We start from the raw sequence: 57,671 nt of genomic DNA, 5'->3' as shown, positions 1-57,671 counted from the left end.
ATGAAGGAATATGAACATAAAGGCGATGAAATTATTCATGAGGTCATTAAAGAACTAAATAATACCTTCATTACACCAATTGAGCGTGAAGATATTCTGTTATTAGTGAATAGCATGGACGATGTACTGGATGAACTGGAGGAATGTGCGGCATTATTCGAAATGTACAATATCACGAACATAAACCAGTATATGTTAGACTTTGTAAAGGAAATTAAAGTTTGTGCGAATGAAATAGTGGACTCTGTTGAGCTTTTAACAACAAAAAAATACAAGGAAATACGAGAAAGAGTCATTAAAATCAATGCCATTGAATCCACTTGTGATGTGATTGAACGTGAATCTATTAAGAATTTATTTTTAACAGAAAAAGATCCAATTCGGATTATACAATATAAGGAAATATATGAGAGCTTTGAGGAAGTAGCAGATGCATGTGAGGTGGTCGCCAACACGCTAGAGACTATCATTATGAAAAACGCGTAAGAGGAGTTGAAGAATGGATAGTTTATTGCTAATAACGATATTAATCGTCGTCTTTGCTTTGTCATTTGACTTTATAAATGGTTTTCATGATACCGCTAATGCAATAGCAACATCGGTTTCAACGAAAGCATTAAAACCGAGACATGCGATTATCTTGGCAGCAGTTATGAATTTTGTTGGGGCGATGACCTTTACGGGGGTTGCCAAAACGATTACGAAGGATATTGTTGACCCTTTTACACTCCCTAATGGTTCCATTGTAATTCTAGCAGCATTAATAGCAGCAATTACATGGAATTTAATTACTTGGTATTATGGAATCCCAAGTAGCTCCTCCCATGCATTAATTGGATCAATTGCTGGTGCGGCAATTGCAGCAGCAGGTTTTGGAGAATTGATGTGGAGCGGTTTTTTAAATATCTTGGCAGCATTGATCATATCGCCTATTCTTGCATTTGTGGTTGGTTATATTGTCTATACAATCATTAAGCAAATATTCAAAAACGCGAACTTAGCTAAAACTAATCAGCGCTTCCGTATGGTACAGATACTTACTGCTGCAGTACAAGCCTATTCACATGGTACAAATGATGCTCAAAAGGCAATGGGAATCATTACGTTAGCTTTAATGACAAATGGATATCTCTCTACCCATGAGGTTCCATTTTGGGTTCAAGTTTCCTGTGCTACAGCAATGGGGGTAGGGACCTCCGTCGGCGGCTGGAAAATCATCAAAACGGTTGGTGGAAAAATTATGAAAATCCGTCCTGTAAATGGTGTTGCTGCCGATTTAACAGGTGCTTCCGTTATATTTGGTGCAACATTAATCCATCTTCCGGTCAGTACAACACATGTCATTTCATCCTCGATTATGGGGGTTGGTACTGCACATAGGGTCAAAGGAGTGAACTGGAGAACGGCGAAGAATATGCTGATAACATGGGTCATTACATTACCAATTTCAGCTTCCATTGCGGCTTTTTCTTATTGGGTATTGTCACTATTTCTTACGTAAACAAATGTGCTATTCGTCCGAGATCTACGTCAATGATGTAGATCTTTTTCTATTTTATTAAGAAAAATTTTCTCTAAACTCTTTCATTCTGTGAAAATACTAATCTTTTCTATGAAAATAGGTATAACCAATAAATAATTGGAAATAATTACATTTGAAACGAACAATATACTATTAAGAATAATTAGAGGTGAAAAATTTGAAGAAGTATGGATTTATAGGCTTGGTAGCGTTACTGCTGATTACTGCCCTAGTATTTCTATTTGTTAATGGTGATGAAGAAACACCGAAAAAGGAAGCAACACAACCAAAGCAAGAGGATAAGAAAGAAGAAGATGCCGTTCAAGTTTTTGAGGATTCGATTGAAGTTTTCGCATCGGATAATGGCAATATTAATGCCAATAAACTGTTCATCCCATGGACGATTAATAAAAATGGGGGAACATTCTATTTAAGTCAGCGTGACGGTACGGTAGTAGAAATAGACGGCGATTTAGGGATAGTAGATGTGCAGAATGTTGAGCTGTCGCAGGAAATCTTTCATGAAGGTGAAGCAGGTTTCCTAGGATTTATTTTAGACCCGGATTTTAAATCAACAAATAAAGCATTCGCTTATTATACGTATGAAAAAGAGGGCGATATTCTCAATCGTATTGTTTCATTAAATCTAGATGGATCAACATGGAAAGAAAATGAAGTCCTAATAGATAATATTCCTGGCGGAGAAAAAGATACAGGTGGAAGAATAGCTATAGGTCCTGACGGTAAATTGTATGCAACTACTGGAGATGTCGGAAAAAATGATCTAGCACAGGATTTAGAAAGCTTAGCTGGAAAAATTTTACGATTAGAGCTAAATGGAGAGGTACCAAAGGATAACCCATTTGAAGATTCTTACGTTTTCTCATATGGACATCGTAATTCACAAGGTTTAGCTTGGGATGAGCAAGGAAATCTTTACAACTCTGAACATGGTGAAGATGGTCATGATGAAATTAATCTAGTAGAAGCCGGTAAAAACTACGGTTGGCCAGTTATCCAAGGGGATGAAGAAGCTGAGGATATGGTATCACCATTAGTTCATTCTGGTGACAACACATGGGCACCATCTGGCGTAGCTTTCCGAGATGGAAAGTTATATGTCGCATCATTAGCAGGTAAAAAGATCTTCACCTATGATATTGTAAATGAAACAATGACAGACTTTTATGATGAAGCAGGTAGACTACGTGATGTATTTATTGAAGAAAATGAGTTATTTGTTGTTACAAGTAATCATGATAATCGTGGAGAACCTAGTGAAAAAGATGATCGATTAATTCATATTCCATTAGCAGAAGAAACGTCATCTAATTAAAAAGAAAAGATAAATGCCCAATCCGGCATTTATCTTTTCTATTTTATTCTTCCTTGTTCATCAAGGATTGCAAGTATTCCACTACTGCATTTATCTCATCTTCTGTTAAAGTCCCTTCAAATGCTGGCATATTATTGCCACCATTTTTCACTTGTTCGACTAATTGTTCTGCTGTCCAATCAAGGTTATTAAGTTTAGGTCCATTGTGTCCACCAACACCTTCTGCACCATGACAAGCTAAACAGTTATTTTCATAAATTTGTAGCCCTGCCTGGTCGACAGCATCTCCTTCAGAAGCAGTTGGTCCTTGACTGTTTTCATTATCTGTATCTTTAAAAAATGGAGAGGAATTAATTTGATCCTCAGGTAAATCTTCAACTGATGCATATTGTCCTTCTAATGAGAAGGTGTAAATTTTGTCACCATGCTGTGTACCAGCTAGTGAATTTCCGCCCGAAAAGATGGAGATATATTGTTTACCATCTACCTCATATGTCATTGGAGGAGCATTTGCACCTGCATCTGTTTTGAATTCCCATAGTTGTTCACCGTTGGTTGCATCGTATGCAATGATTCTGCCATCATTATGCCCCACAAATACTAAGTCCCCACTAGTAGTTAAGACGCCACTATAGGCAAGGTTATCCCATTCGTTTTGCCAAACAATTTTATTTGTCTTAACATCGATAGCAGTTACAGTTCCTCTTGTAGGTGCATCCTGTATTGGCTGCATGACACTACCAATCCATTCTTTACCTTCCGAAAATTCATTAGCCTCATCACCTTCATAATGGGCATAGGCGAAATAGTTAAAGTTTCCTAAAACATAGAATAACTCTGTTTCCGGATTGTATGCGGATGGTGGCCAGTTTGCTCCTCCTTGTGGAGACGGTGTAATCGTAACCGGCTCGTCCCAGAAAGGTGTAAATAACTCACCAATTTTATATTCAAAGTCCTCCCCAAGGTCTTCTTTAGCCATTTCCTCGGTAATGGTTTGTGGAACAAAGCTATCACCGATTGGGTAAGGCTGCGTTGCGGACGTTTTCTGTCTCTCTTCTTGTGGAACAGGACGTTCCTCAATTCCTACTAGTGGTTCACCGTTAGTACGGTCCAGTAAGTATACCCATCCAGTCTTACCGGCTTGTCCAAGCCCTTTACGCATTTTTCCATCAACTTCTACATCAAATAAAATAACTGGGTTTGGAGCATCTAAATCCCATATATCATGTTTTACTTCTTGGAAATGCCATTTATATTCTCCATCATCTAAATCTAATGCTAGAATAGAAGCAGCGAAGAGGTTATCTCCTTCGCGATTACTACCATCAAAATCTGGTGATGGATTCCCAGTTGATAAGTAAATCATATTCAATTCTGGATCGATAGCAGGTGTTTGCCAAATCGGTGCACCACCTTTTAACCAAGCGTCATTATCTTGTGGCCAGGTTTCATGGCCAACTTCACCCGGACCAGGTACTGTATAGGTTCGCCAAATTTCACGACCCATATCAGCATCATAAGCTGCTAAGTAACCGCGTATACCATATTCACCACCAGCTACCCCGATATAGACTTTATCATCATAAAAAAGTGGTGCTGCTGTAATCGTATATCCTTTCTCCCAGTCGGCTACTTTTGTTTCCCAAAGGACTTCACCGGTTTTTTGATCCAGAGCTACTAATCTTGAATCTAATAGGCCGACATATACTTTTCCATCGCCTAAGCCAACACCACGGCTTATCCATCCACAGCAAGCGGTATCAAGACCGTCTGCTATTTGCGGTACATACTCCCAAATAATTTCCCCTGTGGTTGCATCCATTGCTTGGACAACATCTGCTCCAGTAATATTAAACATAATGCCATCATAGACAATTGGAGTTCCCTCAGCAGAATACTTAAATTCAAGTCCTGAACCTAGACTTGTGACCCATTCCAGTTTTAAGTCTGCTACGTTCGATGTATTAATCTTTTCCAGAGCTGAATATCTGCGGTTGTACATGTCGCCACCGTGCGTAATCCAGTTGGTACTTGGGGGTTCTAATAACTGTTCTGCAGTAAACTCTGGCGCAACCTCCGCTTGATAGTCTGCGTGTTGTACGGAAGTATGGTCTTCCTTTGGCAATTGATTATTGGATTCTCCACTCGGTGCTTCTTGTTTGTTATCATTGGATTGATTTTCTTCGGTTTTCGGTTCTTCAGCCTGATCACCAGGCTCTTGGAAAGCGAGAAATCCAATGACAGTAATAACAGCGACAGCTGCCAAAACTATCCATAACTGTTTATCCATCTCATAAGCTCCTTTCTTAGGATGTATAAAAAATGTTCTATTGTAATTTGCCCGTATCTTTTCAAATTAACCTTTTAACAATAAAAATTCTCATTATTTTTGATGGAATAGATACTTCGACATATTCTTTAAAAAAAGGACATTTATCTACTATTTTCCATTCAAAATCTATCATTTTTGTCTTATAATAGATTTAAAGTGTTGCAAACGAAAAGCGGTGCCATGTAAGTAAAGCTTTTTAGGGAGCAAACTTATAAATTGTTTAGGAGATTGATAGAATGAGAACACAACAGCTAAAGAAGTTTATTTTCCCAATTGTTCTCCTACTCGTTATATTACTTCCGTTTGCAATACCACAGAAAAGTAGCGGGGACGAGGAGCTAATAGCGTCTAACCATAAGGAAAGACAAACTTCCATTCAGCTTATTGACGAAAATGCGGATGTGAAGCGATTTGTTTTTGACTCAGGTTACCAGTTTGAATATCCAGATGCGGTACGGGGAATTTATGTAACTGGACATTCAGCTGGGGGAAGTCGTTTTGATACACTATTAAATTTGGTCAATCAATCGGATTTGAATGCAATGGTAATCGATATTAAGGATGACCATGGATATATTACCTTCAAACCGGAAGAAGGATCTAAGTTTGCTGGAATTGGACAAAATTATATTAAAGACCCAGTTGAAATGATGAAGACATTAGAAAAAAATCAAATTTATCCAATTGCAAGAATTGTGGTGTTTAAGGACACAGTGCTTGCGAAAAACAGACCCGACCTTTCTTTTACCGATAATGGTGCAGTATGGAAGAATAACCGTGGAGAATCGTTCGTGAACCCATTTGTAAAAGAAGTTTGGGAATATAATGTAGAAATTGCGAAGATGGCTGCTGAGATGGGCTTTCAAGAAATCCAATTTGATTATGTTCGTTTTCCAGAAGGATTCGAACACCGTGATAAAGAGTTAGGGTATTCTCAGGGTGACTATGCCGATGATGGAAGTGATAATATTCAAAAACGTGTTCAGGCTGTAACGGACTTTGTGGCTTATGCGAAGCAAGAGCTTGAGCCCTATGATATTGATGTTTCAGTTGATATCTTTGGCTACTCAGCAACAATTCCGGAAGCACCAGGTATTGGTCAGAATTTCTCTAAGATTTCAGAGAATGTAGATGTTATTTCCTCCATGATTTATCCTAGCCACTGGACGAATAACTATTTTGGGATATCTCTTCCAGATGCTGAGCCGTATCGATTAACAGAAGAGTATGCAAAGGTCGAAAATGAAGTTCTTTCGAAGTTAGAAAATCCTCCTGTATCAAGACCATGGATACAAGATTTCGAAGCTCCATGGATTTATTATGGAACAGGAGTCCCTGTTACACAATATGGAAAAGCAGAAGTAGAAGCACAAATTAAGGCACTAAATGATAATGGAATTAAAGAGTACTTAATTTGGAATGCAGGGAACACGTATTCTGAAAATGTTGATTATACACCATAATTCATGAAATAAAGCGGAACTTTATTAAAAAGTTCCGCTTTTTTCTGGTTAATTAAAAATATCTACATATACTTAACGTAGAGAGCCTTAAAGGGCATTTAACTTTCTAAAGATATTTCGTTATACTTACTACGTAGAAAAGGATGAAGGAGTAGATCCATGGATTGGTATGAAAAATTAAGTAAGTATTTCCCGATTGAGGAAATGAAATCGAAAGAGCATATGGAACTGTTATTAAAGGAAAAAGGTGATGTTTATCATAAAGATGAAGGTCCCTATCATGTCCTAATGTATGCAGAGTTTGATACATTTATTTTCATCGATTATGTTTATGTATCAGCGAAATCACGAGGCCAAGGAATAGGCCATAAACTGATTGAAAAACTTAAACAACGAAACAAGCCAATTATCCTAGAGGTAGAGCCAATTGATTATGAAGATTCAGATACAGAAAAACGTCTACACTTCTATAAACGTGAAGGATTTACCCATGCACAAGCTATTGGCTACAACCGTCGTTCTTTAGCAACTAATGAAGAAAATGCAATGGAAATCCTCTATTGGTCACCAAATAATGAATCCGAAGAAATTATTTTTGAAAAAATGAAGAAAATGTATGAATCGATTCATACCTATAAAGATGAGGAAATTTATGGTCAGGCATATCAGCCTGTCGATGAAGTGTTAACATTTGATGTCCACCGCGACTCGGAAGATATTTTGGCTGGATTGGAAAAAGATCAAGTGAAATAATTAAAAAAGCCTCTTCATCATCTAAAATGTTGAAGAGGCTTATTAGGTTAGGGAATATCAGATTATAGGATAGTTTCAGTCCTACCAGTAGGAATATTATTTAATCTAGCTGCTAAACCTAGTCCGAGGTTTAACTCATCTATTTCTTCAGTGATGAATATGGTTTCCTTGAAGTCGTAGGCGTTGGAGCCATGTTCCGTGAAGTCAAGTCCAGCAATTTCTTCCTCTTTGGTTACACGTATGGGCACAAGTTTATTGATGAAATAGGTGAATCCACCGATGGTAATAGATACCCAAGAGATAACGGCAATAACACCTAATGCTTGAATTCCTAGTTGAGTTAAGCCGTTTCCGTAAAACAATCCAGTAGATGTCGAGAACAAACCAACAGCTAAAGTTCCCCAAATGCCTAGTAGACCGTGCACTGTAATTGCTCCAACCGGATCATCCACTTTTAGTTTCCTATCAAAAAAACGGATTCCTTCTACTAAAAGTACACCTGATATTAATCCGACGATTATAGAACCACCTAGTGATATTTCGGCACAGCCAGCGGTTATTCCGACTAATCCTGCTAAGACACCATTTAAAGAAAGGGAAGCATCCACTTTCTGATATTTAACTTTCGTATAAAGGGCACTCGAAATAAGTGCTGCAGAGGTAGATAAAAGTGTTGTACCAATTACCATTGGCACAAGGTTAGGATCAGCTGCTAATGTGCTACCACCATTAAATCCGAACCACCCCAGCCACAGTATAAAGACCCCGAGTGCTCCAAGTGGGATATTATGTCCTTGAATAACATTGATTCGTTTTCCATGATATTTTCCAATCCTTGGTCCTAAAATAAGAACTACCAATAGTGCTCCCGTTGCCCCAGTCAAATGAACGACAGTAGAACCGGCAAAATCACTAAAACCAAGATTTGTTAACCAACCATCACCTTGCCAAACCCAATGTCCAACAACGGGGTATACAAGGGCTGTCATGAAAACCACAATTAACATGTAGCTTCCGAGTTTCATACGTTCGGCCACAGCACCTGACATTATCGTTGCACAAGTAGCAATGAACATGGCTTGGAAGACAAAAAATCCAATATCTTCAACATCATGGAGAAAGAAGCCATTGGTACCAATCAAGGCTCCAGTAGTATCACCAAACATAAAACCGTATCCAACTATAAAGAATAAAATAGTTGAAACACTAATGGTTAGGAAGTTTTTCATTAGGATGTTTAATGTGTTTTTAGATCTAGTAAATCCAGACTCGACTAAGGCAAACCCTGCGTGCATAAAAAAAACTAAGATTGCACCTAACATTACCCATATAAGGTTAATGGCTACTTCTAATTCCCCGTTACTCATAGACAATTCCTCCTTATTATATCAATAGTGTTAGTTTTATAAGATGGCAGGTGTTCCGCGTTCATTAGTTCGAATACTAACTACTTCTTCTATAGGGTGAATAAAAATTTTGCCATCACCAATTTTGCCTGTACGACATGCTTTGATCATAACATCTATAATCGATTCAACTTGACTGTCTTCTACAACCATTTCTACCTTCAGTTTAGAAAGTAACTGAATTTGAAAGGTAGTTCCTCGGAATAGACCTTTTTGTCCTTGTTGTTTTCCAGTACCAGCGGCTTCTGTAATCGTAAGTCCACCTATGCCAATTTCGGTTAAGTGACTTCGAAGCTCCTGAAATTTATCAGGACGTATAATTGCTTCAATTTTTTTCATACTCTAACCTCCTAATGTTAGGTTTTATAACATTTATTATTACTTATTATTCATAATAAAGAGTTAAAGTACGAAAATCAAGATAAAATTTTAATAATTACAGAGATTATGTTAGGAAACCTCACATTAAGCTAGTTTTAATCGGTAAGGCGGATGTTTAACTTTCTAACAGAATGAGGGGAGAGTAATTGAGAAATTTTTGTGAACGTCTAAAAATAAGGCTGATTATCCTATCTATTCCTTGACAAATATAGTATACTTGTATATGTAAGTTGTTTATATTAATTTTAATTTAATAACTAATTAAGTTTACTCTACGTAAACAGTTATGAGGAGTGAAGGAACATGGTAACACTTTATACCTCACCTAGTTGCACTTCCTGCAGAAAAGCAAAGGCTTGGTTGAAAGAACATAATATCCCTTTTAAAGAGCGAAATATCTTCTCCGAATCATTATCTTTGGATGAAATAAAAGAAATCTTAAGAATGACAGAGGACGGTACTGATGAGATTATTTCGACCCGTTCAAAGGTGTTTCAACATTTAGACGTAAACATCGAACAGCTACCTTTAAAAGATTTATTTAATTTAATTCAAGAAAATCCTGGTCTGTTGAGAAGACCAATCATTCTAGATGATAAAAGACTGCAAGTTGGTTATAATGAAGATGAGATACGTAGGTTCTTACCAAGAACAGTACGAACTTTCCAGTTGGAAGAAGCTAGACGGATGGTTAATTAATCAAGCAGACGAAGTAAAAGTGAAAAGCGCAGATCGTTTTATTGGATCTGCGCTTTTGATATCTATCTAGATGACAAAAACCATAAAATGAGCTAAAATAAGATTTTAAATCATTATATATAGGCATATTAATTTTCATAATGCAATATGCTAACATACAATATAAAAAGAACAAAAATATTTTTCAATAGATAAGGTTTAGACTAGCTCTGCCTATTTAATAATGCGATAGTGCCAATTCGGCACTGGAGCTACTGAGAAAGAAGGGAGAGAATTACATGGAAATCGAAAGAATTAACGAAAACACAGTGAAATTCTTTATCTCATATGTAGATATTGAAGATCGCGGTTTTCAGCGGGAAGAAATATGGTACAATCGTGAACGCAGTGAACAACTATTCTGGCAAATGATGGACGAGGTAAACTATCAGGAAGACTTTCATGTAGATGGCCCCTTATGGATACAAGTACACGCCCTTGAAAAAGGTTTAGAAATTGTAGTTACAAAGGCGCAACTTTCAAAGAATGGAGATAATCTTGAATTTCCTATTGATGAAGATGGATCTACAATTGATATACCAGTCGATGAGAAAGTAGAATCTTTCCTTGAAGAGAGATTTGGAAAAGGTGAAGGTAGTGATCTAGAAGGGGACTTTATAGAAGAAAACCTCTGGATTATCGCAAAATTTGATGATTTTGAAGACGTTATTCAACTAAGCCACCATTTCCAAGAAGATACCAATAGCGAAGAAGAAACATTATACTTCTATGATGGAAAGTACTACTTATATATGGAATTCTCGCAAGATGTGTTAGATGAGAATACACAAGAGGATATTATTGCAAGAGTGTTCGAGTATGGTGATGATTCTAATATTACCATACATGTCCTAGAAGAGTATGGAAAAAAGATATTCGAAACTACTACATTTGCTGACGTGCGCGGGCATTTTCCTGCAACGATCTAAGGTTGAGGCAACACGATATTTCACTGTTATAAATATGAACATATAAGCTCCGGAAAGCGAATTATTTATCCGGAGCTTTTTTTGTTAATGTCAATAGTATTTCGAAGCAGGAATTTCATCGCTAACATCGAATTTATAAGATGGAGGTGATATCTTTGCTTCAAGCAAAAATAAAAAATGGTAATTCAGTCGCATTGTATCAATACTCTAGAGAGGAAATTGCATGGTTACGTGCGAATGAAGAGTTCTATTGTCCTATATGCAAGGGAAAACTAATGATTAGGGCAGGTGTGAAGACTATTGCTCATTTTGCACACAAACGGGCAGTGGATTGTATATCTCATGAAGGAGGGGAAGGAGAGTACCATGAAAAAGGAAAATTACAAATTTTTAGATGGTTAGCTTCACAAGGAATAAAAGCAGAGATGGAAGTATATTTCCCTGTTATCAAGCAACGAACGGATATCCTCGTGACAATTGGAAATAAAAGAATTGCAATGGAATATCAATGTGTACGAATTCCGGTTCAAGACATCCTAAAACGGACGAATGGGTACTTGCAAGAAGGCATCCAACCAATATGGATAATTGGTGGCAACCATTTTAATCGTTTAGGTAGACACCAAGTGAAAATTAATCAATTTCTACTACAATTTTTTCACCGATTTAATCAGGAAAGTTTACCCATAATGTATTTTTTTGATCCCCAGACTACATTCTTCATAAAAGCTGCTAATATCTTTCCAGTCAATCAATACAAAATATACAGTAATCTTAAGGTGAAGAAATTGACAGAAATGAATTTTCTCGATTTGTTTACCCAAAACTTCATGCCTCAAGGAGAACTAATGGAAGTCTTTAGAAAAGCAAAATATAAATTTAGAATGCATCACCCGCAAAGGACTTATGGCAATGAAAGAAAGTGGTATTCTTGGCTCTACTCCATGGGTACTCACCGCGAATTCTTACCCTCGATTATATTTCTACCGGTAGCTTCTCAGTATCAAATGAATACTGCCCCCTGGGATTGGCAAAGCAGAATATGTCTTGAAATCATTGTTCCATTGGAAATTGGAGAGACCTTTTCATGGGAAGAATGTCTATCCCTACTGAAATATTGTATAAACCCCAATAATCCACTTATGAATGGACTAAGCGACCCTCTGTTGGAATATCTTCATCTATTGGCTTCTCTGAAGATAATCTCAATTACTTCAAATGAAACCTTTCAAAAACGCCAAGACATCCACTTTTATTCTAATGTTGAGGATGCATTGGTGGGTGATCAAAAAATATTAGAAGAAATTTCGGAAATTTTAAGTCAAAATACGAGCATGATAAGATAATGATTCGTTATACTAAATAATATAGTAATTCGGTAGTAAATTTTTCCTTATTGTCGAATACTATTGAGAGAAAGAACTAAAGGGAGGAACTAAAGTGGCAAAGTCGACAAAAGAGCTTCAATCAAGAAGTGAAGTACCTGTTGAAAGAACTTGGAGATTAGAGGATATTTTTGCAACAGATGAAGCATGGGAAGAAGAACTAAACAGCTTAAAGACAGATCTTCCTAAAATCAGTGAGTACCAAGGTAAAGTAGCGAATTCAGCTGACTCTCTATACAATGTTCTAAAGCTTCAAGATGAATTATCTGAAAGACTTGGAAAACTGTATACATATTCGCATATGCGTTATGATCAGGATACAACAAATGCACACTACCAAGCATTGAATTCAAGGGCAGAGAGTGTTTTAACCCTAGCACAAAGTTCTATGAGTTACTTAGTACCGGAAATTCTAAAAATGGACGAGGAAACGGTTAAGCGTTACTTAGAAGAGAAGGAAGAGCTCAAACTATATGAACATGTATTAAACGAGATTATCAGACAGCGTAAGCATGTTTTAAGTGAAACAGAGGAGGCATTGCTTGCGGAAGCATCTGAAGTTTTGTCTACGGGTTCACAAACTTTCGGAATGCTAAACAATGCTGATCTAAAGTTCCCTAGTATTACGAATGAAAAAGGAGAAGAAGTGGACTTAACGCATGGTCGTTACGTTGGCTTCCTAGAATCCAAAGATCGTCGAGTACGTCAAGACGCATTCAAGGCAATGTACGAAACGTATGGACAATTTAAAAATACATTTGCATCTACATTAGGTGGAACAGTTAAAGCACACAACTTTGATGCGAAAGTCCATCACTATGAATCAGCTAGACAAGCTGCATTAGACAATAACAATATACCGGAAACGGTTTATGATAACTTAGTTGAAGCTGTAAACGAAAGACTTCCATTATTACACCGATATGCGAAATTACGGAAGGAAGTACTGGGTGTTGAGGAATTGCATATGTATGATATGTATGCGTCATTAGTGCAAGATGTTGATATGGAGATTCCTTATGAGAAAGCCCAGGAGTATGTCCTTGAAAGTATTCAACCATTAGGTGAGGAATATATCCGTGTTATAAAAGAAGGATTTGAAAACCGTTGGATCGATGTTGAGGAGAATAAAGGGAAGAGAAGTGGAGCATATTCTTCTGGCTCTTACGGTACTAACCCATATATTTTATTAAACTGGCAAGATCGTGTAAATGATTTGTTTACATTAACACATGAGCTTGGCCATTCAGCACATAGTTACTTCACAAGAAAATATCAACCATATCGTTATGGAAACTATTCTATCTTCGTAGCGGAAGTTGCTTCTACATGCAATGAAGCATTGCTAAATGATTATATGCTTAAAACAATCGAAGATGAAAAACAAAAGCTGTACCTGTTGAATCATTTCCTAGAAGGATTCCGAGGAACTGTATTCCGTCAAACGATGTTTGCTGAGTTTGAGCATGAGATTCATAAGCGTGCACAAGATGGAGAAGCACTTACTGCTGATTATCTAACGAAGATTTACTATGAGTTAAATAAGAAATACTTTGGTGAAGATGTAGTTTCGGATGAGGAGATTGGATTAGAGTGGGCAAGAATTCCTCACTTCTATTACAATTATTATGTGTATCAATATGCTACTGGATATTCAGCAGCAACTGCTCTTGCAAATAAGATACTTTCTGGTGAAGAAGGTGCGGTTGATCATTACCTTGGTTTCTTAAAAGCTGGTAGCAGTGACTATCCGATTGAGGTACTGAAAAAAGCTGGAGTTGATATGACTTCTAAACAACCTATCTTAGATGCATTAGATGTTTTCGAAGAGAAGTTAAATGAAATGGAAAAACTTTTATTAAGTAAATAACACAAAGGATGACCTCTTGAACCAACTAATAGTTGGTTGCAGGTCATCCTTTTCAATTGGAGGAATCTCGTATGTATATTGAATGTCATCTCATCCTTCCTCGATATCTATCCCGATGCGTAAAGGAAAAAATCGTCAAATAGATGCAGAAGAATAAGATAGGTAGTGTGAAGTATAGAGGGATTAATTGCATGAGACCGAATAAATTTAATAATACAGCAAAAAAAGTTAGAATGATGAACAAATAAGGTATTAATTCTCGCATAGGATTCGCCTCCTTACATCAGCAGAAAATAGTCTAGTAATATATATGTAATGGGTAATAAAAATAGAAGTGACAGATTTGTGAAATTGATAACAAACATATTGAAAAAATCACTAGACCTTGTTATTATATATTTGTGAGATGAATCACAAACAAAACCCCTTTGTTTGATCATGAAACTTTCTCCCATCCCCCTTTGTTATATACAAAGAAGTGAGAAAATAAGGATATACGCTGCCCCGTATATCCTTTATTTTTTTGTTCTAAAATAGGGATCATACAAGTCATCTCCTCTTACATAAGAAAAACTAGTATTATTTCAAGGACACGGACGAATACGAATTATTCTAGAAAATAAAAAACCAAGTTGTAACCTTGGTTTAAAATTTATTATATATTATTACAAAAGCTATCCAATATATTGCCAAAAAGTACCGTGTTTTGCTGGGATTCTCTCTACTATTTGTTTTAGTGTTAGCTTTTTCATTTCTCGCTCTGATTTTTCCATTGACCAATTATAGACAACAGATACTTCCTTTGTACCAACTACTCCATAGTGTGCAACGAACTCCTCTAGAGATGGACACTGTGATGGGATAGGTAGGTGATCTAACATTTCACTTAATACTCTTACGTAAATCTCATAAGGATATAAACCAGATATTTTAATTCCTTGTTCCTCTATGTTTTTATGGAAAAACACCATAGTTGGCATATAATCGATTTCCATTTCCTTACTAAGTTTATAATCACACTGCAATGCTTTTTTGGCAGAGAGGGAATGCAGGTCATTTTTGAATTCCTGTAAATCCAATTTGGCTGCTTCTGCACATTCTAGTAGTACGTTCTTGTTAGAAATATCTTTTTTCTGTAGGAAGAGGCTTTCCTGAATTTTTCGCAAGAATACCTTTCCATAACGAATTCCTTGTAATTCTGCTGCTTTAATTGCCAGGTAAGCAATGGCAGGGGAATGAATTGGATTCTCTATCCATAAATCACCATCGCAACTCATCCCTGTACGAGATGCAGTACGTTCCCAAATTTCTCGTAGTTTTTTTGGTTGATTAAAATTATCATGATTTAAAGGTTTTGAAGCTCCGGAAATAATGGGCCTAATCGTAAACAATCGTCCATATTCAATTGATAGCTTTTTTAAATACGGCTCTAGTGACCAGCATTCTGGACACATTGGGTCGATAAATACATAAATTTCAATTGGTTTCTTTACAGTAGTACAACTATATTCGGACGATGTGTTTGCTTTCTGTGAGCTTAAAAGCTCCGTACGTTCCCAACTCACATCGATTCTCCTTTCTATGGTTCAGGTGTATTCATCATATGGTTTGCAGTCATGGTTAACCTTTCAAATATAGCTGTCCGATAAGGTTCTTCTATTCCTACTTCTTCAAGCGCTTCATCCATACAATCTAACCATGCATCTCTTCTAGATGGCGTAATTTCAAATGGAAGATGCCTACGTCTCATCATTGGATGTCCGCGTTCTTCAGTATAAAGATTAGGACCGCCAAAAAATTGCGTTAAGAAAAGGGACTGTTTTCTGGCAGTTTCTGTTAGATCTTCAGGGAAAATTGGAAGTAGCTTTGGATGATTACCTACTCGTTTATAAAATGCAGTTACCAAGCGGTCAATTGTTTCTTGCCCCCCGATAGCCTCGTATATTGTTCTGTGATTCATTCCATTACTCCTTCAGGTTATGTGTATATATTGTAGCAACAATATAGAACACCGAGCAAATTATCTGATTTTAGGAACCTTTTTGGACTAGCTTAGACTTTGGAAGAAACGAGCAATTTTATTAGGTGTTTCCTTTTTTCTATTCCTAATTGCTTTAATGTTTGCTCAAATGCCTTTAAGCCAGTTTCCTTATCCAGTGCTTCAATTTCCAATTCATAGTCTTCCTGATTATGGTAAGTACTATAGTCTAGAACAAAAATTAGCCCATTATTTTGATATTCTCTCCGAATTGTTGTTAAGCTCCCATAGTATTGTAATTCCTCTAATGGCACTTGTAGATTATGTAGTTGAGTGGTCGTTGCTTTCTTTGCTATGGGATTCCCTTTCATCCATAAGGAAGCTTCCTCGAATGTTAATGTGTCATGAGTCTCAAGTAAGCCATCCCCAAATGGCTCCTTTAGCGTTAATCTGTATTTCCCATTTTTCTCTCGTATTCGTAAAGCGGATTGTCTATTTTGAAGTTTACGGTCTGGTGTCTCGAAATAATAGTTTATTTGTTTTTGACCATCCTCGGGAAAAGGAAGATGTGCTAGCAACATATCGTACTCTTGTTTTGTTAATAAATTCTTAAATTCAATTTCAATTTCTTGTGTCATTATTTCCTCCAAAACATATCACGGAACTTGTAATATATTGGATCCATTCATTCCGTTTGACGTTTTTCTTTACATTGATTATGGCGAAATAGATATAAATATGCAAAGAATATCTATTTCTGTTATGTTAAAATAAGAACGAATCATGTTACTAGATTACAGGTGGTGTTTTATTTGAATTGGGAAGTGATACTTGCACCATATTCACAGGTTGTAGAAGAATTAAAAGTAAAACTAAAAGGAATGCGTGCTCAGTTCGAGTATGAAACAAGGCATTCTCCAATTGAATTCATAGTAGGGCGAGTAAAGCCTATACAAAGCATTCTAGAAAAAGCAGAGAAAAGAAATGTTCCACTCGATCGTATCGAAACGGATATACAGGATATTGCCGGTATCCGGATTGTCTGTCAATTTGTAGATGATATATACACAGTTGTTGATATGTTAAAGTCGCGTAAAGACTTCACCATAATAGAGGAGAAGGATTATATTTCTCGGGAGAAGGAAAGCGGTTATCGTTCTTATCATATGATTATTGAATATCCAGTGGAAACCATTCATGGTAATAAGGTGATATTAGCAGAAATACAAATAAGAACGCTTGCCATGAATTTCTGGGCAACCAATGAGCACTCATTAAATTATAAGTATAAAGGACAAATTCCTGAGGACTTAAAACAGAGATTACAACGGGCTGCAGAAGCGGCATTTAAACTTGATGAGGAAATGTCAAAAATAAAAACAGAAGTACAAGAGGCACAACGAATCTTATATCGTAAATAGAGGGAGGATTTACGGGTGAAGTTTAAAATCATTTCACGAGGTGACGAGAAATCGAATCAATTAAAAGTTAGGATGAAGCAACATTTAATTGATTTTGAACTAATCTATGACCGTGAGGAACCAGATTTAGTTATTTCAATAGGGGGAGACGGTACATTCCTAGAAGCGTTTCACCGATATCATCATCGCCTTGCCAATACTGCGTTTATCGGTATTCATACTGGACACTTAGGTTTTTATGCAGACTATGTGCCAGAAGAGCTAGAAAAACTTGTGATAGAAATTGCGAAAACTCCCTATCAGGTCGTTGAATATCCGCTATTAGAGGTAATTATTCGCTCTAAAACAGGAAATAAGACGGATCAATTCTTAGCCTTAAATGAGGCAACGATTAAAACGCCAGAAAGCTCTGTTGTTTTTGATGTAGAGATTAAGGGAGAACGCTTTGAAACATTTCGTGGAGATGGATTGTGTATTTCCACACCTTCCGGAAGTACAGCTTATAATAAAGCACTAGGTGGTGGGATTATTCATCCAAGCTTAGAAGCGATTCAACTAACGGAGATGGCTTCCATTAATAATAAAGTATTCCGTACAATAGGATCGCCATTAATTTTACCAAAGCATCATACATGTTTATTAAAGCCTCTAGTTGATCGTAGTTTCTTTATTACGATAGACCATATTACACATAATTATACGAATGTGAAGTCCATACAATGTCGTGTTGCAAAAGAAAAGATACGATTTGCGAGGTTTAGACCATTCCCTTTTTGGAATCGTGTCCGTGATTCCTTTATTGCAGATAATAGTTAAAGTACAGGTGAACAATTTATGAGATGGACCATTCAACAAACGGAAGAGGGTAAGCTCTTACGTGATTATTTACGAAATACTCAAGGCTTTTCGAGACGTATCTTGAAAAGCCTTGTTTATGACGGTGGCACGTTACTCGTTAATAATGAAAAGGCAGATCTTCGCTATATTCTAAAGACCGATGATATAGTTACCTTAGAATTTCCATCAGAAGTAAAAGGTAATCATATGCATGCGGAGCCTATACCATTAAATATTGTATACGAAGATGAAAGTGTTCTAGTAATCAACAAGCAGGCAGGTGTTGCGACCATTCCGTCCATGAATCATCAAACAGGAACTATCGCCAATGGTGTGTTGTATCACTATGAAACTCATAACATTCCGTATACCGTACACGTGGTTACACGATTAGATCGTGATACATCAGGACTATTATTAATAGCAAAACATCGATATAGTCATTCATTGCTTTCATCCATACAAAAGAATGGTGGAGTAAAGAGGAAGTACTTTGCAGTTGTAGATGGCGTCCCAACACCCATACAGGGCACAATTAATGCGAACATTGGACGGAAAGAAGGTTCGATAATCGAGCGTATCGTACGTGAAGACGGCCAACAAGCGATTACCCATTACGAGGTTAAACAAGATAATAGATGGTACGCCTTAATAGCTGTCCAGTTGGAAACGGGACGAACTCATCAGATTCGTGTTCATTTCTCTCACATTGGGCACCCCTTACTAGGGGACGATTTATATGGTGGAAGCAAAAATTTAATCGAAAGACAAGCATTACATTGTTATTTTCTAAGCTTTGAACATCCTATGACGAAAGAAATTATGTCTTTCCAAGTTGATTTACCAGAAGATATGAAAAAAATCCTTCCAGAAGAATAAACGTTATTCCTCTGGGAAGGATCTAAATTTTTCATTATTGTAAGGCTGTAAAGAAGGAACAGAAACAATAGTTTCTTCAGGAAGTCGGAAAGCTGTAAGCTTGTTCCCAAATACACAGCCTGTATCAATATTAATTGTTTTGTTTACAATACGAGGATTTTTTACAGGTGTATGCCCATAAACAATCCATGTATCCCCTTCATAATGCTGTGCCCAGTCTCTTCGTATCGGACGACCAGCTTCATCAAACTTACCAGTTATGTCCCCATACAATACAAATGTTTCGACCCTTTTATCATGACGACCAATATAAGATTTCTTAATTCCAGCATGAGCTACTACAACATTTGCTTCTGGAATTTGTAGATAAAGGGGTGATTCCTCATACAATCTCATAAACTGCTGGCTAACATGACCTTGCATCTTTTTGTCTAACGCTTCATATTCTGCAACCGTTGTTTCAAGTCCATGAATATGTTTTACTTTATTTCCTAGAAAGAAGCGGTAGAGCTTGTTACAGTGATTACCTGGAACATATTTTGCTTTCTTTTGTTTGATTACCATTTCAAAAACCAACTGAATGACCTTGATGGATGCTGGCCCTCTATCTGTCAAATCACCTACAAACACAGGAATCCTACCATCAGGATGGACATATATATCCTGCTTCTTTTGATAACCTAATTCCTCAAAAAGCGTACATAATTCATTGTAACAGCCGTGAATATCGCCGATTACATCGACTTTCATGGTTATCCATCCCTTCACTAAAAATAAAAGCGAGAATAGTATTAGCCATTCTCGCTTTATTCAAACATATACTTTTTCGTTCGCGAATGGATATTAAGGACAATACCAATTGCGATTAAATACGTTAACGTAGAACTTCCCCCATAACTTAAGAATGGCAATGGAAGTCCAGTAATCGGTAGTAATTGAATCGACATCCCGATGTTTTGGAATATTTGATAAGCAAACATCCCAACAAATCCAGTCACAATGTAACTTCCATAGCTATCATTACTTTGAATCGCTATATGGATAAGGCGATATAGCAATAGGAAGAATAGTGTTACAACAATACTTGACCCGATAAAGCCAAATTGTTCAGCAACAGCAGTGAAAATCATATCGGTATGGCGTTCCGGAACATCCACTTGCATTGCTTCCATCCCAATCCCTTTTCCAAATAGCTGACCAGAACCTATTGCCATCATCGCTCGTATAAGCTGGTATCCAGAATCGGAGTACTGCTCAGGATTTAACCAGCCATAAAATCTACTGGATACATGTTTAAAGACAGACTCCTGTAGGAAAACGGCCACTGAGTCTGGGAAGATAAAATATGCTGCCACAATAAGACCAATGATTCCAAAACCAATACCAGCTATGGTGAATATGAGCTTCCAACGAATACCAGAAACTAGAATCATGGCACCAGCTATAGCAGCTAATACTAAAAAGCTTCCTAAGTCAGGTTGTACGGCTATTAATGCCATAGGAGGTAAGCAGAAGCCAATCATTTTCCCTAATAGCCAAAGGTCACTTTTAACCGTTTGTTCCAAGTATTTCTTATGATGACTATACATGGTATGTGCAAGGGTTAGTACAAGTATTACTTTCATAATCTCCGCGGGTTGGAAGGTACCTAGTACTGGAACTTTAAACCAGCTATAAGCCCCATTAACATCGTGAATAATTGGACCAGGGAACCGGAAGAATAGCATCAGTAACATGGTTACTCCTATACCGTACAATATCCAGGTAAGCTGTCTGAAGCGATCATAATCAATTAACATAATAACCGCTATTAATATCGAACCACCCACATACCAAACGATTTGTTTTTCAGGGAAATTTATTCCTGAATAGATTGCTGGTAGTGTAGGTTCGACTGTATAGATGGTAAACACACTAACAATTCCTAGTAGTAATATAATGGATATTAATGTATAATCAATATTATTTTTTGAGGTATTCATAGGTTATCCTTACTTTCTATATGATGTAACATTCTCACTAAATTTTACACGATTTATTAATTATTTTAAACTAAGGAAAGGTTTATATTTCCGATAGTATCGATAATTTTTTACCAGATTATTTTATTATAACATCTTTATCGAATGTTAGCCGAATGATTAATTAGGGAATGGTAAAAGAAAGGATAACTCTACACATTTCGTATCACATCGAAGAGACGTTAGACTCGAGGGGAGGGGCATCATGGAAAATATCGATGAAATGAAAGAAATCCATTTCAACAAAATTCAACAATATCTTACCGAAGAAAACATTGACTTATTCCGAAACTATTTTTTGGAAATGCATCCATATGATCAGGCGCAATTTTTTATTGAAGTGGAACCAACAGAGCGAATATTAATCTATACTTATCTATCTCCTCAAGAGGTTGCTGCAATGATGGAACATATAGAACTGGAAGATATTCAACCGTTCTTTATCGAAATGCATCCTAGATTCGCATCTGGAGTATTTGCAGAAATGGCTACGGATGATGCAGTTGACATTCTGAATGAAATGGAAAAGGACAAGGTTGTAAGCTTCCTCACTATGATGGATGCTGAAGCAGCACAAGGAATTAAAGACCTTCTGCATTATGAGGAAAAAACAGCTGGTAGTATTATGACGACTGAGTTTATTTCAGTCTATAAAACACAAACCGTCATTGATACGATGAAACAATTAAAGAAGGAAGGGCCCAACGCCGAAACAATTTATTATTTATATGTTGTAGATGATGATAAACGGTTGGTAGGGGTTCTCTCATTACGTGATCTAATTATTTCGGATGACCATGCCACTATAGAGAGCATTATGAATGAAAACGCATTTTATGTCTCTGTTGCTGATGACCAGGAAGAAGTTGCGAAAATGATGCGTGATTATGATTTCTTAGCTGTGCCAGTTGTCGATTATCAACAACATTTACTAGGGATTATTACGGTGGATGATATTTTAGACGTTATTGATGAAGAGGCTAGTGAGGATTATTCAAAGCTAGCGGGTATCTCTGATGTTGCCCGTCCAGATACCAGTCCATTAATAGCTGCGAAGAAACGGTTACCGTGGTTAATTATCTTATTGTTTTTAGGACTTCTGACAGCAAGCTTGATTGGTCAATTTGAGGAAACGTTAAGTAAAGTTACGATACTATCCATATTTATTCCATTAATTGCTGGGATGGCTGGTAATACGGGTACTCAGGCGTTAGCGGTAGCTGTCCGCGGTCTAGCAACTGGTGAGTATGGGGAGACAGGTAAATTAAAATTAATACTTCGAGAAGCGGGCACAGGTCTAATAACCGGAACTGTATGCGGAATCCTAATTACACTCGTTATATTCCTTTGGCAAGGAAATCTATATTTAGGCATATTAGTAGGATTATCAATCATGGCTACATTGGTTGTTGCTACCCTTGCAGGATCCTTAATTCCAATTCTTATGCATCGATTAAAAATAGATCCAGCAGTAGCTTCAGGTCCATTTATTACCACGATTAACGATATTATCTCAATCTTGATTTATTTTGGGTTAGCCACTACTTTTATGAGCCTATTAATGTGAAAAAGAATGCAGGAGTTTGCTTCCCCTGCATTCTTTTTGTGCTTAATTTTAATTTAACTTCTAAATATAGGCATTTAACACAATCCAACTCGCCGAATCATATAATAAGTTGAAAAATGAATATGAAAGGGGCAATCCGTATGGCAAAAAACAGGAAGTTTGCAAGAGAACCACTATTATATATTCACCAGCCTACTGTTAGTAGTCCTAATGCACCAATGCAACATTCCTATGTGAACCAGAGAAAACAAACTTCAACAGCTCCAGAAACAGAAAAAAAAACTCCACCCAAAGCCATTAAAAAAAGGCCAAGTACCGAATTAATAGCACAAAGTATCACGAAAGAACTAAAAGAGCCACTTCCAAAACAACCAAAAAAGAGAAGACCTGTTCTTCCTGTTCAAGAAGTGGAGGGGAACAACGAATCTATTGAATCAAAAGCTATCGATACTACAAAACTAACCGAAGAAACGACAGAAGATAAAGCTACCGAACGAAAAAAGTTCAAAGATATGTCCACAACGGAAAAGATTGAGTATTTTATCAACACCCCTCAGCATTTACCTAGAATGCGAAGTGAGGTAAGAACGGATGAAAAGAAGTATAGAGGTGTCATCATCAATATGGAAGAAGACGAGATTATAATGAGAGTAGGGAGAAGATCTACGAGGATAAAGATTGATGACATTACCGATATTCAGCTTCTAGGTTTTTGAAAGGAAAAACACCATGGAAAGAATTCTCTCTCCATGGTGTTTGTTAGTAAATTAGTCAAACACACTAATTGCTGGTAAGCAAGTAACGTGGCAGAAGCAATCTAGGTCTACAGTAATACAAATTCCTGTGTTCTCTAGATCAGTTGTTAATTGATCACAAGGATCTTTAAGGTGGTCGCAAGTAACAGGGTCGTTACGATCACGTAATAGTTCTAGAACTGCACAGCAGTCATCTGTTACAGTCTTAACACGGAAGATGAAGCTAGCCTTCAATTCTCCAATAGAACCTAACGTGTTTCCGCGTTTAGCTCCAAACCCTTTGAATGGCTTACAATCACCTGCACAGTATAGAATTACAGGGACTGTATCCAATCCATTACCTGTATCTCTTTCACCTAATAAATCGTTGATTGATTGCTCACAACTAGTGTCGCAACAATTCTCGATAACATCATTTTGAGCATCTACGATATCTCGAAGAATCTCACAAACACAGTTATCTGTTGCTGCACCTTCTACTTTACGATGGCCACAACCCATGAACATTTCTCCTTTCCAATACTTAATGACTTACTTTCTTTACTAGAATATGTGTTATACGTCATTAGGTGTGGGCACCTGTACATAATTAAAAAATAGTCATAAAAACAGAAGCTTACATTATTTGGGTTTGATTTTCTTTAAAAAACGGGCATATGACTATACCTAAAAGAATCCAATACATAGACTATAATGAGACAAATATCACAGGAGGAGTGACTTTTATGTCAGAGAATAATAAACGTATTATTCGGGTGAAGGATTTAGTTATTCAAGCTGATAATATCTATATTGAACCGAATAGACCTCGTGACCCTATTTTTGGAGGGGTAAGAAGGCAGGAGGAAGAGTTAGAGTCTAGTCATTACGAATCCGAAGAGAAGCAACATGATGACAGAGACCGTAGACCGTTTTCTTGGATCTAACTAAGTTTTATACATTCAATCATTACGGAGCAGCTGAAATAGCTGCCTTTTTTTATAGGTAAGCAATCGTAGATTAGATTAGTAAAAGGAGGTATCTGGTTGGATATAGACAGATTGATTGAGAATTTAGGGGTAATTGCGAAACATTTGGAAAAAAATGAAAAATGGTTTCAACAACCGGGTAAAAAAATGGCTGAATTTGAAAAGGATATGGAGGAGTGGAATACACGTTATCTTAAGACAATACACGATATTGAGAAATGGATAAAAGAATTGGAGAAGAGGATGGAGGGTTAATTTTATTTTGTATGACCCACATAAAGCATTGCTAAATCCCGTATAATATAGAAAAGTTGAGGGGGTAAGGTTATGGGATATATACTACCGATTCAACAACATGAGTATTCGGATTATCAAAGAAGAATGGTAACAAGAAAACGGAATATATCTTCTGTAGAAAGACCATATAAGTCAATCTTGCAGTCGCAATATGAAGAACTTCAACAAGAAGAAGAACAGCGGAACATGGGTATGGTAGCTTTGCATACACAAGAAGAAGCACCTAAAATCGATATGGATGACCTAATAAAAGAGCTTGAAGGGCTAGGTAATTTCATTAATAAGCGAGTTTAACTGCCTAAATATATTAGGCAGTTTTTTATACACTTATTTTTTGGGTTTTCCTCGATTAACGAACGGTAAGACAAGCATTTCCTCATCTTTCAAATATTCTGCGTAAAATACATCTTTCACATTGTCATAGCCATGTTCCTTTAACTGCTCAAGTAACCATTCCTCGGAGAGATTTTTTTCCTCTAGATTATCATAAATAATTTCACCATCATTAATGAGGGTAACAGAGAGGTTTGCGGGTTGAGGAGCTAGCTTCATATCTTTACGGGTAGGAGTTTGGTAATCCGATTTCTTTAGAACAGAAATGGCACCATTTGTTTCTAATATGGCATACTCCACTTCGCGAACAGAGAATACATCTTTTTCTCGTAATAAGTGTTGAAGTTGATTTACATCCAATTTGTTCTTTTTCATGACATCTCGTATTAATTTTCCTCTCCGAATCACGATTTCAGGCTGACCTTCAAACAAAGCACGTGTGCCTTTAAATTTTTGTGTCACTATCTCAATCGAGTACAACAGACCACCCCATAGAAAGAGAACAAACCCCATCTCTAGAATGCTTGCCTTATCATCAAACATGGCATTTCCAACTAGTTCACCTAAGATAATGGCTGATATAAAATCAAACGCAGTTAATTGTGAAATTTGGGTTTTTCCAAGTAGTTTAGTTAATAGGTATAGTGCTAAAAAGCCAAATAAAGTATCCCATAGCATTTGAGGATAAGAAAGCATATACAAAAAACCCCTTTCCAATTATAGAGTTACCGAATTTATTAATAAAATGTATGGAAGAGAGGATTTTATGGAATAAAAAACAGCTCGTTTAAAAACGAGCTGTTTTAAGAAAACTCTTTAATCATGGTAACGTGTGGTATACCAGCATCTAAAAATTCACCTGAAACCGTCTGATATCCTAATTTCTTATAAAATTCCTCAGCGTGTGTTTGTGCATTTAATTTTGCTTTCGTATAGCCTTTTTCCAGTATGACTTTTTCCATAGCTTGAATAATGTCCTTCCCAAATGACTTCCCTCGGAAGTTTTTTAATACACAAATTCGTTCTAATTTTCCATACCCATCTGCGAAACGTAGGCGACTAGCAACAACAGGCTGTTCTTGTTCATATCCAAGAAAATGGATAGCTGTATCATCAAATTCATCTATTTCTTCTTCTACCGGTACTTTTTGTTCGTTAACAAAAACCTCTGTTCTAACGAAAAAAGCATGTTCTTTTTCTTGTTCTGTTTCTACAATCTTTAATTTCATACAAGTTCCTTTCCAAATACAAAAGATTCATATACTGTCCACGACCCATTATCCAATTGGTAGAGCAATTGGAAGCGATCTACTTTATCCTCAAATTGGAAGTCGCGCATTTTCATACGACCAAAAATATCAGAATACTCATCATCTAGCAATTTCTGTCCGATTGTAATATGCGGTACGAAGGCGAACTTTTTATTTTGTGGAAACTTTCCTGTGTGCAATTTCTCATATAGCTCGTCAAGCTTTTCTTCCGGTTCTACCTTCAAATAGATGGTATTCGTTACTGGAACAAAGGAGCTTACTTTATTGATACGAATATGAAAAGGGTGTGTTTCGTTAGCAACCCGTTTTAATTCAGGAATTAATTCATCGATCATCTCATCATCTGCTTCAAACGCTTCTTTTAACGTGATGTGGGGTGGTATTAACGGATAGTGTGGGTCATAACGTTTACGATAAGAATTAGCTTCATCTTGTATCTTCTTAGATGGGAATATTGCGATACCGTATTTCATACAATAACCTCCTAATTATTATATTTTCTAAGTATAATTAACTTTATTTATATACTAAAGTGGCCAACGTGGAAAGTGATTTTTTACTCAATTTCATACAAATTATAAGGTTATTCGTCACCAAATATGCTCTGAAGTGCATTTTCCATATCCTGTTGCCAATACTTCCACGTATGTTCACCATCCGGTATTTCCTTATAGTGATAGGTTAATCCTTTTTGTTCTAATAGTTCCTTCAGTTTTCTGTTTGGTGTTAAGAAATCAACATTCGGTTCTTTCGTTGTCTGAACATTTGTCTCGTTTGTACCAATCGTATGGTAAATATCTAGTACTTCAAGGTTCGATGCGTTTTCAACAGCTTCCAATACTACATCATCTACTAAAGGTGACTGGATGATCACCTTTCCAAATGTATTAGGATATTTGATCGCCATTGTTAGGGCAAATGTTCCAGCTAAGGAGTCCCCCATTAAAGCCCGAGAGCCGCCCATATGAAAAGTAGGGAGGAGGTCATCTAATAATGGGACAACTTCCTTCATGATAAACTTAGAATATGCTTCATATTGTTCCCCAGATGGATGATACTTCTTTAATCGGTCATATCGATCTTTATAATGAATCCCAATAAATATGGTGTTTTCAATTTCGGCATCTTCATGTAGTTTATCACTAAATGTTGCAACCCGACCCATCTGGTAATAATCATTACCGTCTTGCATGATACAGATGTGATATTTATATAGTGGAGAAAAAGACTCTGGCTGATAAATTTTTAATGTCATGCTCTCTCCAAGATAACGACTCGTTATTTCTCGTTCAATCATTTTTCCTTTTCTAACCAATATTCTCACCCCATAAGCTATATACCTGAATATAGTTTACCATGAATCGATGCGGTTGTAATCTTAACTACCGACCACTTCTTTTAGTTGGCCTTTGTATAGATTATAATAATTTCGTTCTAAATCGAGTAGCTCTTCATGATTTCCTTTTTCCAGTATATGCCCGTGCTCTAGCATTACAATTTGATCAGCTTCTTGAATCGTGTTTAACCGGTGAGCAATGATAAAGCTAGTACGCCCCTCCATAAGCTGTTTTAATGCTTCTTGGATTTTTAATTCGGTTATTGTATCAATATTACTTGTTGCTTCATCAAGGATTAAAATAGTAGGTTCAGCAATAAATGCTCTGGCAATTGTAAGTAATTGCTTTTGCCCTTGACTAATACCGCTGCCGTCCTGATCGAGTATCGTGTCATAACCATCGGGTAATTGTTCAATAAATTCATGGGCATTTGCCTTCTTCGCTGCCTCTATAACTTCATCGTCTGTCGCATTTAGTCTTCCATAACGAATGTTTTCTCTAATCGTGTTATGGAATAAAAATGAATCCTGCAACACAAATGCCATATGCGCCCGTAGGCTAGAGCGCTTTATCTCCTTTAAATTAATGCCATCAAGCGTAATACTACCGCCATCATAATTATAGAAACGAGAAATTAAATTAATAATCGTTGTTTTACCAGCACCTGTATGACCAACAAAAGCTACAGATTGACCTGGTTTTGCTTCAAAGCTGATATTATCGAGAATTACATCATCCTCATAACCAAAAGTAACATTTTCAAATTTAAAATGTCCTTTCGTTTCGTGAAGTTCAATTGCAAGTTCTTCATCTAACTCTTCTTCTGCTTCATCAATTACATTAAATACCCGTTCTGCACCAGCTACAGCCGATAGCAATAAGTTAAACTGGTTCGATAGTTCGTTTAACGGACGAGTAAACTGTCGAGCATACTCTGTGAAAATAACAATGACACCAACCGTAACTAATGTAGTGTTAATGGCTAATATACCACCTACAAGAGCAATCATTCCGAAGCTTAGGAAATTCAACATATTCATCACTTTCGGAATGAATCCAGCAAGTGTTAAAGCCCAGAATCCAGAATGATTTAAGTCTTTATTTTTCATCTCAAATTCACTAATAACAAGTTCCTCTTGGGAATATGTTTTAACAACATGTTGTCCTGCTATCGTTTCCTCTACATAACCATTTAATTCACCAAGTCGTTTTTGTTGGAGTTTATATAATGGGCCTGTTCGCTTGGTAATCCATTTAGTGGCAATAAACATGACAGGAATGATGGACATGGTAACAAGTGTTAATAACGGGCTTAAGTAAAGCATTACGCCAACAGTTCCAATTAATGTTAGTATACTTGAAAACACTTGAATAACAGATTGATTTAAGGTGTTATTTACGTTATCAATATCATTTGTAATACGACTCATTAACTCCCCATGCTGTCTCTTATCAAAGTAGGCAATAGGTAATCGATGAAACTTATGAAAAAGCTCTGAACGTAGGTCGTAAACGGTGTTTTGTGCAATTCCAATCATCCAGTAACTTTGCAAGAAAATAGAGACAGAATGGAAAATATAAACAACTATCAGTCCGATAATTAATACTCCAATTCCAGATAATTCCTTATCTACAATAAATCGATCGATTGCTCTACCAACCATAAACGGTCCTAAAAGGCTCATCGCAGAGCTAATTAATACCATGAAAACCACTAACCAAAGTCTTGCTTTTTCCCGTGCAAGATAGGACCAAATTCGTTTTACGGTTCCATAAGTATCTTTTGCACGTTTTTTGGTTTGTTCTTCCGAGATACTTTCAAGCGGTATTTTTTCATATTGAAAAGGATCTTTTAGCTGCTGTTTAATGGACATTGAGATACTCCTTTCCAAATTGTGATTCCACAATCTTTTGGTACAGATTAGATTGCTGTAATAATTCCTCATGTGTACCAATCGTTAAGATTTTTCCTTCATCTAGTAATAAAATTCGGTCTGCATTCATTGCGGTAGAAACCTTTTGCGTGATAATTAATAACGTGTTCAGATCATCCTGAATCGCATCTAGTAATCTTGCTTCTGTGGCCAAATCGAGTGCACTAGTACTGTCATCCAGCATAAGAATTTTTGGTTTGCGGATTAACGCCCTAGCGATTGAAATACGTTGTTTTTGACCACCAGATAAATTGACACCTTTTTGACCAACATGGGTTTGGTATTGATAAGGTAAGTCCATAATAGTGTCATGTATTTGAGCGTTTTTTGCTGCTTGGATTATTTCTTCTTCCGTAGCATGTTCTTTACCCCATGAAATATTTTCTACAATTGGTCCACTAAATAGTAACGGGCTTTGTGGTACATAACCTATCGCTTTTCGTAATGTTTCTAATTTATAGGAAGTAATAGGTTTATCATCCATTAATATTTCTCCATCTGTAACATCATATAGTCTTGGAATTAGCTGGAATAAAGAAGTTTTCCCAGCCCCAGTTGCCCCGATGATAGCGAGCTTCTCTCCAGGATTAACGGTAAAGGTTAGATTCTGTAAAACAGGTTCCTTCGCAGTAGGGTAGTAGAAACTAACATTCTTAAATTCTACTTTGCCTTGTATAACAAGTTGTTCACTATCGGCATCCTCGGAATCTAGTAAGTCAATCTCTTCCACAAGTACTTCACTAATACGTTCCGCAGAAGCCTTTGTGCGAGATACCGCCATGATAATAAAGGAAAACATCGAAATAGCCATTGCTACACGCATCGCATAGTTTACAATCGCAACAATATCGCCAACCTCTGTCGTCCCAGCTATAACTTGTGAATTACCAAACCATAGGATTGCGATAATACTTAAGTTCATTACGAATAAAAGGATTGGCATGGATGCCTCGATAAACCGGAATGTAAATCTTGTATTATCTCGAAGATTGGTATTCGCATCTGTGAAACGTTCTCCCTCAAAGTCACGTCGGAAGAATGCCTTAATTAGTCGCATACCTGCAAGGTTCTCTTGCATTACACGATTCACATTGTCAATGCTTTTTTGAACACGATCAAACATATTAGAGGCCTTTTTAAGTACCCATAAAAGAAAACCAATTAATAATGGAACCGTAATCAAGAAGATGATGGCTAGACGCGGATTCACGACAAATGCCATGATAACACCGCCTAATGCAATTAACGGTGCCTTCATCATAATTCTAAGTCCCATAAAGATTGTATTTTGTATTTGACGAACATCATTTGTAAATAATGTCATCAAACGAGATGCTGGGAATCGATTTAAGTTTGCAAACGAGAATTCCTGGATCTTACGGAATAATCGTTCACGAATGTCATGAGCAAAGCCCCAGCTCACATGGGAGGCATAAAAGGAATTAATAATTCCGGATATAAAGGATAAGAATGCTAACCCAATCATAATACTTCCCCACATGACGATATTGTTTAAATCGCCATTCTGTACACCATCATCAATCATTTTTCCAAGGAAAAATGGGAGAAGGAGCTCAACAGCTAGCTCAACCAGCATGAGTAAGAAGGCAATAATGGCCCCTAATTTATATGGTTTCATAAAAGAAAAAACAGTTTTCACGAACAGTAAACCCCCGTTGTCGAAATTATGAGTCTTTTTTAAATAAAATATAATGATATCTTATTATAAAGGATAAACAGGTTTAGTTCCAAGGATATATTTCGGGTTTAGAAATAAATTGTGGGTGGTGAGTAGAGGGGAGCTGATATTAGTGGATACGCTGATATATGCAGGAAATCGCTAATATTTTCAGAAATCCGCTGATATAAGGGAATATACGCCAATATAACGAAAAATTCGCTGATATATGGATAGTGGATGGTTAACGGTATTATAGAAAGAGAGTATTGACAGCTATTCCTGTATTCCCTATAATGTATCTAAACTTATATTACGATTCCGTAGCTCAGCTGGGAGAGCGCCACCTTGACAGGGTGGAGGTCGTTGGTTCGAGCCCAATCGGAATCATCAGCTTTAACCCTTGATATAAAGCGATTCCCGGTGAGTTGGGAGTCGCTTTATTACGTTTGTATTCTCATCTTGCCTACAATTTCACGGTGGAAGGCTGTTTTTTGTTGGTTCATCTTTGTTAATTTTTTCTGCCTAATACTTCGGATGATCTGATTGTAGCCAATTTAACAATCGTTCTATCTAGTTTAGCGAGACAATCAATTATATGAATTGGTTGAATCTATCCAGTTAAAAATATTGAAAAGCTCGAATGAGTAAGTTCAAATAGCCCATATAGCTTTCATAGGTTGTTTCTGAAATCCTTATTGCAGCACACTTTGACTTCCATACATTTTCAACAAATTCTAAAAAGCCGAGTTCCTCTAGGTCGATATATCCCTTACCGAATAATTCAGCGATGAACTTTGCTGCCTCAATATTCGCTTTCTTTTTACTATTGCAGTAATTGTCTTATTTTCTGTTCTACCTTTTGCGTATAACTTTTCCCTACATCGTCCTCTGATTGCAATCTTTTGTTACCACGAGACCTCCTCCTAGTACAGGTCATATGCTACATCATAGAATGCGACTATCCGTATCTTATTAGTTTCGAGTGCGTTCCTTCATACCAGAATTTTCTAATCGTAACCAAGCTAGTAGGTACAGCTATTGTTGTACGTAAGTATTCCATTCTACTCACCCCGAACTCTTACTTGCATACACGCAAGTAAGAACATAGATTAAATTCCAATAATATTGATCCTTTATGCGAAACAGGAGGGCTTCGTTTTGTTGTTCATTATAAAATTTATTAATCTATTAGTTTTTGTGGAGATTTTATAAAATGATATTAATGACTACGAATCTAGTCCAAGCTTTCCTTACTTATTTACGTAGGATGGTAATAAGAAAGGAGGGGAAATTCATGTGGTTTTATCCTATAAAGTATCGGTGTGATTGTAAAAAGATAAAATGTGGGTGTGATTGTAAAAAGATAAAATATGATAGTGAATGTCAAAAGATAATTTATCATAGTGGTTGTTGTAAAAAAGAAATGCACTACCCATGTGAATGTAAGAATTGTTACTATCAGGATAAATGTCAAGATAAAAAATATCACGATTATTATTGTAGACATTTTGACAAGGATAATCATTGTTGTTGCTGTATGTAATAGGTATTGCTAATACAATTGCAAATTTATGATACTAAAAAGCCCTCTTGCTGAATCAGGAGGGCTTATTTTAATACTCTAAGATTTTTTATAAATGTTGTTAACCAGTATGATAAAAATACTACTCCTAGGTCTATAAGGAACACAAAAAATAAGTTCATACCTTTATTAAAATGAACTAAGTCCATTAATAGTTCAACCGACAAAAAACCAAATGAAAAAAGGGCACTTAAGAAGATTGAGTATAAATAAAAATTTTTATCATAATTTAAACAGTACTGATAAATAAGCATAAATCCTACAGGAAGAACAGAGGAAGATATACTTAGAGCATAGGGCAACAAAGGAAAGATAAAGTATTGATGTACAAACAATGTTGTAGAGCCTAATAAAATATCTGTGTAAGTCCACAACATATGTATAGTAAGACCAAAGAATAATATTTCCAATAATTTAGTTCTATCAATAGCAAAATATAAAATAATTAGTGGTATAACTAATAATCCCAATACAAACCAGAATTGCCAGGAATCTATACTGGAATATTCTTTCCAATAGGAAATTAGTGTAGTGTTTAATTCATTACTTTTACCGTATATTTCATTCCAAATTAGATTTTTATCCATTGTTTAAGTCTCCATGTATTTTGAAATTATTTCATAGGATATTTTGTCACAAGATAAATTCCATATACATAATTGTGTAATTCGAATAATTTAAATCGTTATTTGGTACAATTTTTTTGCATGGAAGCCTAGCCCAAGGGAATAATATGTTTAAAAATCATAGAAATTAGGTGGACATACATATGGGACATAACTACGGACCTGGTGAAATCGTATATATTATCATCAGAAACCCTCATGCACAGGATGTGGCACATGTTCAGCAGGCAGCAATTGTTCAGAACCCTGAAAATCCAAATGAATTAGCTCTATTTGCGCATGACAACTATTATCCAATCTCAGATGATTTTGCAATTTTTACGTCAGAAGAAGAGGCAGAGGCAGCCTATCAAGAGGCATTTGGTATGATTGATGAAGGTGACTATTATGGTTAAACCATTTGTACCGCAATTAGTTTATGTTGAACCTCGAGCATTAGAATATCCAAACGGAAAAAGGCTGATTTCCAAATTCGAGGACATGGGTATTGAAGTGCGTGAAACAACTTCCCATAACCAAATTCGTAATCTACCAGGAGAAAATCATTTTCAAAAGTACCGGAATGCCAAGTCAACCCTAGTTGTTGGTGTACGCCAAACATTGAAATTCGATACTTCCAAACCTTCAGCTGAGTATGCCATTCCACTTGCAACAGGTTGTATGGGCCATTGTCATTATTGTTATTTGCAAACGACGATGGGGAGTAAGCCGTATATAAGAACGTATGTGAATGTTGATGAAATTTTTGAAGCAGCGGAGAAATATATGGAGGAAAGGGCACCAGAGAGTACTAGGTTTGAAGCTTCTTGTACATCTGATATTGTCGGTGTGGATCACTTAACACATCATCTAAAGCAAGCAATTGAATTTTTTGGTAAGTCTGAACATGGGAAGCTGAGGTTCGTAACGAAGTTCGCTCATGTGGATCATTTATTGGACGCTGATCATCGCGGAAAAACCCGTTTTCGTTTCAGCATCAATGACGACTATATCATTAAATATTTTGAACCAGGGACTTCTAGACTGAATGAACGTATTGAAGCGGCTGCAAAGGTTGCCGAGGCTGGCTATCCTTTGGGATTTATTGTTGCGCCAATCTATCTTCATGATGGCTGGGAGGAAGGATACTTAGAAATGTTTGAAAAGCTTGAAGCGACGTTGCCATTATATGCACGAAAAGATCTGACCTTTGAAATGATCCAGCATCGATTTACCAAACCAGCGAAACGAGTCATACAGGAAAACTATCCGATGACAAAATTAGAACTAGATGAATCCAAACGGAAAACGAAGTGGGGTAGGTACGGAATATACAAATATGTCTACAAAGACGAAGAACAAGAAGCAATTAAGGATACGATAGGTGGTTATATGAAGCGCTTTTTTCCAGAGGCTATTATTGAATACTTTACTTAATAAATGAAAAGGTACCAATCATCAACATTTGATCTCATTGGTACCTTATTTACGTATTATCGAGCTGTAAAATGCTGGATATTTATAATTTGGTCTTTGGAGATGTTGCTAGTAACTCCTTGTACAATCATATCATTACCTCTCCATATTTCTGATTTTTGTAGCAGTTCTAAGTTGAATATGCGTTCCCAGCTATGTTCTTTTGTCACCTTGCTTTTTCCTAGCTCAAACAGCTCATATTCTTGTTCTGTTAAAGAGCAAAATCCATCATTTAGTACACAATGCCAAGCGTCAAAGTCAGAAAGTAGGACCTTATCGTCTGGGACTTCTATAGTCAAACAGACGCCTTTTGTCCCTTTAGGAAGGTGACCTTCATCGTTTACGTTAGGTTTCCTGGTCCACACCCAAATTGGATATGATCCATCATGATTGATTCTCTTTTTCATTTGTTCAATTATCCACTTATAAGGGCGAAGAAAATCACGATCAACGTAATCTGAGTCTCCAGTTAAACATCCATTTTCTGCTAACTTATTATATGCTTCTATTGTTTGGTTGGTATAATAAATTCCCATATTTAATCCCTTACTTCAGTCGTTTTCTTGTTTATATTACACCATTAATTTACTTAGCTGAAATAGGCAAAAGTTCTAAAGTGGATTTGTCTTTAAGAAAATAATATGTATAGTAACTTACATATAAAAAGGCTGCATCCTATAAACTGGATACAGCCTTGATTGAATATGCTCTTCTTTAAACCTTAAATCGATTCACAAGTTTTTGTAAATCTTCTGCCATCTGAGAAAGGGACTCTGCAGAAGCAGTTATTTCTTCCATGGATGCCATTTGTTCTTCAGAGGAAGCGGCAACTTGCTGTGAGTTAGAAGTAGAATCCTGTGAGATTCGTGCCATTTCTTCTAGGGAAGCATTCACTTGCTCGATGCCTGCTGACATTTCTTCTGTTACAGCTGATACTTCTTGGATTTGATTTGTAACATTTCCAATTGAATCTAGTATTCTTTGGAAGCCACTACCTACATTATTAACAACGTCTATTCCGACAGTTGTTTCTTTAGTACCTTTATCCATTAATTGAACAGCATTCGATGTGTCTGCTTGAATCTGACTGATTAAGCCAGCAATCTCATCAGCAGAATTCTTTGATTGCTCCGCAAGTTTTCTGACTTCATCTGCAACTACAGCAAAGCCTTTACCATGCTCACCAGCTCGAGCAGATTCAATTGCTGCATTTAGTGCAAGTAGATTTGTTTGCTCTGCTATATCTGTAATAACTTCAATGATATTTCCAATTTTAATTGAGTGATCACCAAGCTTTTTAATTACTGCAGCAGAATCTACAACAGAATCATTAATAGAATTCATCTGAGTTATTGCATCTTGAATAGATTGGTAACCAGCATTTGCTTCTTGGTTAGTTTCATTGGCTAATTCTGAAACGGAAGACGTTGTTTCAACCACTTGTTGAATACCAGTAGCCAACTCCTTCATGGCCTCGGAGCTTTCCATTGCACTTTTCTCTTGGAATTCTGCTCCACTTGCGACTTCTTGAATGGAAGAAGCAACAAGACCAGTAGCCTGTGAGGTTTCCTCTGCACTTGCTGTTAGTTCTTCAGAAGCCGCCGCAACCTGATCTGATGTGGATCCAACTTGTCTGATCATATCACGTAAACTACCTAACATGTGGTTAAACGAATTCGCTAAGTCGCCAACCTCGTCTTTTGACTTCACCTGAAGCTCTTTCGTTAAATCACCCTCACCTTCCGATATATCCTTCAGTTGCTTGTTAATAGCTAGGATTGGTCGAACGATAGTTCTTGTGAATAAAATACTAAATACAATTGCGATAATACCAGATATGATAATGACGACACCTAAATTAGTAAATAAAGAAGTAATAGTACTGTTTATACTATCGATTCTTGGTCCAATTAACCACATACCGATAACGTTTCCATTTTTGTCTTTTAGAGGTGTATACATTGTTAAGTGTTCTACACCCACAATATCTGTCTTCCCGATGTATTCGTTACCATTTTTTAGTACAGTTTCTAGTACTCTAGGGTCTGCCTTTGTTCCCGTTGCTCTTTCTTCTCCATCTATCACGTTTGTCGCAACTCTAGTATCCCCTTGGAAAATTGTAGCAGCACCACCTGTTAAATCACCGATTGATTCCATAATACCGTGGTTATCATTCATCCGTACGGTACCTTTATATAAGTCACCATTAATGATAGCCCAATCGCCTTTAATTGCTGTATTGAACCAATTTAAACTAAGCTCAGATGACATTCTTACTCTGTCTTCAAATACCTTCTCCATTGACTTCGTGATTTGAAAATAGGACACAACTCCTATAATCAATGTTAAAACTACTATAATTGCAGTTACGAAGAGATTTATCTTCATACCGATTTTTAAGTTTTTTGGTTTCGTTTTCATTTTCAACTTTATTTTCGGTTTCATGCTAGTCTTCAGCTCCTGTTCTTGTTAAAGATTGTTTTCTGATGATTACAAATTCTTCAATATGTTTGTCTCCTCTCAGAAATACTTCATCAGCAATTTATGTATATACCTATCTACTATTTCGGCAAAATGAAGCGTTTTCTTAAGTGCTTTTCAAAAAAATATGTGATAATAGTCCTAGTTTGTTTCCTAGTGTTAATTCATGATGAAAATTATGGTAAGATATATGTAAAGAAATGTGTACAGGAAAAGTCAGCAATAGTAGTGAGGGGGGAAGGTATGAGGACTTTATTAGAGTTAGTTCGTATTATAGTTCTAATGGTGATTTTTGGTGTAGTATGCGGTTCCATTCTAAATCCTTTTTATACATTAAGTGAGACAGCAGAAAGATTTTCTTTTCTAGGTGCAATAGCTATAATCCTTCTATTCTTTACATTATACCGAAACAAACTGCAATTCACAGGTTGGTATAAAGGGAAAGGGAGAGAGAAGCTTCCAAAAAGCGTTACTAGATTAATTATCAGTTCTTCTATTGTTCTACTAATCAGTCCATTTATGATCAGCTTGCTAGCGAGCGCTATATAAAGGGGATATACCAATGACAATGAGAAAACCAATCGTTCAACATTTACTAGCTGGAAAAGTTACAAAAGTAGGAAACCGAGATGCTACGAACCCAATGGATAAAGAGTGGGAAAGTGGAATGTTTAAGGAGAAGACTCATGAGAAGCTCTGGCTAACGAAGACAGGTCTATCCGGTGATGAAGTAGCAGACACGAAAAATCATGGTGGACTACAAAAAGCAATCTTTGCATATCCAATTGAACACTATGATTATTGGCGAATGGAACGAAATATAGAAAAGATTCATATAGGTGGTATGGGGGAGAACCTTGCTACCCTACATTTAGATGAACAATCTATTTGCATTGGGGATACATATCAGTTTGGAGAGACGATTATTCAAGTCTCACAACCTCGGACTCCATGCTGGAAACCCGCACGTCGATTTCGTTCAAAGGACCTCACATTACAAATTCAGGACACTGGTAGAACGGGGTGGTACTTTCGTGTCTTAAAGGAAGGTTTTGTTCAAGAGGGAGAAGAGCTTATATTGCTAGAACGACCACATCCGGAATGGACAGTTGCTGTCTGTAATGAAATTATGTTTCATAAAAATGAATGTGATTTAATGATTATGGAGAAATTAGTGGATTGTGAGCTTTTATCTGAAAGCTGGAAGGGTCCACTGAGAAAGCGTTTGGTTAAAGCTAAGGAAGCTTAATATATGATAATGACTTCAAAAGTACAGTATGGAATGACAACTGTACTTTTTTTGTTGAGAAGGAAAGGACGAATTCTTATGTGTGATACTAATCTTGATGTATTGTCATGATTCATCGAATATATTAAAATAATACTTTATGACGAAATCAGAAGGGACTTTTCAAGCGTGCAACGAAAAATAGGTTTTATTGGTAGTGGAAATATGGCTGAAGCAATCATTGGTGGATTGGTGAAATCCGAGCACACAGAGCCAACTAATATATATGCATCGAATCGAACGATGCCCAAATTACTAGATTTAAAAGTAACATATGGAATTCATATTGCTGAGGATAATAAGGATGTAGCACGACAAAGTGATATTATTTTTCTTTCCGTTACCCCAGATAAATACTCAACAGTAATAGATGAAATAAAGGATATTGTAACGGAAGATTCTATTATTGTTATAATAGCAGCTGGCCAGACAATAGAGCAAAACGAACAACGGTTTGAACGAAAGGTTAAAATGGTAAAGGCAATGCCCAATACACCAGTATTAGTTGGTGAAGGGTTAACAGCAATTAGTGTTAATGACCTTGTTACAGAAGGCGAAAAAGAAGAGATTAGAAGATTGTTTGAAAGCTTTGGGAAAGCAGAGTTTATTGATGAAAGCCTTATGGATACAGCTAGTGCTGTTGGTGGTTCATCACCTGCATTTGTTTATACGTTTATTGAAGCAATGGCAGATGCGGCAGTTGTTAATGGAATGCCTAGGGATAAGTCATACAAAATTGTTGCTCAAGCTGTACTAGGTGCAGCCAAAATGGTGTTAGACACAGGAGTGCATCCCGGGAAGTTAAAAGATGATGTATGCTCACCAGGGGGAACAACGATACAATCTGTTGCAAGTTTAGAAGAAAGTGGATTTCGTTCAGCTGTGATAAAAGCTGTCCAAGCAAATGTGGATAAGATGAAGTAAGAAACTCGTGGGCGATAGATTTTTCTATCGCCCGTTTTTCTATTAAAAATACTTAAAATCACCAATTAGTTTCTGTTTAAAACGTTCGAGTTTCTTTATTTTCTTACCTGTAAGTAATGAGAGAAGTGCAACGATAATTAAAAGCCATTCATGGCCTTCTCGATTGTTATCAATTATTCTCTCCATAAAGAACCCTCCTATTTTAAGATTTACTATTATTATAGCAATTAAAAAGCTTTTAATTAATATTTAAAAATATAAATGAATTACAAACCCCAATCCGATTTTAAAAGTTCCCGCAACATAGTAAAGTTTTCCTGACCAATGCTTTTTGCAATCTTTTTCTCTAACTTGGCCTTTAGTTCAATATTTTTTTCATAGCATTCTTCGCCTAACTGGGTCATTTTTAAATACTTATCTTTCTTATTATGGGGTACATTAAATACTTCAACCAATCCTTTCACTTCAAGGTTTTTTATGAATTTATGTGTTGCTTGTCTCGATATACCAACCTGTTTGGTGACATAGGCAATCGTGGTTTCTTTTTGATAAATTTTCGCAAGAATAAACCATTCTGTGTTAGATAGGTATATATTACTTTGTTTATTCCATTTATTTTCAATGGTCTCCCGAAGCTGTATATGGCGCTCGCTCAAGGTATCTATTAAATCAAGATATTGAAATTGAGAACTCACTATTGTCACTCCTAATTTTACTTCGTCATAACTATATAAAATCAACTGTATGTTGTCAACTAAGTTGACAAAATTCGCGGAAAAGCGTAGACTTAAAATAGTAAACTTAGTTGACGATTTCAAGAATAGGAGATATGCCAATGTTTAATATTGGAGAGTTAGTCGTTTATTCGGATCATGGGGTTTGTAAGATTGATGATATATGTGATAAAACATATGGAGGAAAAACTAGGAAATATTACGTATTACATCCGATAGAAGATACTAAACTAAACATCAATGCACCAGTCGATAATCCAAAAGTATTAATTTTGAAGATGCTTGATTCTAAAGAGGCTGAAGAAATCATGCAGTCATTTAGTGGTCCTGGGATAGAATGGATTGAAGATGTTAAACTTCGAAATAAAGAATATAACCGTTTAATACAAACTGGTAATCGTAAAGATATTTCAGACGTATTAAATGCATTAATGAGAAAGAAACAAGAGACAGCACTCGATAAGAAACAATTGGCTGAACAGGATCGAAAGCTCTTAAATAAGACGAAACAAATATTATTTGAGGAATTAGCAATAGCTTTGAACACGAAATCTGAAGACATTGAGACAAGAGTAGAAGATTTATTAGGTTTTCCAGTTGCTAATTAGTTAGCTAACACAAAAAACAGCCAAGCGGCTGTTTTTTTATATATGGGGGTATTTTTGTAGAATAGCCTTCTGTCTTATCTCAATTCCACGAGACAATATATAAAACGAAAACAGTAGCAATAAAAAAGCTATTAATGGAACGATTAGAATCCATTGGAAATCATAAACGAAGGAACGCCATTGGCCTATAAGTCCTGCCCATTCTCTACTAATGGAAATGTATACAGGTGGCCCGCCTAGTCGTAAGATGGTTCCACCAAAAAATAAATTAAATATACCAAGTTGCCCAATAAGCGTTAGTACAATAATGATTTCCTTAACGAACATAGCTAAGAAGGTTCCTTTTAAATGGGGCAGTAAATGTTTCCATAAAATTCGAAACCTCCCTGCACCAAGGGCTCTTGCTGCTGTTATATATAAATCTTTCTTAAGTTCGTTTGTTTTACTATGAATTGCCGCATATACTCCTGGAACACCGATAATGATCATAATGAAAGCTTGTAGAAAAATCAATTCAAGTGTTGAAAGTTCCGAGTTAATTGTTATTCCAATTAAAAGGAAGTATAGAATTACAAATGCTGGTATGCTTCCAAGTAGACCAAATATAGAGTTAGAATTCTTTTTACCCTCACGCCCTGTTAGGCCAAACCACATACCTAGTAAACCACCTACTATAATTCTTACAAGTGCAACCCCGATGCCAACAAAAACCGTATATTTAGCTCCATATAGAAGTAGAGTTAAAATGTCATATCCCCATTGATCTGTGCCAAATATATGCTCTTTAGATGGTGGATATGGAGAAGAATGAACACCAAAATCTTCAGGTCCGTTATAATAATAACCTGTTGGTTCCATAAAGTCTTTTTCATATGGAGCAATGACAGGTCCAAGAATGGCTAATAGTACAATTAAACTACATGTTATAATGCCAATCCACAATCGCCAATTAGTCATGGGCAAACACCCTTTCCAGAATCAAGATAAGTAAGCGTATCGACCAGTAGATTAAAAAGTATACAATCACTAGTGAGATAAGCGTGTTCACGGTTAAGTTGTACTGGTACATGGTTCCATCAAATAGAATAGCAGTTATTCCTCTTATATTAAATAAATACTCCACGATAAAAAGGTTACTCATCATAATAGCTATTACTTTATGTAAATCAGCTTTTAAAAAAGGTAGGACGTTGCGGACGACATGGTGAATATAGATAAAGGGCTTCTTTAATCCTTTTGCCTTTGCATGTAAAATATAATCCTCTGCCAACACATCATATGTTTTTTCCGATAGTGTTCGAATTAAATAGATAGTTGGTACAATGGTTAACGTGATTAATGGTAGCAAATAAGCATTTTCATCGGCTGATCGGGAAGCAACTCTAGCTACGTGAAGTCCTGTAGATTGATAGATGAACACAACACCCATTTGTAAAACTATTACAAGAATGAAATCTGGAATCGTACCAAGAAAACCAATGATATCTTTCATCCATTCCTGTTTTGTTTTACTGTACCAATAGGAAATAAATAATCCGATTAGCACAGCAAGTATACCAGCTAGTAGAAGATAACGAAGGGATGTTAGGAAATAGGCTGGAATATCCTGCATCATGTTTTGAACTCGATCGATACCCTCTTGATAGGTAAAGGAATCCCCATTCCATAAACCGACAAAATATTCTTTTGCAAGAAGAACCATAGACTCGAAACTAAATGTTACGTTTCCATCGATAACGGAAAGCGATAATGGAACCGCTGCTAAGATTAAAATAAATGTAAGTAAACTAACGAATGAAAGTGCAATGCGCATATATACTCATCCTTGCTGTAAACAGAGTTTAGATTAAGTAAAAAGTACCACTTTCAGAAAAGTTGGTCAAGTTGGAATTGAGTTAAAATAGTACTTAGATGAACAGATAATAGTAGTACTGTGTGTTGCATTACGTGTAATATAGTAGTAAGAAAATATAGTAGCAGATGTTTTGAGGTGTATAAGATGACGAAAGATTTGTTAATATTCTTAATCGTAATGGGATGGACGTTAATCATTACTGGTGGAATCACGTATTTAATCGTGAAAAAGAAAGAATATGGTTTAGTATCGGGCTTTAGTAACCGTCCAAAGGATGAGCAAGAATACTTAATTGAAAATGGCTATATAGATAAGATTGGTAAACTTTTACTTTATACGTTTTATTCCATGGTCCTAGTAGTCATTTTGACGGTATTTCGAGTACCCTATGGGATGGAAATTGGATTCGGTCTACTAATGGTTATAGTGCTTGGTGGACTTGTCTATGTTCAACGCTTTGAAGTCCCACGTAAAAGGAAAAAGTATACATGGATCTACGGGATAAGTTCTTTTGTTATTATTGGTTTAATTGTAGGCGTGTACATTATTGGTAACCTTGATAATGAAGTATCGGTGGAGGAAGGTCAATTGATTATCACCGGAATGTATGGAGTGGAATGGGATATAAAGGAGATAGAAGAAATCGAACTGTTAGACAAACTCCCTGAGGTACTTTCCAAAAAAGATGGATTCAACACTGATACGGTTCGAAAGGGTAATTTTGAATTAGAAGAACCTTACGGAGAAGGGCGGCTGTATGTTAAAGGAGAGAATGGACCGTTTCTCTATGTGAGGATAAAGGATGACTATGTGATAATCAATCGAGAAAGCAGCCAAGAAATCAAGGGAATCTATGAACTTCTGAGAGAAGAGATGAACTAACTGTTAGTTATAGGGAGTGTTAGCAGTTGAAGACAGCGTTAGTAACAGGTGCAAATGGTGGGTTCGGTAAACTCATTGCGTTAGAATTAATAAAATCTGGCTACTTTGTCATTGCGGCGATGCGTAATAGAAAAAAGCAGGCTGAACTAATAGAAGAAGTCACAAAACTTCAACTAGAGCATTTTTTGGAAGTAGTTGAAATGGATGTGACAGACGAAAATCAAATTCAAGAAGTAACTAGCTGGATACATTCGCGTTTTAATAGATTAGATGTATTAGTGAATAATGCAGGTTATTCACAAGGGGGATTTACAGATCACTTAGCAATGAAGGAATGGAAGGATCAGTTTGATGTAAACTTCTTTGGAGTTATTCAAGTTACGAAGAATTTACTTCCCCTTCTTGAGCAGTCAGAGACAGCGAAAATAATAAATCTAAGTAGTGTAAGTGGTATTTTAGGTTTTCCTGGAATGGGTCCTTATAGCGCTTCAAAGTTTGCGGTCGAGGGATATAGTGAAAGTCTAAGATTGGAACTTCTTCGTAAAAATATTTTCGTTTCCGTCGTAGAACCAGCTTCCTATAAAACAGGTATTTGGGAAAGGGGCTTGGAGATAAGCGCAACTATACCTAGAGAAGATAGATTTAAAAACAACACATTGGCATTTGCCAAACGAGCATATGAAAATGCTGGAGATCCAAATGAGGTAGCGGTATTAATTAAAAGAATATGTGAAACAAACCGGCCGAAATTCAGATATACAGTTGGAAAAGGTGCAACGTCATTGCGGTATATTAAGAAATTCATACCGTGGTCTATTATCGAGAAGTCTGTGATAAATAGGCTGAAGTAATAGGGGAGGGACATGAATAACTCTATCAAGTAAATTTGGAATACAGGCGATGGAAATCCTGCCCTGGGAATGGGGATATATGCCCTTGGGTGGGGAATATGAGCCTGCTCTGGAAGAACATCGTCCCTAGCAGTAAGGATATACATCCTCGCGGAAAATAACATTGTCCCTTATCCAAGGATCATGTCTCCCGCGAGAGTTTATGCATATTTTCAGTGCTTAAATATTGTTCGTCTATCCTGTGCTATAAGAGATAGTTTTATCTTGTTCTTCTTGCTTATTTTACCTCGTATTGTCCCATCATACCGGCGTCTTCATGCTCAAGGATATGACAATGGTACATGAAGATACCTTTGTTTTTAAAGTTTGTAATGATTCGAACGGTTTCTCCTGGATGAACGAGTATCGTATCCTTCCAGCCAGATTCATTGGCGGCAGGAGGGTTTCCATCCCTGTCTAAAACTTGAAACTGGACCCCATGTAAGTGGAATGGATGTGGCATACCACCCTGTGTACCTGTTCGTTGATTCGTAACTTCCCAAATTTCCGTATCCTTCCAGTTTACTACTTCATCAATTCGTGACATATCCATCGTTTTATCGTTAATGGTGAGTGTTGCGCCTACACCAGCCATTACCATCTCTCTAGTAGCAGCTGAGCTGTCAGGAGCTAATTTCTCAATTGTTGTAAGCTTTTCTGGGATTGTAAAGACATCAGTTTCTTCATCTATTACAACAAATTTCATTAATTCTACATCTGATTCTGATACGGTTTTTGCCAAGTCTGATCCTGTGTCAACTAATTGAATACTGTCACCAGATTCTAGCTCTGAAAAATCTACTAAAATTTCAGCACGTTCTGCAGGGCTCATTCGAATAGAGTCCATTTCAACAGGCTTTTCCAAAAAACCACCATCCGTTGCGATTTGATAGAAGGATTGCCCATTATTCAACTCAAAATGATAAGTCCTACCATTTGAACCGTTCAGTAAACGTAAACGGACCATGCCCTTTGGCACTTCTAAATATGGTGAAATTGCCCCATTTACTAGGAAGGCATTACCATAGAGGCCCATCATAATATCATTCATCCCTGGGTCATACTTCATATTCCCACTAGCATCTAACCTTCTATCTTGTATGATTAATGGAATATCATTTACGCCATAATCTTTCGGGATATCCAGTTGATCCGATACCTCATCCTCGATAATGAATAGACCAGCCAGTCCTTCATAAACTTGCTTGGCAGTCATATGCATCATATGTGGATGGTACCATAGAGTGGCAGCTGGTTGTTCAATGGTAAACTCCGGCTCCCATGTATCACCTGGCAGAACGCCGGAATGTGGGCCACCATCGTTTTCACCATCAACTCGTAGGCCATGCCAGTGTAAAGTAGTAGCCTCATCTAAATCATTTTTCATTTTTACTTTCACTTGTTGACCCTCGCGCACTCGAATTACAGGACCAAGATAATTCCCGTTATATCCTAATGTTTCTGTTTCAATGCCATTAAAGAATTCACTTGTACCGTTTTGAGCTGTTAAATGGAACTCAGCTCGATTTGGGTCAGGATTAACGTCCTCTAATAAAGGTGGAATAGGTAAGGGGTGTGAAACCGCTAAACTAGATATATCATCTGTTTTTGTTTCAGGTGAATCATCCTGTACGATATTTTGAAATAGGAGGAATGCACCTGCAAGTAGGAATACAATTACAACGCTATAGATATAAAGCTTCTTCATTACGACTTCTCCAATCTAGTAAAATCATCATTCTTCCTATTGTAGCGTAAAAATACAGTTCATTAAGAAGGAAATCTAAAAGATTTATGACAATCAATCATGGTTTTCATGAACCCATTAGTTTATATTACATATTTCAATTGGGCAGTTTTCACAATAGATGGCTGTTTTTAGATATTCGAGATTTTTGATTAATATCTTTCCAGATTGTTCAGTGGAGAGAATATCAAGTTTACGTAAATCTACTAACATTCGATTTACACTTTCTCGTGTTGCACCACAGAAATTAGCTAAATCTTGATTGGTCAATGTTATGTCAATCAGGATACCGTCTTCTAGTATAGTCCCGTAACTATTAGACAAGCGAATTAATGTAGAATAGAGTGCCCCTTTCTTCCCGTTAAATAAGAGATCTCTTAGTTTAGATTGATATTTTCTTAGTTGAATACTAGACCACTTCATGTATTCTAATGCTAGATTGGTATTTGTAAGAAGGGCTTCTTCAAGTTCCCCCTTTGATATGACAAGAACCTCACCAGCAGACAATACTTTTCCACTTAATGTGTATTGGGGATCAGGGCTGAAAAGTGATAATTCTCCAACTAAATCATGTTGGCTGCAGATTCTTAAAGTTATTTCTTTTCCATCCGCATTCAGCTTGGAAATTTGGATGAGACCAGATTGGATGTAATATATCTCATTTGCTTCTATACCTTCTTGAAATAGATAGGTGTCTTTTTGCACCCTTTTTATAGTACTGATGTTCCTTATAAGGTCAATTAATGGGTGTGGGATAGTTGGAATCGTACCGCTTTGTGATCGTATTAGGAAATTAGCTAGCATTATACATTCCTCCAAATAGAGTAATAGACCATTACCTATAATATTACCATTGCGTAGAAATCTACTACTTCTATATTCAGTACGATATGTTGAAGGTTTCGTGACAATATAAAGAACTTTTATCTTTACATGACAATATGCCTAATTATTATTCGACAAAAAAAGACAATGACAGGTCTTTTTCACTATGCTAAAATTTACGTTGTGAAAAAGATTGAAAAATTTGAATTTATGATGACGAAACTATTTAAAAAGGAAGAGAATAAGGAGGATAATAGATTGAATAAATTTATCAAGCGTGTTGGAACGACCTATCTACCAGTTGAAGATCCAAGAGTTGCATCTGATTGGTATCAAAGCAAACTAGGAGCAGTAGAAAATTATCAAGATGAGGATAAGGCAATATTGGATTTCGCTCATCAAAGTATTTTTCTTGTTAAAGCTCCCGCTGGAGAAAAAAATAGTTTTAAAGATGCAAAGGGCAATGAGCATTTTGCATTAACGTTTGAAGTAGACGGGTTTGAACAACTAAAGGAGTTCCATGCTTATCTAATGGAGAACGGAGTAGAAGTGGGAGAAATTGAGGACAGAGGACACACTGGTAATAACTTTGTTTTTTATGATTTAGATGGTAATAAATTTGATGTGTGGAGTGAGCTTAGCTCTACTTACAAAGAGTTATTAGGTATATAATATTAAAAGAGATCTATTAAGGTTTTGACCCGAGAAAAGTTGGATGAAGCATAATCATTCAGGGATCAATCCGCTAATAGATCTTTTTAAATTTATTAGTTCATTAGGGTTGTTTTTAGTGGAACTGTATTTTCCCATGCTTTCCCAATTTGAAATAGTAAAGCTTCAGATAGATGGTTCCCCATAAATTGCATTCCTACAGGAAGACCTCTTTGGTCAAGTCCCATCGGAACAGAAAGACTTGGTATACCTGTTAGATTAATAGGAGCTGTAAACGGCATAGATTTTCTCACAACTTCTAAATTTTGCTCTATCCAATCTTCGCGATAGGCAGGTGTTGTCATCGGAACAGTTGGTCCAAGTAGAATATCTACGTCGGAAAATGCTTGTTTCAATGCTTTAACCATTTTCCTTCGTGCTTGCTGGGCTCTAACATATTGTGGTGCTGCTGTTAAAGCACCTGATAAAAAGAAACTTCTGATGTCGACTGAATAATCCTCTGAATACTCTTTTAACCATTCATAATGAAAGGTAGAAGCTTCTCCAGTTACAATAGCATAGCCTGCATAGGTTGCCATTTCTAGTTCCGGAATCTCCATCTCCTTTATTTCAGCTCCTAGTCTTCTAAGCGTGTGAATAGCTTGCTGGAAGAGCTTATCTACATCAGGGTCTAATCCTCTTAAATAATAAGTAGGAATTCCGATTTTTACACCATTCATCCCTTTATGAAGATTCTTCATATAATTAGGAATCCTAACATCTAGACTTGCTGGGTCCTTCCCATCAAATCCAGCCATGTATTGTAGCATTAGAGCCAGATCTGAGACAGAACGTGCCATAGGACCTGCAGTATCTAAGGACCAAGCTGTAGGGATGACTCCAAATGTACTTATAAGTCCATAGGTAGGTTTAAGCCCATAGACTCCACACATAGCAGCCGGTAAACGGATAGATCCAAATGTATCGGAACCAGTTGTAAGAACAGCTAGACCTGCAGCAAGGGAAGCTGCTCCTCCACTACTTGAACCGCCTGGCATATAACGAATATTCCATGGGTTACGCGTTGTCCCATAATAAGGATTTGTGCCAGTAGATCCAGCGGCTAGTTCATGCATGTTTTGTTTACCTAACATAATACTCCCTGCACCGAGGAGTTTCTTTACAGTAGTAGCGTTTTGTTCTGGAATGAAATTAGCGAATAGTTTGGAACCATCCGTTGTTCTAATTCCTTTCGTAGCATAGTTATCCTTAATACCGATTGGAATTCCGTGCAGTGGACCTTTGTAGTCACCACGCATAATATCTTTTTCTGCCATTGTTGCTTGTTTTAACGCTATTTCTTTGGTCGGGGTTATATAGGTATGAAGGGTGGGGTCTGCTTGGTCAATACGTTTGAAAATATGTTTGGTTAACTCTACTGGTGACAGTTGCTTAGACTTGATGAAGGATCCAAGCTCACTTGCCGTTAAATAAGAAATATCTGTCACTGTAATAACCTCTTTTCGACAACGGTAATAGGGACTTCTGTGTTTATGTTAGGGAACGCTAGTAGCGAGTTTTGTGCGTGTAATAGTGTGTTTAATGTGCTTTGAATATACGCGATGTCTGATGGATAAACAGGTAATCCTTGCAAGTGTAATCTCTCTTGGATAAGGGTTGTATCATTCATGAAAACTCCCTCCTTTATGGGTATTAATACTATATGTAAGGGTAAAACTAAGGTGCAAAATGTAGTATTGATGGTTCTAGGACTACTTGTTACTACATAAAAATATAAGTGGTATACAAATAACCAAAAAGGTGGGTGCCAACAACATGGATGACAAATCATCAAGAAATCAAAAGCCTCCTACTGATCCCAAACAGGAGCAATTAGATCAGTATCGTATATCGAATAAGGATAAGCCAATGACGACCATGCAAGGCAAGAAGCGATCTCAAGATACAGATCAATTAAAAGCGGGAATACGGGGTCCTTCCTTGCGACAAGACTACGAGTTTTTTGAAAAGATGTCCCATTTTAACCACGAAGAAATACCTGAGAGAGTGGTACATGCAAGAGGTTATAGTGCACATGGTGAGTTCGAATGCTATGAATCGATGAAACACGTTACTAGAGCTAAGTTCTTATCAGAGGCGGGAAAAAAGACGCCACTAACTATTCGTTTCTCCACTGTGCAAGGACCTAAAGGCTCCTATGATACAGCTAGAGATTTACGTTGTCAGGGTGTTAAACTATATACAGAAGAAGGAAACCTGGATTTAACTACTATTGCTATGCCAGTACTAATTAACCAAGATGCCATGAAGTTCCCAGATGCGATGCATGCGTACCAAGCGAAGCAGGATGATGATATACCAACTGCTACAGGTGCACATGACCATTTTTGGGATTATGTAGCTAATAATCCTGAGTCTATTCATATGGTGACCTGGATTATGTCTGATCGTGGTATTTTACGAAGCTATCGAATGATGGAATCTTGGTCTATTAATACGTATCTATTTGTGAACGATCAAGGTAAAGCCACATTTATGAGATATGTTTGGAAACCAGTACTTGGAGTTCATTCGCTACTACAAGATGAGGCATTAAAGATTGGTGGATTGGACCCTGACTTCCACAGAAAAGATCTTAGAGAGGCGATTGACAAAGGTTTTTATCCTGAATATGAATTAGGTGTTCAACTAATTCCTTTAGAGGATGAATTTAAATATGACTTTGATGTTCTTGACCCTGCTAAGTTCTGGCCAGAAGAGCTTATTCCTGTTCAAATTATTGGTAAGATGACACTGAATAGAAATATTCAAAACTATTTCACAGAATCAGAGCAAGTTGCATTTAACCCTGCAAATGTTGTTCCAGGTATAGATTTTTCTAATGATCCTGTTTTACAGGGAAGATTAATGGCGTATAGAGACACACAACAATATCGACTTGGTAGTGCCAATTATGATGAGCTACCAATAAATCGATCACTTTGTCCTTTTCATAACAATACGCGTAGAGGTGTTATGAGACAGCGAATTGATGTCGATGAAGTAGATTACCATCAAAATTCTTTAGCAAATAATACACCTTATACAGTACCCCCAGAAGAAGGTGGATATGAATCTTATCCTAAGAAAGTCGAAGGGCACGTCATTCGCGCTAGAAGCGATTCGTTTAAGGATTACTATTCACAAGTAAGAATATTTTGGAATAGCTTGACACCTATCGAGAAGCAGCATACCATTGAAGCATTTAGCTACCAATTAGGAAAAGTTAAAAGTGAATCTGTCCGCCAACAAAACGTAAATTTATTAGTTAATGTCGATAAAGAACTAGCTACAATTGTAGCTGATAACATCGGTGTGGAACCACCAAGTGGAACTCATGTACCAGTCTCAACGAGTTTCGCTTCTCTAAGCCAATACAACACTCCTCGTTTTGCGGCAACACAAAAGGTCGGGGTTCTGATAGGAAATGGTTTTAATGATACGGAGGTTACCAATACACTTAACTTATTACAAAGCTCGGGTGTATTCTTTACGATTATCAGTGAAAAACTTGGCACGGTGACTGGAGCTAATGGTACAAAATTGAAAGTAGATCAAACCTTCCTTACAGCTAGTCCGTATTTAGTTGACTCACTTTATGTTGTTGGAGGGAATTTTAAGAATCAGGCAAAATCTCAAGCTGATCTCACAAGCTTCGTACATGTTGCTTATAGTCATTTTAAGCCGATTGGTGTTGCTTCAACAGGACAATCGTATATACAGCCATCTGGAAATAATAATTTAGCTGGCGTTGTCTTTGCTTCAAACACGCAAAACTTTGGTAAAGAATTTATCGATGCGATTTGTCAGATGCGCTTTTGGGAAAGAGTTTAATAAAAATGGAGAGAGCTGGTATTGCTCTTTCCATTTTTATTATTCATGCAAATTATGAAGACAAAGAACTGTCAAAACTCTATTCTGTGTAAAATACTCTGAACTAGTTTATAATCAAAGTTAGTAAAATATATACTATTTGGATTGAGTTATTCTATAGAAACAAACTTATAAAATTAGGAGTGGTAACCATGGGTTTACACATTACAGAAGAAGCAGCAAATTGGTTAAAGGATGAAATGGGTCTTGATAATGGGGACTATGTACAGTTCTTTCTGAAAATTTACGGAGGCATTGCTACCAAACATCCGAATTATTTTTTAGGTGTGTCAGTCGGTTTAGACGGAGAGATGGGGATGAGCCAAGAAGTAGAAGGAATTACATTTTATTTCAATGAGAAAGATGACTGGTTTCTAGAAGAATATGATATGAAGGTTAAAATGGGCGAGCAAGAAGTTGAATATGAGTTTAACGAGAGAGGGTAAATAAGAAAACCCTAGTAAGGACATAATAATCCTTGATAAAACATTAGGAGGGTTATCATGTCTAAGGAAAACAAGAACATGAATCGAGATACAGGTAAACAAAAGAATCATGGCATTAAATATAACACGGAACCTGAGCGAAATGGGAAACACGATGTAGAAATTTCGAGTGAAAGTGAATTTCTAAATATAAACGGTAAGAAAAATAAACGCAAGCGAGATGAGGGATAGGTGGATGGTGGAGCTTGTTTTATCGTAACAGGCTCCATTTAGGATGCCTAAGTATTGTCGTTCCGGATTGTGTGTTTTTTCACAAATAGATATAATAGAGAGAGAAACTGTTTAAAGGAGAGGCAACATGAAAATTGGAATTGATAAAATTGGATTTTATACACCACATATATTTGTAGATATGGCTAAACTTGCCCTAGCAAGAAATGTAGAACCTGAGAAATTCACAATCGGTATCGGCCAAAGTAAAATGGCAATTGCTCCTATTACACAAGATTCGGTTACATTAGCAGCTAATGCTGCCCTTTCTATCATAGATGATGAAGACCGCGAAAAGATAGATCTTGTTATCTTTGGATCGGAATCAGGAATCGACCATTCGAAATCTGGAGCAGTTTATGTTCATCAGCTATTAGGGTTAAATCCTAATGCTAGAGCAGTTGAATTAAAGCAAGCATGTTATGGTGCAACTGCAGGAATTCAAATGGCAAAAGGACATATTGCATTAAATCCTGATCGCAAAGCATTAGTTATCGGAACAGATATTGCACGCTATGGATTAAACACATCAGGAGAATCAACCCAAGGAGCTGGTGCAGTTGCTATGGTTATCAGTGCAAATCCTAGAGTGATGGAATTAGAAAATCACAATGTTTACCTAACGAATGATATTATGGATTTCTGGCGTCCAATTTATTCGGACAAGGCATTCGTGGACGGGAAGTTCTCAAATGAACAGTACATTTTATTCTTTAATAAAGTTTGGGAAGCCTATAAGGAAAAAACAGGACTAGTTCTAAGTGACATGGAAGCTATTTGTTTCCATCTTCCATATACAAAAATGGGACTAAAAGCATTACGTACAGTGTTGGAGGAAGCACCTGAGGATGTTCGAGAGCGTCTTTTAGCCCATTACGAAGCTAGTACAACATATAACCGTAACGTAGGTAATATTTATACAGGTTCCTTATATTTAAGCCTATTATCATTATTAGAAACAAAAGAAATCAAAGAAGGATCAAGAATCGGGATGTTCAGTTATGGGTCTGGAGCAGTTGGAGAATTCTTCACAGGTATACTTCAACCAAACTATCGAGAGTATCTCAATATTTCGGGACATAAACGTCTATTTGCTTCTCGTCAAGAAGTGTCTGTCGAAGAATATGAAGAAATCTTTGAGAAAACATTACCGAATGATGGATCAGATATCGACTTAGATGTTTCCAAGGATCCTGCTGCCATTTGTTTAAGTGGTGTGTTAGATCATAAACGTCACTATGTAAACAAATTGCATAAATAAATCATAGACACCTTGAGGACACAAGCATTTTGTGTCCTTTTTGTTACCGACTATGTTTTTAGCTTGTATGTCTTATTTTTAAAGGTGGAAAATATAAAAGAAAAAACTTGAGGAGGCAAAATGAAAATACGAATGGAGATTACCTATAAAACCCCAAAAGGCACGGAAACGGTTTTTATTTCCGATGAGATGAATCCGGAGAAAGCTTTATTATTGGCAGAGGATTTAGAACGAACAGGTCGGGTAAAAAACATGATATTCTATGATAACCATGATACAACATGGATGTTTAAAGAGTTGAAAAAATATGTAAATAGCGTGGAAATGGAACCCCATAATATAGTCGTGTTTTTTGATGGAGGTTTTGATGTAGAGTCAAAAAAATCAGGTCTCGGTTGTGTTATTTATTATGAACAAGATGGTAAACAACATCGAATCCGTAAAAATGCTCAAGTGGATGAGTTAAATACAAATGGGGAGGCGGAATATGCCGCTCTTCATCTGGCAATAGGGGAGTTAGAGTTACTAGGAGTACACCATTTGCCAGTATCCTTTACAGGAGACTCTCAAGGAGTAATTAATCAGTTAAAAGATGAATGGCCATGCTATGAGGAAGAATTATTACGTTGGATTGATCGAATTGAACAAAAGCTTGAATCACTTGGCCTATCTCCAGAATATAAGCTTGTTCCTAGAAAGCACAATAAGGAAGCCGATCATTTAGCTACTCAAGCATTACAAGGTGTGGAAATATTTAGTAATAGTGTAGTGGAATAAGGTCGTAACAGTTATGTTACGGCCTTTTTTCATAGGTACTGAATGAATCAGGCTAATCGCGCTGGTTTACTATCTTTACAAATAGGAAGATATCGTTAACAATAATACAGTAAACTGTAATAGGAGAGTATCATATGACACAATACTTATCACTTGAGGACATTCGAGTAAAATGTGAAAGACTAATGAATGAATATGAAATAGATGAAGATAAATTTTTCCGAATAGTGGAAGGCTGGTCAGAAGCGGAAGTCTTAACTGAGGAAAAGCTCATCGCGAGTTTTACAGAATTATTAGAAGTTGTTAGCTCGGAGATTACTAGTATGGAAGACCATGTTGGTTTATCAGTAACTTGCCGTTCTGGCTGTGCTTTTTGCTGTTATTTTCCGATAATCATTAATGAAATGGAAGCAAAATTAATGCAAAAAGCCATCGATGCCTTTCCTGAAGACCGAAAAAAGCAATTAGAAGAGCATCTCAATCATTACTATCAGAGCTATGCTACAAATTTAAAATCGATTAAAGAGCTAGATTTTGAGAATGATACCGATTTTAAGATGAACTATCGAAAACTAATCATGCCATGTCCCTTATTAAATACAGAGACGAATCAATGTATGGCATACGAAATACGACCTATTCCATGTAGAACATATGTGAATTATACCAATCCTAAGGTTTGTGCGGATAATTTGATGCCGAAGGAAACCATTAGCTTTGAATTTTTATATGGAGAGTATATGGGTGCATTAAATGAATTCCTTCAATTCTTATATGAGGAAGGGGATACCGGATTTATTCAGTACCCCGATGATCTTTATCGTGAGGACTATTTAGTAAATTGGTTGAATAGATAATCCTAAATCTGTTTTCAATGAGCACGGATGAACAGGATGTTCTACACTTCATTCAGTAAACTTGAATTAGAAAAGGGAGGTTGACTTGTGGAGAGGCTTCAAAGAATGATTGATAGCATTGAATTTATAGAAATGAATTTGGAAGAAGAGCTAAAAATAGAGGAAATTGCTCAAAAGGCCTTCATGTCCAAATTTCACTTTCAGCGAATGTTTAGTATGTTAACTGGTTTTACTGTTAGCGAATATATTCGTAATCGACGCTTGACAAAAGCAGCTCAAGAGTTAGTGAATTCAGATGTCAAAATTATTGATTTAGCATTGAAATATGGCTATGAAAGTCCAGAAGCCTTTACGAAGGCTTTCCGTAATATTCATGGTATTAGTCCATCTATAGCCAAGAAACAAAGTCATACTTTGAAAGCTTATCCAAAACTTTCCTTTCAAATTCAGTTAAAGGGTGATGTAGAAATGGATTACAAAATTGTTGAGAAAGAAGCTTTTTCTGTAGTGGGTAAGAGTATACGAACCACGACTGTAGGTGGGGAAAACAATCGTAAAATTGCAGAGTTTTGGAATGAAGCAAACTCGAATGGTTTTTCATCACAACTCGCCAAAAATTGTGGGCCGCTTGGTTTGTTAGGTATTTGCTTCGAATATGATAAGGAAATGGAAAATTTAACTTATCTCATTGCGGCAGAAAAGAATATGGAGAGTGTACCGACTGATTGGGAAGAAAGGATAATTCCAGCTGCTACATGGGCAGTTTTTCCTGTAAATGGTCCTATGCCTGGTGCGATGCCAAAAGTGTGGCAAAGAATTTTTTCAGAATGGTTTCCTGCAACAGGCTATGAACATTCAGGTGGTCCTGAGATGGAGGTGTATCTCAGCGATTCAGACCCTTCATCAGCTGACTATTACAGTGAAATCTGGATTCCTATTAAAAAGTAAATGGTTAATAAAACAAGTACCTAGTATAATCTAGGTACTTGTTTTTTAAGCAAATTATAAGGTTTCCTTAATAAACATGCACGGTTCACCTTTATAAATCATACTTAGATTGTGCATGGCTCTTGTACATGCGGTGTAGAAAAGAGTTCGATCAGCCTCTTGATGATAGTGATTACTTGAAGCATCTGGAATAATAACCGCATCAAACTCAATCCCCTTAGCCAAGTATACAGGAAGCGTAACAATACCCTTTTCAAATGAATACGTTTCTTCTGTTAATTGCTTTAGCTCGATTTGATCCTTTAGTAATGAGAAGACTTGGTTACTCTCTTCCAGTGTTTTACATATAATTGCAATCGTTTCATAGTTTTTGTTTTTAAATCTGTAATAAATTGAATGATTGTATCTGCTAAATCTTCCTTATTGCTCAATTGTAGGACACTAGGAACATCCCCTTCTCGTTCAAAGGGTTCAATTATTTCTCCACCGGGAGCGAATTTTTTCGTGAACTCCACAATTTGTTTTGTAGAGCGATAGCTTTTCGTAAGTAGAATTCGTTCATGTTTTTCATTGATAGATTCTGGAACCAATGGATTATCAGTTGAAGCATACGTATATATAGCTTGGTTAATATCGCCTAAAAGTGTAAAACGAGTATATGGAAACAATTCTTTTATAAAGGCAAATTGAAAGGCAGAATAATCCTGTGCCTCATCAATAAATAAATGGCGGATCGCTCGCTGTGATTTATCGCCAATCATTTTATCTCTAAAATATCGATATGGGGCTGCATCTTCCCAAGTTAGAAATCTTTTATCTAAATTGGATACAGAGAGTCCTCGAATAGTTTCCCATTCATCGACTAGTATGTGCGGCTTCCATGATACGAACATTTGACGATAGGTCGCAAGAGTATGGACAAAAGCATATCGTTTTACCTGTTTACGGATTGGTGCGAATTGCCGTTTAACAACTTCTTCACGCAGAATATCTTCTTCTAGACTAAAATCATCTTCATCCACAAGTTGGTTTTTATAATATGCTTGTAGAAAATCCTCTTTATCCAACAGCTCGACTTCTTCCAGTACCCAATCCTTCGATTTTTCCTTTTGTTGATGGATACGTAACTCCTGTAGGATCCATCTGGAAACTAACTCCATACGATTTGGAATCGCGATATTTTTATCAAGTGAATAGAAATAATCTGAAATTTCTTCTTTTGAAATTAAGGTAGAAT

61 protein-coding genes and 1 tRNA gene (1 of these 62 running past the window's edge) are annotated in these 57,671 nt (G+C 36.6%); 34 read left to right on the top strand and 28 right to left on the bottom strand.

Annotation, left to right across the window (positions count from 1 at the left end; all coding sequences use genetic code 11):
• The 3 genes from G5W_RS0101525 to G5W_RS0101515 form a co-directional block, all read left to right on the top strand.
• Positions 1 to 486, top strand: partial view of a DUF47 domain-containing protein gene (locus G5W_RS0101525; protein ID WP_010093604.1) — the 3' portion only. It extends 126 nt beyond the left edge of the window; 486 of the gene's 612 nt are visible here — the last part of the coding sequence; the start codon falls outside the window, past its left edge; the stop codon is at positions 484 to 486.
• 13 nt (positions 487 to 499) lie between these two features.
• Positions 500 to 1,501 (top strand): inorganic phosphate transporter, encoded by a 1,002-nt coding sequence (locus G5W_RS0101520; protein ID WP_010093602.1) that lies wholly within the window; start codon positions 500 to 502, stop codon positions 1,499 to 1,501.
• A 199-nt stretch (positions 1,502 to 1,700) separates the two neighbouring features.
• Entirely contained in the window at positions 1,701 to 2,858 is a 1,158-nt protein-coding gene (locus G5W_RS0101515; RefSeq protein WP_010093601.1) for a PQQ-dependent sugar dehydrogenase, read from the top strand.
• Between the two features lie 43 nt (positions 2,859 to 2,901).
• Here the strand turns inward: G5W_RS0101515 and G5W_RS0101510 are convergent, their stop codons facing one another.
• Entirely contained in the window at positions 2,902 to 5,148 is a 2,247-nt protein-coding gene (locus G5W_RS0101510; RefSeq protein ID WP_010093600.1) for a PQQ-dependent dehydrogenase, methanol/ethanol family, read from the bottom strand.
• A 278-nt stretch (positions 5,149 to 5,426) separates the two neighbouring features.
• Here G5W_RS0101510 and G5W_RS0101505 point away from each other — a divergent pair, with 278 nt between their 5' ends.
• The gene (locus tag G5W_RS0101505; RefSeq protein ID WP_010093599.1) at positions 5,427 to 6,653 is read left to right on the top strand and encodes a putative glycoside hydrolase; all 1,227 of its coding nucleotides are present in this window, start codon (positions 5,427 to 5,429) and stop codon (positions 6,651 to 6,653) included.
• Between the two features lie 159 nt (positions 6,654 to 6,812).
• On the top strand, positions 6,813 to 7,406 hold the full coding sequence (locus G5W_RS0101500; protein WP_010093598.1) for a GNAT family N-acetyltransferase: 594 nt from the start codon (positions 6,813 to 6,815) through the stop codon (positions 7,404 to 7,406).
• 62 nt (positions 7,407 to 7,468) lie between these two features.
• On the opposite strand, the gene G5W_RS20205 is transcribed toward G5W_RS0101500, so the two are convergent.
• Together G5W_RS20205 and G5W_RS0101490 are read right to left on the bottom strand one after the other, a co-directional pair.
• Positions 7,469 to 8,773: an ammonium transporter gene (locus G5W_RS20205; protein WP_010093596.1), complete on the bottom strand. Its 1,305-nt coding sequence runs from the start codon at positions 8,771 to 8,773 to the stop codon at positions 7,469 to 7,471.
• A 36-nt stretch (positions 8,774 to 8,809) separates the two neighbouring features.
• Positions 8,810 to 9,151 (bottom strand): P-II family nitrogen regulator, encoded by a 342-nt coding sequence (locus G5W_RS0101490; protein WP_010093594.1) that lies wholly within the window; start codon positions 9,149 to 9,151, stop codon positions 8,810 to 8,812.
• Positions 9,152 to 9,496: 345 nt separating this feature from the next.
• Here G5W_RS0101490 and spxA point away from each other — a divergent pair, with 345 nt between their 5' ends.
• From spxA to pepF, 4 genes are all read left to right on the top strand, one after another.
• The gene (gene spxA, locus G5W_RS0101485) at positions 9,497 to 9,892 is read left to right on the top strand and encodes a transcriptional regulator SpxA (RefSeq protein WP_010093593.1); all 396 of its coding nucleotides are present in this window, start codon (positions 9,497 to 9,499) and stop codon (positions 9,890 to 9,892) included.
• A 278-nt stretch (positions 9,893 to 10,170) separates the two neighbouring features.
• Positions 10,171 to 10,860, top strand: a complete 690-nt coding sequence (gene mecA / locus G5W_RS0101480; RefSeq protein ID WP_010093592.1) for an adaptor protein MecA — start codon at positions 10,171 to 10,173, stop codon at positions 10,858 to 10,860.
• Between the two features lie 155 nt (positions 10,861 to 11,015).
• Complete coding sequence (locus tag G5W_RS0101475; protein WP_010093591.1) at positions 11,016 to 12,206, top strand: competence protein CoiA; 1,191 nt, start codon at positions 11,016 to 11,018, stop codon at positions 12,204 to 12,206.
• A gap of 94 nt (positions 12,207 to 12,300) precedes the next feature.
• Positions 12,301 to 14,115 (top strand): oligoendopeptidase F, encoded by a 1,815-nt coding sequence (gene pepF / locus G5W_RS0101470; protein ID WP_010093590.1) that lies wholly within the window; start codon positions 12,301 to 12,303, stop codon positions 14,113 to 14,115.
• A 674-nt stretch (positions 14,116 to 14,789) separates the two neighbouring features.
• Here the strand turns inward: pepF and G5W_RS0101460 are convergent.
• The 3 genes from G5W_RS0101460 to G5W_RS21870 form a co-directional block, all read right to left on the bottom strand.
• Positions 14,790 to 15,680, bottom strand: a complete 891-nt coding sequence (locus G5W_RS0101460; RefSeq protein ID WP_010093587.1) for a ClpXP adapter SpxH family protein — start codon at positions 15,678 to 15,680, stop codon at positions 14,790 to 14,792.
• A gap of 14 nt (positions 15,681 to 15,694) precedes the next feature.
• Positions 15,695 to 16,075, bottom strand: a complete 381-nt coding sequence (locus tag G5W_RS0101455) for a globin domain-containing protein (RefSeq protein ID WP_010093586.1) — start codon at positions 16,073 to 16,075, stop codon at positions 15,695 to 15,697.
• 92 nt (positions 16,076 to 16,167) lie between these two features.
• A complete protein-coding gene (locus G5W_RS21870; RefSeq protein ID WP_010093585.1) occupies positions 16,168 to 16,731 on the bottom strand; it encodes a CYTH domain-containing protein in 564 nt (187 codons plus the stop codon).
• Between the two features lie 174 nt (positions 16,732 to 16,905).
• Here G5W_RS21870 and yjbM point away from each other — a divergent pair, with 174 nt between their 5' ends.
• From yjbM to G5W_RS0101435, 3 genes are read left to right on the top strand one after another with little or no spacing between them, the layout of a single operon-like run.
• The gene (yjbM, locus tag G5W_RS0101445; protein WP_010093584.1) at positions 16,906 to 17,514 is read left to right on the top strand and encodes a GTP diphosphokinase; all 609 of its coding nucleotides are present in this window, start codon (positions 16,906 to 16,908) and stop codon (positions 17,512 to 17,514) included.
• 15 nt (positions 17,515 to 17,529) lie between these two features.
• Positions 17,530 to 18,330 carry an NAD kinase gene (locus G5W_RS0101440; RefSeq protein WP_010093583.1) on the top strand — a complete coding sequence of 267 codons (801 nt, stop codon included), beginning with the start codon at positions 17,530 to 17,532 and terminating at the stop codon, positions 18,328 to 18,330.
• 18 nt (positions 18,331 to 18,348) lie between these two features.
• Entirely contained in the window at positions 18,349 to 19,230 is an 882-nt protein-coding gene (locus G5W_RS0101435; protein WP_010093581.1) for an RluA family pseudouridine synthase, read from the top strand.
• 3 nt (positions 19,231 to 19,233) lie between these two features.
• On the opposite strand, the gene prpE is transcribed toward G5W_RS0101435, so the two are convergent.
• On the bottom strand, positions 19,234 to 19,980 hold the full coding sequence (prpE, locus tag G5W_RS0101430) for a bis(5'-nucleosyl)-tetraphosphatase PrpE (RefSeq protein WP_010093579.1): 747 nt from the start codon (positions 19,978 to 19,980) through the stop codon (positions 19,234 to 19,236).
• Positions 19,981 to 20,036: 56 nt separating this feature from the next.
• Positions 20,037 to 21,212: an FtsW/RodA/SpoVE family cell cycle protein gene (locus G5W_RS0101425; protein WP_010093578.1), complete on the bottom strand. Its 1,176-nt coding sequence runs from the start codon at positions 21,210 to 21,212 to the stop codon at positions 20,037 to 20,039.
• Positions 21,213 to 21,456: 244 nt separating this feature from the next.
• Here G5W_RS0101425 and mgtE point away from each other — a divergent pair, with 244 nt between their 5' ends.
• Both mgtE and G5W_RS0101415 read left to right on the top strand, forming a co-directional pair.
• Entirely contained in the window at positions 21,457 to 22,818 is a 1,362-nt protein-coding gene (mgtE, locus tag G5W_RS0101420) for a magnesium transporter (RefSeq protein WP_010093577.1), read from the top strand.
• 140 nt (positions 22,819 to 22,958) lie between these two features.
• Positions 22,959 to 23,534, top strand: coding sequence for a CotO family spore coat protein (locus tag G5W_RS0101415; RefSeq protein ID WP_010093576.1), 576 nt, complete (start codon positions 22,959 to 22,961; stop codon positions 23,532 to 23,534).
• A gap of 51 nt (positions 23,535 to 23,585) precedes the next feature.
• Here G5W_RS0101415 and G5W_RS0101410 read toward each other — a convergent pair whose 3' ends face one another.
• Positions 23,586 to 24,074 carry a CotY/CotZ family spore coat protein gene (locus tag G5W_RS0101410; RefSeq protein WP_010093575.1) on the bottom strand — a complete coding sequence of 163 codons (489 nt, stop codon included), beginning with the start codon at positions 24,072 to 24,074 and terminating at the stop codon, positions 23,586 to 23,588.
• 224 nt (positions 24,075 to 24,298) lie between these two features.
• Here G5W_RS0101410 and G5W_RS0101405 point away from each other — a divergent pair, with 224 nt between their 5' ends.
• The 3 genes from G5W_RS0101405 to G5W_RS20195 all read left to right on the top strand — a co-directional run bounded on the left by G5W_RS0101405 (position 24,299) and on the right by G5W_RS20195 (position 25,132).
• Positions 24,299 to 24,499 carry a hypothetical protein gene (locus G5W_RS0101405; protein WP_010093574.1) on the top strand — a complete coding sequence of 67 codons (201 nt, stop codon included), beginning with the start codon at positions 24,299 to 24,301 and terminating at the stop codon, positions 24,497 to 24,499.
• Positions 24,500 to 24,598: 99 nt separating this feature from the next.
• Positions 24,599 to 24,796 (top strand): hypothetical protein, encoded by a 198-nt coding sequence (locus G5W_RS0101400; RefSeq protein ID WP_010093573.1) that lies wholly within the window; start codon positions 24,599 to 24,601, stop codon positions 24,794 to 24,796.
• 72 nt (positions 24,797 to 24,868) lie between these two features.
• Positions 24,869 to 25,132 (top strand): hypothetical protein, encoded by a 264-nt coding sequence (locus G5W_RS20195; RefSeq protein ID WP_010093571.1) that lies wholly within the window; start codon positions 24,869 to 24,871, stop codon positions 25,130 to 25,132.
• Positions 25,133 to 25,165: 33 nt separating this feature from the next.
• Here G5W_RS20195 and G5W_RS0101390 read toward each other — a convergent pair whose 3' ends face one another.
• From G5W_RS0101390 to G5W_RS0101365, 6 genes are all read right to left on the bottom strand, one after another.
• Complete coding sequence (locus G5W_RS0101390) at positions 25,166 to 25,867, bottom strand: DUF421 domain-containing protein (protein ID WP_010093569.1); 702 nt, start codon at positions 25,865 to 25,867, stop codon at positions 25,166 to 25,168.
• Between the two features lie 107 nt (positions 25,868 to 25,974).
• Positions 25,975 to 26,400, bottom strand: coding sequence for a GNAT family N-acetyltransferase (locus G5W_RS0101385; RefSeq protein WP_010093567.1), 426 nt, complete (start codon positions 26,398 to 26,400; stop codon positions 25,975 to 25,977).
• Positions 26,397 to 26,915, bottom strand: a complete 519-nt coding sequence (locus tag G5W_RS0101380) for a YjcG family protein (RefSeq protein WP_010093566.1) — start codon at positions 26,913 to 26,915, stop codon at positions 26,397 to 26,399. Before G5W_RS0101380 ends, G5W_RS0101385 begins: the two co-directional genes overlap by 4 nt.
• A gap of 110 nt (positions 26,916 to 27,025) precedes the next feature.
• The gene (locus tag G5W_RS0101375; RefSeq protein ID WP_010093564.1) at positions 27,026 to 27,757 is read right to left on the bottom strand and encodes an alpha/beta hydrolase; all 732 of its coding nucleotides are present in this window, start codon (positions 27,755 to 27,757) and stop codon (positions 27,026 to 27,028) included.
• A gap of 63 nt (positions 27,758 to 27,820) precedes the next feature.
• Positions 27,821 to 29,653 carry an ABC transporter ATP-binding protein gene (locus G5W_RS0101370; protein WP_010093562.1) on the bottom strand — a complete coding sequence of 611 codons (1,833 nt, stop codon included), beginning with the start codon at positions 29,651 to 29,653 and terminating at the stop codon, positions 27,821 to 27,823.
• A complete protein-coding gene (locus G5W_RS0101365; protein ID WP_010093561.1) occupies positions 29,643 to 31,373 on the bottom strand; it encodes an ABC transporter ATP-binding protein in 1,731 nt (576 codons plus the stop codon). Before G5W_RS0101365 ends, G5W_RS0101370 begins: the two co-directional genes overlap by 11 nt.
• Positions 31,374 to 31,708: 335 nt before the next feature.
• Here G5W_RS0101365 and G5W_RS0101360 point away from each other — a divergent pair.
• Positions 31,709 to 31,781 (top strand) — tRNA-Val (locus tag G5W_RS0101360).
• 1,221 nt (positions 31,782 to 33,002) lie between these two features.
• Here G5W_RS0101360 and G5W_RS0101355 read toward each other — a convergent pair.
• Positions 33,003 to 33,563 (bottom strand): hypothetical protein, encoded by a 561-nt coding sequence (locus G5W_RS0101355; RefSeq protein WP_010093560.1) that lies wholly within the window; start codon positions 33,561 to 33,563, stop codon positions 33,003 to 33,005.
• A 182-nt stretch (positions 33,564 to 33,745) separates the two neighbouring features.
• Here G5W_RS0101355 and G5W_RS0101350 point away from each other — a divergent pair, with 182 nt between their 5' ends.
• Complete coding sequence (locus tag G5W_RS0101350; protein ID WP_010093559.1) at positions 33,746 to 33,997, top strand: transcriptional regulator SplA domain-containing protein; 252 nt, start codon at positions 33,746 to 33,748, stop codon at positions 33,995 to 33,997.
• Positions 33,990 to 35,018 (top strand): spore photoproduct lyase, encoded by a 1,029-nt coding sequence (gene splB, locus G5W_RS0101345; RefSeq protein ID WP_010093558.1) that lies wholly within the window; start codon positions 33,990 to 33,992, stop codon positions 35,016 to 35,018. Before G5W_RS0101350 ends, splB begins: the two co-directional genes overlap by 8 nt.
• 56 nt (positions 35,019 to 35,074) lie before the next feature.
• On the opposite strand, the gene G5W_RS0101340 is transcribed toward splB, so the two are convergent.
• Both G5W_RS0101340 and G5W_RS0101335 read right to left on the bottom strand, forming a co-directional pair.
• Positions 35,075 to 35,593 (bottom strand): DUF3841 domain-containing protein, encoded by a 519-nt coding sequence (locus G5W_RS0101340; protein WP_010093557.1) that lies wholly within the window; start codon positions 35,591 to 35,593, stop codon positions 35,075 to 35,077.
• A gap of 178 nt (positions 35,594 to 35,771) precedes the next feature.
• Positions 35,772 to 37,502, bottom strand: coding sequence for a methyl-accepting chemotaxis protein (locus tag G5W_RS0101335; protein WP_010093556.1), 1,731 nt, complete (start codon positions 37,500 to 37,502; stop codon positions 35,772 to 35,774).
• A gap of 279 nt (positions 37,503 to 37,781) precedes the next feature.
• On the opposite strand from G5W_RS0101335, the gene G5W_RS0101330 reads away from it, so the two are divergent.
• From G5W_RS0101330 to proC, 3 genes are all read left to right on the top strand, one after another.
• Positions 37,782 to 38,087, top strand: a complete 306-nt coding sequence (locus tag G5W_RS0101330) for a hypothetical protein (RefSeq protein ID WP_010093554.1) — start codon at positions 37,782 to 37,784, stop codon at positions 38,085 to 38,087.
• Between the two features lie 13 nt (positions 38,088 to 38,100).
• Entirely contained in the window at positions 38,101 to 38,787 is a 687-nt protein-coding gene (locus tag G5W_RS0101325) for an MOSC domain-containing protein (RefSeq protein ID WP_010093553.1), read from the top strand.
• Positions 38,788 to 38,955: 168 nt separating this feature from the next.
• Positions 38,956 to 39,750 (top strand): pyrroline-5-carboxylate reductase, encoded by a 795-nt coding sequence (gene proC, locus G5W_RS0101320; protein WP_010093552.1) that lies wholly within the window; start codon positions 38,956 to 38,958, stop codon positions 39,748 to 39,750.
• Between the two features lie 42 nt (positions 39,751 to 39,792).
• Here proC and G5W_RS23920 read toward each other — a convergent pair whose 3' ends face one another.
• Both G5W_RS23920 and G5W_RS0101310 read right to left on the bottom strand, forming a co-directional pair.
• On the bottom strand, positions 39,793 to 39,936 hold the full coding sequence (locus G5W_RS23920) for a hypothetical protein (protein WP_010093551.1): 144 nt from the start codon (positions 39,934 to 39,936) through the stop codon (positions 39,793 to 39,795).
• 80 nt (positions 39,937 to 40,016) lie between these two features.
• Positions 40,017 to 40,445, bottom strand: coding sequence for a MarR family winged helix-turn-helix transcriptional regulator (locus G5W_RS0101310; protein ID WP_010093550.1), 429 nt, complete (start codon positions 40,443 to 40,445; stop codon positions 40,017 to 40,019).
• A gap of 140 nt (positions 40,446 to 40,585) precedes the next feature.
• Between G5W_RS0101310 and G5W_RS0101305 the strand changes: the two genes are divergently transcribed.
• Positions 40,586 to 41,092 (top strand): CarD family transcriptional regulator, encoded by a 507-nt coding sequence (locus G5W_RS0101305; protein WP_010093549.1) that lies wholly within the window; start codon positions 40,586 to 40,588, stop codon positions 41,090 to 41,092.
• A gap of 36 nt (positions 41,093 to 41,128) precedes the next feature.
• Here the strand turns inward: G5W_RS0101305 and G5W_RS0101300 are convergent, their stop codons facing one another.
• Entirely contained in the window at positions 41,129 to 42,049 is a 921-nt protein-coding gene (locus G5W_RS0101300; protein ID WP_010093548.1) for an ABC transporter permease, read from the bottom strand.
• Entirely contained in the window at positions 42,042 to 42,905 is an 864-nt protein-coding gene (locus G5W_RS0101295) for an ABC transporter permease subunit (protein WP_010093546.1), read from the bottom strand. Before G5W_RS0101295 ends, G5W_RS0101300 begins: the two co-directional genes overlap by 8 nt.
• Positions 42,906 to 43,091: 186 nt before the next feature.
• Here G5W_RS0101295 and G5W_RS0101290 point away from each other — a divergent pair, with 186 nt between their 5' ends.
• Together G5W_RS0101290 and G5W_RS0101285 are read left to right on the top strand one after the other, a co-directional pair.
• Entirely contained in the window at positions 43,092 to 43,829 is a 738-nt protein-coding gene (locus G5W_RS0101290) for a DUF3784 domain-containing protein (protein ID WP_010093543.1), read from the top strand.
• Between the two features lie 26 nt (positions 43,830 to 43,855).
• Entirely contained in the window at positions 43,856 to 44,680 is an 825-nt protein-coding gene (locus tag G5W_RS0101285) for an SDR family oxidoreductase (protein ID WP_010093542.1), read from the top strand.
• 277 nt (positions 44,681 to 44,957) lie between these two features.
• Here G5W_RS0101285 and G5W_RS0101280 read toward each other — a convergent pair whose 3' ends face one another.
• Together G5W_RS0101280 and G5W_RS0101275 are read right to left on the bottom strand one after the other, a co-directional pair.
• Positions 44,958 to 46,427 carry a multicopper oxidase family protein gene (locus tag G5W_RS0101280; protein WP_010093540.1) on the bottom strand — a complete coding sequence of 490 codons (1,470 nt, stop codon included), beginning with the start codon at positions 46,425 to 46,427 and terminating at the stop codon, positions 44,958 to 44,960.
• A 117-nt stretch (positions 46,428 to 46,544) separates the two neighbouring features.
• Positions 46,545 to 47,270, bottom strand: a complete 726-nt coding sequence (locus G5W_RS0101275) for a Crp/Fnr family transcriptional regulator (RefSeq protein WP_010093538.1) — start codon at positions 47,268 to 47,270, stop codon at positions 46,545 to 46,547.
• Positions 47,271 to 47,549: 279 nt separating this feature from the next.
• On the opposite strand from G5W_RS0101275, the gene G5W_RS0101270 reads away from it, so the two are divergent.
• On the top strand, positions 47,550 to 47,963 hold the full coding sequence (locus G5W_RS0101270; protein ID WP_029190962.1) for a VOC family protein: 414 nt from the start codon (positions 47,550 to 47,552) through the stop codon (positions 47,961 to 47,963).
• A gap of 95 nt (positions 47,964 to 48,058) precedes the next feature.
• On the opposite strand, the gene G5W_RS0101265 is transcribed toward G5W_RS0101270, so the two are convergent.
• Entirely contained in the window at positions 48,059 to 49,450 is a 1,392-nt protein-coding gene (locus tag G5W_RS0101265) for an amidase (protein ID WP_010093534.1), read from the bottom strand.
• Positions 49,447 to 49,632, bottom strand: coding sequence for a hypothetical protein (locus tag G5W_RS0101260; protein ID WP_010093533.1), 186 nt, complete (start codon positions 49,630 to 49,632; stop codon positions 49,447 to 49,449). Before G5W_RS0101260 ends, G5W_RS0101265 begins: the two co-directional genes overlap by 4 nt.
• A gap of 146 nt (positions 49,633 to 49,778) precedes the next feature.
• Between G5W_RS0101260 and G5W_RS0101255 the strand changes: the two genes are divergently transcribed.
• The 7 genes from G5W_RS0101255 (at position 49,779) to G5W_RS0101225 (ending at position 56,434) form a co-directional block, all read left to right on the top strand.
• Positions 49,779 to 51,836: a catalase gene (locus G5W_RS0101255; RefSeq protein WP_010093529.1), complete on the top strand. Its 2,058-nt coding sequence runs from the start codon at positions 49,779 to 49,781 to the stop codon at positions 51,834 to 51,836.
• A 191-nt stretch (positions 51,837 to 52,027) separates the two neighbouring features.
• Entirely contained in the window at positions 52,028 to 52,321 is a 294-nt protein-coding gene (locus G5W_RS0101250) for a HesB/YadR/YfhF family protein (RefSeq protein ID WP_010093527.1), read from the top strand.
• Positions 52,322 to 52,378: 57 nt separating this feature from the next.
• A complete protein-coding gene (locus G5W_RS23915) occupies positions 52,379 to 52,552 on the top strand; it encodes a hypothetical protein (protein WP_010093525.1) in 174 nt (57 codons plus the stop codon).
• A 127-nt stretch (positions 52,553 to 52,679) separates the two neighbouring features.
• Positions 52,680 to 53,852 carry a hydroxymethylglutaryl-CoA synthase gene (locus tag G5W_RS0101240; RefSeq protein WP_010093523.1) on the top strand — a complete coding sequence of 391 codons (1,173 nt, stop codon included), beginning with the start codon at positions 52,680 to 52,682 and terminating at the stop codon, positions 53,850 to 53,852.
• Between the two features lie 120 nt (positions 53,853 to 53,972).
• Complete coding sequence (locus G5W_RS0101235) at positions 53,973 to 54,629, top strand: ribonuclease H family protein (RefSeq protein WP_010093521.1); 657 nt, start codon at positions 53,973 to 53,975, stop codon at positions 54,627 to 54,629.
• Positions 54,630 to 54,763: 134 nt separating this feature from the next.
• Positions 54,764 to 55,486, top strand: a complete 723-nt coding sequence (locus G5W_RS0101230; protein WP_010093519.1) for a YkgJ family cysteine cluster protein — start codon at positions 54,764 to 54,766, stop codon at positions 55,484 to 55,486.
• An 87-nt stretch (positions 55,487 to 55,573) separates the two neighbouring features.
• Complete coding sequence (locus tag G5W_RS0101225; RefSeq protein WP_010093517.1) at positions 55,574 to 56,434, top strand: AraC family transcriptional regulator; 861 nt, start codon at positions 55,574 to 55,576, stop codon at positions 56,432 to 56,434.
• A 54-nt stretch (positions 56,435 to 56,488) separates the two neighbouring features.
• Here G5W_RS0101225 and G5W_RS24805 read toward each other — a convergent pair whose 3' ends face one another.
• Positions 56,489 to 56,728, bottom strand: a complete 240-nt coding sequence (locus tag G5W_RS24805) for an ATP-binding domain-containing protein (protein WP_420178097.1) — start codon at positions 56,726 to 56,728, stop codon at positions 56,489 to 56,491.
• Between the two features lie 8 nt (positions 56,729 to 56,736).
• A partial coding sequence (locus G5W_RS21865) for a UvrD-helicase domain-containing protein (protein WP_010093515.1) occupies positions 56,737 to 57,671 on the bottom strand: 935 nt, incomplete at its 5' end.

The organism is Ornithinibacillus scapharcae TW25 (assembly GCF_000190475.1).
Classification (GTDB): domain Bacteria; phylum Bacillota; class Bacilli; order Bacillales; family Amphibacillaceae; genus Ornithinibacillus; species Ornithinibacillus scapharcae.
Note: the sequence above shows the minus strand (reverse complement) of the source record. Positions and strands in the feature narration are given on the sequence as shown.

Bases quoted from the DNA above. Each gene is read 5' to 3' on its own strand.
- G5W_RS0101340 (WP_010093557.1), bottom strand. From the start codon at position 35,593: ATGGGAATTTATTATACCAACCAAACAATAGAAGCATATAATAAGTTA.
- G5W_RS0101350 (WP_010093559.1), top strand. From the start codon at position 33,746: ATGGGACATAACTACGGACCTGGTGAAATCGTATATATTATCATCAGA.
- G5W_RS0101435 (WP_010093581.1), top strand. From the start codon at position 18,349: ATGAGATGGACCATTCAACAAACGGAAGAGGGTAAGCTCTTACGTGAT.
- prpE (WP_010093579.1), bottom strand. From the start codon at position 19,980: ATGAAAGTCGATGTAATCGGCGATATTCACGGCTGTTACAATGAATTA.
- G5W_RS0101380 (WP_010093566.1), bottom strand. From the start codon at position 26,915: ATGAAATACGGTATCGCAATATTCCCATCTAAGAAGATACAAGATGAA.
- G5W_RS23920 (WP_010093551.1), bottom strand. From the start codon at position 39,936: ATGGAGAGAATAATTGATAACAATCGAGAAGGCCATGAATGGCTTTTA.
- G5W_RS0101290 (WP_010093543.1), top strand. From the start codon at position 43,092: ATGACGAAAGATTTGTTAATATTCTTAATCGTAATGGGATGGACGTTA.
- G5W_RS0101295 (WP_010093546.1), bottom strand. From the start codon at position 42,905: ATGCGCATTGCACTTTCATTCGTTAGTTTACTTACATTTATTTTAATC.
- G5W_RS21870 (WP_010093585.1), bottom strand. From the start codon at position 16,731: ATGACACAAGAAATTGAAATTGAATTTAAGAATTTATTAACAAAACAA.
- G5W_RS20205 (WP_010093596.1), bottom strand. From the start codon at position 8,773: ATGAGTAACGGGGAATTAGAAGTAGCCATTAACCTTATATGGGTAATG.
- G5W_RS0101520 (WP_010093602.1), top strand. From the start codon at position 500: ATGGATAGTTTATTGCTAATAACGATATTAATCGTCGTCTTTGCTTTG.
- G5W_RS20195 (WP_010093571.1), top strand. From the start codon at position 24,869: ATGGGATATATACTACCGATTCAACAACATGAGTATTCGGATTATCAA.
- G5W_RS0101230 (WP_010093519.1), top strand. From the start codon at position 54,764: ATGACACAATACTTATCACTTGAGGACATTCGAGTAAAATGTGAAAGA.
- G5W_RS0101385 (WP_010093567.1), bottom strand. From the start codon at position 26,400: ATGAAATTAAAGATTGTAGAAACAGAACAAGAAAAAGAACATGCTTTT.
- G5W_RS0101355 (WP_010093560.1), bottom strand. From the start codon at position 33,563: ATGGATAAAAATCTAATTTGGAATGAAATATACGGTAAAAGTAATGAA.
- G5W_RS0101390 (WP_010093569.1), bottom strand. From the start codon at position 25,867: ATGCTTTCTTATCCTCAAATGCTATGGGATACTTTATTTGGCTTTTTA.
- G5W_RS23915 (WP_010093525.1), top strand. From the start codon at position 52,379: ATGTCTAAGGAAAACAAGAACATGAATCGAGATACAGGTAAACAAAAG.
- G5W_RS0101255 (WP_010093529.1), top strand. From the start codon at position 49,779: ATGGATGACAAATCATCAAGAAATCAAAAGCCTCCTACTGATCCCAAA.
- G5W_RS0101405 (WP_010093574.1), top strand. From the start codon at position 24,299: ATGTCAGAGAATAATAAACGTATTATTCGGGTGAAGGATTTAGTTATT.
- G5W_RS0101325 (WP_010093553.1), top strand. From the start codon at position 38,101: ATGACAATGAGAAAACCAATCGTTCAACATTTACTAGCTGGAAAAGTT.
- G5W_RS0101410 (WP_010093575.1), bottom strand. From the start codon at position 24,074: ATGGGTTGTGGCCATCGTAAAGTAGAAGGTGCAGCAACAGATAACTGT.
- G5W_RS0101235 (WP_010093521.1), top strand. From the start codon at position 53,973: ATGAAAATACGAATGGAGATTACCTATAAAACCCCAAAAGGCACGGAA.
- G5W_RS0101240 (WP_010093523.1), top strand. From the start codon at position 52,680: ATGAAAATTGGAATTGATAAAATTGGATTTTATACACCACATATATTT.
- G5W_RS0101500 (WP_010093598.1), top strand. From the start codon at position 6,813: ATGGATTGGTATGAAAAATTAAGTAAGTATTTCCCGATTGAGGAAATG.
- G5W_RS0101260 (WP_010093533.1), bottom strand. From the start codon at position 49,632: ATGAATGATACAACCCTTATCCAAGAGAGATTACACTTGCAAGGATTA.
- mecA (WP_010093592.1), top strand. From the start codon at position 10,171: ATGGAAATCGAAAGAATTAACGAAAACACAGTGAAATTCTTTATCTCA.
- G5W_RS0101335 (WP_010093556.1), bottom strand. From the start codon at position 37,502: ATGAAACCGAAAATAAAGTTGAAAATGAAAACGAAACCAAAAAACTTA.
- G5W_RS0101275 (WP_010093538.1), bottom strand. From the start codon at position 47,270: ATGCTAGCTAATTTCCTAATACGATCACAAAGCGGTACGATTCCAACT.
- G5W_RS0101425 (WP_010093578.1), bottom strand. From the start codon at position 21,212: ATGAATACCTCAAAAAATAATATTGATTATACATTAATATCCATTATA.
- splB (WP_010093558.1), top strand. From the start codon at position 33,990: ATGGTTAAACCATTTGTACCGCAATTAGTTTATGTTGAACCTCGAGCA.
- G5W_RS0101505 (WP_010093599.1), top strand. From the start codon at position 5,427: ATGAGAACACAACAGCTAAAGAAGTTTATTTTCCCAATTGTTCTCCTA.
- G5W_RS0101250 (WP_010093527.1), top strand. From the start codon at position 52,028: ATGGGTTTACACATTACAGAAGAAGCAGCAAATTGGTTAAAGGATGAA.
- spxA (WP_010093593.1), top strand. From the start codon at position 9,497: ATGGTAACACTTTATACCTCACCTAGTTGCACTTCCTGCAGAAAAGCA.
- G5W_RS0101305 (WP_010093549.1), top strand. From the start codon at position 40,586: ATGTTTAATATTGGAGAGTTAGTCGTTTATTCGGATCATGGGGTTTGT.
- G5W_RS0101330 (WP_010093554.1), top strand. From the start codon at position 37,782: ATGAGGACTTTATTAGAGTTAGTTCGTATTATAGTTCTAATGGTGATT.
- G5W_RS0101490 (WP_010093594.1), bottom strand. From the start codon at position 9,151: ATGAAAAAAATTGAAGCAATTATACGTCCTGATAAATTTCAGGAGCTT.
- G5W_RS0101455 (WP_010093586.1), bottom strand. From the start codon at position 16,075: ATGAATCACAGAACAATATACGAGGCTATCGGGGGGCAAGAAACAATT.
- G5W_RS0101510 (WP_010093600.1), bottom strand. From the start codon at position 5,148: ATGGATAAACAGTTATGGATAGTTTTGGCAGCTGTCGCTGTTATTACT.
- G5W_RS0101370 (WP_010093562.1), bottom strand. From the start codon at position 29,653: ATGTCCATTAAACAGCAGCTAAAAGATCCTTTTCAATATGAAAAAATA.
- G5W_RS0101300 (WP_010093548.1), bottom strand. From the start codon at position 42,049: ATGACTAATTGGCGATTGTGGATTGGCATTATAACATGTAGTTTAATT.
- G5W_RS0101280 (WP_010093540.1), bottom strand. From the start codon at position 46,427: ATGAAGAAGCTTTATATCTATAGCGTTGTAATTGTATTCCTACTTGCA.
- G5W_RS0101415 (WP_010093576.1), top strand. From the start codon at position 22,959: ATGGCAAAAAACAGGAAGTTTGCAAGAGAACCACTATTATATATTCAC.
- mgtE (WP_010093577.1), top strand. From the start codon at position 21,457: ATGGAAAATATCGATGAAATGAAAGAAATCCATTTCAACAAAATTCAA.